Origin of the sequence: Enterovibrio qingdaonensis (assembly GCF_028683135.1) — a bacterium.
Classification (GTDB): Bacteria; Pseudomonadota; Gammaproteobacteria; order Enterobacterales; family Vibrionaceae; genus Enterovibrio; species Enterovibrio qingdaonensis.
In genome coordinates this window covers 115,343-173,013 of record NZ_JAJUBB010000010.1, presented here as the reverse complement: position 1 = coordinate 173,013, position 57,671 = coordinate 115,343, and the positions used below count along the sequence as shown (strand labels likewise).

Annotated in this window: 47 protein-coding genes (2 of these 47 running past the window's edge); 41 read left to right on the top strand and 6 right to left on the bottom strand. The window is 40.7% G+C overall.

The window, feature by feature from the left end:
* From LRP49_RS15080 to LRP49_RS14970, 23 genes are all read left to right on the top strand, one after another.
* Nucleotides 1-106, top strand: partial view of a response regulator gene (locus LRP49_RS15080; protein ID WP_274143130.1) — the end only. The gene continues 950 nt to the left of window position 1, outside the view; the window shows 106 of its 1,056 coding nt (coding positions 951-1,056); the start codon falls outside the window, past its left edge; the stop codon is at nt 104-106.
* Between the two features lie 215 nt (nt 107-321).
* A complete protein-coding gene (rfaH, locus tag LRP49_RS15075) occupies nt 322-819 on the top strand; it encodes a transcription/translation regulatory transformer protein RfaH (protein ID WP_274143129.1) in 498 nt (165 codons plus the stop codon).
* Nucleotides 820-930: 111 nt separating this feature from the next.
* Nucleotides 931-1,992, top strand: coding sequence for a dTDP-glucose 4,6-dehydratase (gene rfbB, locus LRP49_RS15070; protein WP_274143128.1), 1,062 nt, complete (start codon nt 931-933; stop codon nt 1,990-1,992).
* A 70-nt stretch (nt 1,993-2,062) separates the two neighbouring features.
* The gene (rfbA, locus tag LRP49_RS15065; RefSeq protein WP_274143127.1) at nt 2,063-2,941 is read left to right on the top strand and encodes a glucose-1-phosphate thymidylyltransferase RfbA; all 879 of its coding nucleotides are present in this window, start codon (nt 2,063-2,065) and stop codon (nt 2,939-2,941) included.
* Nucleotides 2,941-3,822: a dTDP-4-dehydrorhamnose reductase gene (gene rfbD, locus LRP49_RS15060; RefSeq protein WP_274143126.1), complete on the top strand. Its 882-nt coding sequence runs from the start codon at nt 2,941-2,943 to the stop codon at nt 3,820-3,822. The genes rfbA and rfbD overlap by 1 nt, the downstream gene beginning before the upstream one ends.
* A gap of 2 nt (nt 3,823-3,824) precedes the next feature.
* Nucleotides 3,825-4,376, top strand: coding sequence for a dTDP-4-dehydrorhamnose 3,5-epimerase (rfbC, locus tag LRP49_RS15055; protein WP_274143125.1), 552 nt, complete (start codon nt 3,825-3,827; stop codon nt 4,374-4,376).
* 12 nt (nt 4,377-4,388) lie between these two features.
* Complete coding sequence (locus LRP49_RS15050) at nt 4,389-5,243, top strand: ABC transporter permease (protein ID WP_274143124.1); 855 nt, start codon at nt 4,389-4,391, stop codon at nt 5,241-5,243.
* 11 nt (nt 5,244-5,254) lie between these two features.
* Complete coding sequence (locus LRP49_RS15045; RefSeq protein WP_274143123.1) at nt 5,255-5,971, top strand: ABC transporter ATP-binding protein; 717 nt, start codon at nt 5,255-5,257, stop codon at nt 5,969-5,971.
* Between the two features lie 47 nt (nt 5,972-6,018).
* Entirely contained in the window at nt 6,019-7,374 is a 1,356-nt protein-coding gene (locus tag LRP49_RS15040; protein ID WP_274143122.1) for a phenylacetate--CoA ligase family protein, read from the top strand.
* On the top strand, nt 7,371-8,924 hold the full coding sequence (locus LRP49_RS15035; RefSeq protein ID WP_274143121.1) for a polysaccharide deacetylase family protein: 1,554 nt from the start codon (nt 7,371-7,373) through the stop codon (nt 8,922-8,924). Before LRP49_RS15040 ends, LRP49_RS15035 begins: the two co-directional genes overlap by 4 nt.
* A complete protein-coding gene (locus LRP49_RS15030) occupies nt 8,917-10,107 on the top strand; it encodes a glycosyltransferase (protein WP_274143120.1) in 1,191 nt (396 codons plus the stop codon). The genes LRP49_RS15035 and LRP49_RS15030 overlap by 8 nt, the downstream gene beginning before the upstream one ends.
* Nucleotides 10,107-11,084, top strand: coding sequence for a glycosyltransferase (locus tag LRP49_RS15025; RefSeq protein WP_274143119.1), 978 nt, complete (start codon nt 10,107-10,109; stop codon nt 11,082-11,084). The genes LRP49_RS15030 and LRP49_RS15025 overlap by 1 nt, the downstream gene beginning before the upstream one ends.
* Before the next feature lie 177 nt (nt 11,085-11,261).
* A complete protein-coding gene (locus LRP49_RS15020; RefSeq protein ID WP_274143118.1) occupies nt 11,262-13,358 on the top strand; it encodes a glycosyltransferase in 2,097 nt (698 codons plus the stop codon).
* Nucleotides 13,351-14,412, top strand: coding sequence for a glycosyltransferase family 4 protein (locus tag LRP49_RS15015; protein WP_274143117.1), 1,062 nt, complete (start codon nt 13,351-13,353; stop codon nt 14,410-14,412). The genes LRP49_RS15020 and LRP49_RS15015 overlap by 8 nt, the downstream gene beginning before the upstream one ends.
* Nucleotides 14,413-14,430: 18 nt before the next feature.
* Nucleotides 14,431-15,396 (top strand): glycosyltransferase, encoded by a 966-nt coding sequence (locus LRP49_RS15010; RefSeq protein ID WP_274143116.1) that lies wholly within the window; start codon nt 14,431-14,433, stop codon nt 15,394-15,396.
* Nucleotides 15,393-16,016: a histidine phosphatase family protein gene (locus LRP49_RS15005; protein WP_274143115.1), complete on the top strand. Its 624-nt coding sequence runs from the start codon at nt 15,393-15,395 to the stop codon at nt 16,014-16,016. Before LRP49_RS15010 ends, LRP49_RS15005 begins: the two co-directional genes overlap by 4 nt.
* Before the next feature lie 2 nt (nt 16,017-16,018).
* Nucleotides 16,019-17,074: a glycosyltransferase family protein gene (locus LRP49_RS15000; protein WP_274143114.1), complete on the top strand. Its 1,056-nt coding sequence runs from the start codon at nt 16,019-16,021 to the stop codon at nt 17,072-17,074.
* Nucleotides 17,064-18,209: a glycosyltransferase gene (locus tag LRP49_RS14995; protein WP_274143113.1), complete on the top strand. Its 1,146-nt coding sequence runs from the start codon at nt 17,064-17,066 to the stop codon at nt 18,207-18,209. Before LRP49_RS15000 ends, LRP49_RS14995 begins: the two co-directional genes overlap by 11 nt.
* A 114-nt stretch (nt 18,210-18,323) precedes the next feature.
* Nucleotides 18,324-19,742, top strand: coding sequence for a mannose-1-phosphate guanylyltransferase/mannose-6-phosphate isomerase (locus tag LRP49_RS14990; protein WP_274143112.1), 1,419 nt, complete (start codon nt 18,324-18,326; stop codon nt 19,740-19,742).
* Nucleotides 19,742-21,109: a phosphomannomutase CpsG gene (cpsG, locus tag LRP49_RS14985; protein WP_274143111.1), complete on the top strand. Its 1,368-nt coding sequence runs from the start codon at nt 19,742-19,744 to the stop codon at nt 21,107-21,109. Before LRP49_RS14990 ends, cpsG begins: the two co-directional genes overlap by 1 nt.
* Before the next feature lie 50 nt (nt 21,110-21,159).
* Nucleotides 21,160-22,542, top strand: a complete 1,383-nt coding sequence (locus LRP49_RS14980; RefSeq protein ID WP_274143110.1) for a radical SAM protein — start codon at nt 21,160-21,162, stop codon at nt 22,540-22,542.
* A complete protein-coding gene (locus LRP49_RS14975; protein WP_274143109.1) occupies nt 22,526-27,694 on the top strand; it encodes a glycosyltransferase in 5,169 nt (1,722 codons plus the stop codon). Before LRP49_RS14980 ends, LRP49_RS14975 begins: the two co-directional genes overlap by 17 nt.
* The gene (locus LRP49_RS14970) at nt 27,688-28,386 is read left to right on the top strand and encodes a Rossmann-fold NAD(P)-binding domain-containing protein (protein WP_274143108.1); all 699 of its coding nucleotides are present in this window, start codon (nt 27,688-27,690) and stop codon (nt 28,384-28,386) included. The genes LRP49_RS14975 and LRP49_RS14970 overlap by 7 nt, the downstream gene beginning before the upstream one ends.
* A 185-nt stretch (nt 28,387-28,571) precedes the next feature.
* Here LRP49_RS14970 and wecB read toward each other — a convergent pair whose 3' ends face one another.
* Both wecB and LRP49_RS14960 read right to left on the bottom strand, forming a co-directional pair.
* Nucleotides 28,572-29,699 (bottom strand): non-hydrolyzing UDP-N-acetylglucosamine 2-epimerase, encoded by a 1,128-nt coding sequence (wecB, locus tag LRP49_RS14965; protein ID WP_274143107.1) that lies wholly within the window; start codon nt 29,697-29,699, stop codon nt 28,572-28,574.
* A gap of 18 nt (nt 29,700-29,717) precedes the next feature.
* Nucleotides 29,718-31,691: a polysaccharide biosynthesis protein gene (locus LRP49_RS14960; RefSeq protein WP_274143106.1), complete on the bottom strand. Its 1,974-nt coding sequence runs from the start codon at nt 31,689-31,691 to the stop codon at nt 29,718-29,720.
* A 369-nt stretch (nt 31,692-32,060) separates the two neighbouring features.
* Here LRP49_RS14960 and LRP49_RS14955 point away from each other — a divergent pair, with 369 nt between their 5' ends.
* The 4 genes from LRP49_RS14955 to LRP49_RS14940 all read left to right on the top strand — a co-directional run bounded on the left by LRP49_RS14955 (nt 32,061) and on the right by LRP49_RS14940 (nt 36,318).
* On the top strand, nt 32,061-32,996 hold the full coding sequence (locus tag LRP49_RS14955; RefSeq protein WP_274143105.1) for a UDP-glucose 4-epimerase family protein: 936 nt from the start codon (nt 32,061-32,063) through the stop codon (nt 32,994-32,996).
* A 4-nt stretch (nt 32,997-33,000) separates the two neighbouring features.
* Nucleotides 33,001-33,561: a sugar transferase gene (locus LRP49_RS14950; RefSeq protein ID WP_274143104.1), complete on the top strand. Its 561-nt coding sequence runs from the start codon at nt 33,001-33,003 to the stop codon at nt 33,559-33,561.
* A gap of 25 nt (nt 33,562-33,586) precedes the next feature.
* Nucleotides 33,587-34,753, top strand: a complete 1,167-nt coding sequence (locus tag LRP49_RS14945; RefSeq protein WP_274143103.1) for a nucleotide sugar dehydrogenase — start codon at nt 33,587-33,589, stop codon at nt 34,751-34,753.
* A 209-nt stretch (nt 34,754-34,962) separates the two neighbouring features.
* Nucleotides 34,963-36,318, top strand: a complete 1,356-nt coding sequence (locus LRP49_RS14940; RefSeq protein WP_274143102.1) for an MBL fold metallo-hydrolase RNA specificity domain-containing protein — start codon at nt 34,963-34,965, stop codon at nt 36,316-36,318.
* A gap of 206 nt (nt 36,319-36,524) precedes the next feature.
* Here the strand turns inward: LRP49_RS14940 and LRP49_RS14935 are convergent, their stop codons facing one another.
* From LRP49_RS14935 to LRP49_RS14920, 4 genes are all read right to left on the bottom strand, one after another.
* The gene (locus LRP49_RS14935) at nt 36,525-38,678 is read right to left on the bottom strand and encodes a YjbH domain-containing protein (protein WP_274143101.1); all 2,154 of its coding nucleotides are present in this window, start codon (nt 38,676-38,678) and stop codon (nt 36,525-36,527) included.
* 2 nt (nt 38,679-38,680) lie between these two features.
* Nucleotides 38,681-39,526: a capsule biosynthesis GfcC family protein gene (locus tag LRP49_RS14930; protein ID WP_274143100.1), complete on the bottom strand. Its 846-nt coding sequence runs from the start codon at nt 39,524-39,526 to the stop codon at nt 38,681-38,683.
* A 1-nt stretch (nt 39,527) separates the two neighbouring features.
* Nucleotides 39,528-40,277, bottom strand: a complete 750-nt coding sequence (locus tag LRP49_RS14925) for a YjbF family lipoprotein (RefSeq protein WP_274143099.1) — start codon at nt 40,275-40,277, stop codon at nt 39,528-39,530.
* Nucleotides 40,278-40,365: 88 nt separating this feature from the next.
* Entirely contained in the window at nt 40,366-40,614 is a 249-nt protein-coding gene (locus tag LRP49_RS14920) for a hypothetical protein (protein WP_274143098.1), read from the bottom strand.
* Nucleotides 40,615-40,832: 218 nt separating this feature from the next.
* Between LRP49_RS14920 and LRP49_RS14915 the strand changes: the two genes are divergently transcribed.
* The 14 genes from LRP49_RS14915 to LRP49_RS14850 form a co-directional block, all read left to right on the top strand.
* Nucleotides 40,833-41,189, top strand: a complete 357-nt coding sequence (locus LRP49_RS14915; protein WP_274143097.1) for a hypothetical protein — start codon at nt 40,833-40,835, stop codon at nt 41,187-41,189.
* 534 nt (nt 41,190-41,723) lie between these two features.
* Entirely contained in the window at nt 41,724-42,899 is a 1,176-nt protein-coding gene (locus tag LRP49_RS14910) for a polysaccharide export protein (RefSeq protein ID WP_274143096.1), read from the top strand.
* A 144-nt stretch (nt 42,900-43,043) separates the two neighbouring features.
* The gene (locus LRP49_RS14905; RefSeq protein WP_274143095.1) at nt 43,044-43,484 is read left to right on the top strand and encodes an arsenate reductase/protein-tyrosine-phosphatase family protein; all 441 of its coding nucleotides are present in this window, start codon (nt 43,044-43,046) and stop codon (nt 43,482-43,484) included.
* 80 nt (nt 43,485-43,564) lie between these two features.
* The gene (locus LRP49_RS14900) at nt 43,565-45,721 is read left to right on the top strand and encodes a polysaccharide biosynthesis tyrosine autokinase (RefSeq protein WP_274143094.1); all 2,157 of its coding nucleotides are present in this window, start codon (nt 43,565-43,567) and stop codon (nt 45,719-45,721) included.
* A 450-nt stretch (nt 45,722-46,171) separates the two neighbouring features.
* Nucleotides 46,172-47,185, top strand: coding sequence for a UDP-N-acetylglucosamine 4,6-dehydratase (inverting) (pseB, locus tag LRP49_RS14895; protein WP_274143093.1), 1,014 nt, complete (start codon nt 46,172-46,174; stop codon nt 47,183-47,185).
* A gap of 8 nt (nt 47,186-47,193) precedes the next feature.
* Complete coding sequence (gene pseC / locus LRP49_RS14890; protein ID WP_420791588.1) at nt 47,194-48,357, top strand: UDP-4-amino-4,6-dideoxy-N-acetyl-beta-L-altrosamine transaminase; 1,164 nt, start codon at nt 47,194-47,196, stop codon at nt 48,355-48,357.
* Nucleotides 48,357-49,055, top strand: coding sequence for a pseudaminic acid cytidylyltransferase (gene pseF, locus LRP49_RS14885; protein ID WP_274143091.1), 699 nt, complete (start codon nt 48,357-48,359; stop codon nt 49,053-49,055). Before pseC ends, pseF begins: the two co-directional genes overlap by 1 nt.
* A gap of 8 nt (nt 49,056-49,063) precedes the next feature.
* Nucleotides 49,064-50,566, top strand: coding sequence for a UDP-2,4-diacetamido-2,4,6-trideoxy-beta-L-altropyranose hydrolase (pseG, locus tag LRP49_RS14880; protein WP_274143090.1), 1,503 nt, complete (start codon nt 49,064-49,066; stop codon nt 50,564-50,566).
* Between the two features lie 7 nt (nt 50,567-50,573).
* A complete protein-coding gene (pseI, locus tag LRP49_RS14875; protein WP_274143148.1) occupies nt 50,574-51,629 on the top strand; it encodes a pseudaminic acid synthase in 1,056 nt (351 codons plus the stop codon).
* A 103-nt stretch (nt 51,630-51,732) separates the two neighbouring features.
* The gene (locus LRP49_RS14870) at nt 51,733-53,016 is read left to right on the top strand and encodes a lipopolysaccharide biosynthesis protein (RefSeq protein WP_274143089.1); all 1,284 of its coding nucleotides are present in this window, start codon (nt 51,733-51,735) and stop codon (nt 53,014-53,016) included.
* Nucleotides 53,003-54,718: an HAD-IIIC family phosphatase gene (locus LRP49_RS14865; protein WP_274143088.1), complete on the top strand. Its 1,716-nt coding sequence runs from the start codon at nt 53,003-53,005 to the stop codon at nt 54,716-54,718. The genes LRP49_RS14870 and LRP49_RS14865 overlap by 14 nt, the downstream gene beginning before the upstream one ends.
* A gap of 3 nt (nt 54,719-54,721) precedes the next feature.
* Nucleotides 54,722-56,107 carry a hypothetical protein gene (locus LRP49_RS14860; RefSeq protein WP_274143087.1) on the top strand — a complete coding sequence of 462 codons (1,386 nt, stop codon included), beginning with the start codon at nt 54,722-54,724 and terminating at the stop codon, nt 56,105-56,107.
* A 7-nt stretch (nt 56,108-56,114) separates the two neighbouring features.
* The gene (locus tag LRP49_RS14855; RefSeq protein WP_274143086.1) at nt 56,115-57,320 is read left to right on the top strand and encodes a glycosyltransferase; all 1,206 of its coding nucleotides are present in this window, start codon (nt 56,115-56,117) and stop codon (nt 57,318-57,320) included.
* A gap of 9 nt (nt 57,321-57,329) precedes the next feature.
* Nucleotides 57,330-57,671, top strand: partial view of an O-antigen ligase family protein gene (locus LRP49_RS14850; RefSeq protein WP_274143085.1) — the 5' end (the start) only. It continues 927 nt past the right edge of the window; 342 of the gene's 1,269 nt are visible here — the first part of the coding sequence; it begins with the start codon at nt 57,330-57,332; its stop codon lies off the right edge, out of view.

The window sequence follows — 57,671 nt, the reverse complement described above, 5'->3', positions numbered from 1 at the left end:
AACCCGATTCCAAACCATTGATCTTTCAAGCGGGAGCGTCCGTGTTTCACTTAGTGAGATAGGATTAACCAGCTTCAGCTTAGATATCCAGCGTCTGTCTGCCTAATCTGAATACATAACTGCATAGGCCGCCAATATTTGGCGGCCTTTTTATTTTTTGCAACAAAGCAACCTTAAATAAATAAAACTTGATGAAGTGCAGACAAATTGTTCAGTTACCTGCACAGCCCTTGCTGCAAGGTATCCAGCCTAATATACTCTTGAGTTGCTTCGCAAACCCGATGCAAGAATTTCCCTAGCTTTGAAATCGACGAGAATGAAATGAATCCATGGTATCTGCTCTATTGTAAACGCAGCGAGCAACAACGCGCAGAGCAGCACCTGAAACGTCAAGGTGTCGATTGCTATTACCCGCAAGTTTTGGTTGAGAAAATCCGCCGCGGTAAGCGTTCGTCCCAGAGTGAACCGTTGTTCCCGAACTACATTTTTGCTTCATTCGACCCTGAGATTATTAGCTTCACCACGATCCGATCGACCAGAGGCATAGTTGATTTTGTAAGACGGGGAAGCATTCCCCAAAATGTACCGTTTGAACTGATTGTAGAACTTATGGCTCACGAAGACAGTGACGCTCAAAGAGATGCTCTAAAGGACGTTATTAATGCGGGTGATGCTGTGCATGTCGTGAGTGGTCAATTTCAAGGGTGTGAAGCGATTTACAAAGAACCCGATGGTGAAAAGCGTTCTATTTTGTTGATCAACGTTATTGCGAAGCAAATTGAAGTATCAACTGAAAACAGAGAAATAGAAAAGGCGTAAATTGCCTAGAAATTTAAGCTGGATGCGCTTTTTGAGGGCGACACTCAAGGGCGGTAGCGTGTCTGGAATAGCTGTATAATGTCGTTTTTAAGAATTTAATTGGATATCTAGATGAAAATACTCGTCACAGGTGGTGCTGGATTCATTGGCTCAGCCGTTGTTCGCCACATTATTGAAAATACGCAAGATAACGTCGTTAATCTCGATAAACTCACTTACGCGGGTAACCTTGAGTCTTTGTCGTTGGTCTCTGATAGCGAACGGTATGCCTTTGAGCAAGTCGATATCTGTGACCGCGCAGAGCTAGATCGTGTGTTTGCAACGCATAAGCCAGATGTTGTCATGCATTTGGCAGCAGAATCTCATGTAGACCGCTCTATTGACGGTCCAGCGGCCTTTATCGAAACCAACATCATTGGTACTTACGCGCTTTTAGAAGCGGCGCGTCAGTATTGGAATACGCTGGACGGCGATAAAAAAGCCGGCTTCCGCTTCCATCATATCTCTACCGATGAAGTGTACGGTGACCTTGAAGGCACAACCGATTTGTTCACCGAAGAAACGTCGTACGAGCCTTCAAGTCCTTACTCAGCATCAAAGGCCTCAAGTGACCACTTGGTTCGCGCTTGGCTCCGTACCTACGGCTTGCCAACCATTGTGACCAACTGCTCAAACAACTACGGTCCGTACCACTTCCCAGAAAAACTTATTCCGTTGATGATTTTGAATGCACTGGATGGTAAAGCCTTGCCTGTTTATGGCGATGGCATGCAAATCCGTGATTGGTTGTTTGTGGAAGACCACGCACGCGCGCTCTACAAAGTGGCGACCGAAGGTGAGATAGGTGAGACCTACAACATTGGTGGTCATAACGAAAAAGCCAATATCGAGGTGGTGAAAACCATCTGTGCGTTGCTAGAAGAGCTGGTGCCGAATAAACCCGAAGGTGTGGCGCAGTATCAAGACCTCATCACCTACGTAAAAGACCGCCCAGGTCACGATGTACGCTACGCTATCGATGCCTCAAAAATCGAGCGCGAGTTGGGTTGGAAGCCGGAAGAAACCTTTGAGTCTGGCATACGAAAAACCGTGATGTGGTATTTGGACAACAAGGCGTGGTGGTCACGCGTGTTGGACGGCTCATACAGTCTAGAGCGTTTGGGCAACAACTAACCTATCTTAAATCTTCCCATCGATTTCATGCCTGTCTGCGGCATGAAATCTCAATCGAGTAAGCATTTTCATGAAAGGCATCATTCTTGCGGGCGGCTCAGGCACGCGTCTTTACCCTATTACTCGCGGTGTGTCGAAGCAATTGCTTCCTATCTACGACAAACCGATGATTTATTACCCGTTGTCGACGCTGATGTTGGCGGGTATTCGCGACATTCTTATTATCACCACCCCTGAAGACAACGAGAGCTTTAAGCGTTTACTGGGTGACGGTAGTGATTTTGGCATCCACCTCGACTATGCCGTGCAGCCAAGTCCAGACGGTCTGGCGCAAGCATTCATTATTGGTGAAGAGTTTATTGGTGATGACAGCGTATGTTTGGTGTTGGGAGACAACATCTTCTACGGTCAGTCGTTCAGCAAGACACTAAGAAACACCGCGTCGCGTGAATCCGGTGCGACCGTGTTTGGTTATCAAGTTAAAGACCCAGAGCGTTTTGGTGTGGTGGAATTTGATGACCAGATGCGCGCCGTCTCGATTGAAGAAAAGCCAGCGCAACCCAAGTCGAACTATGCCGTCACGGGCTTGTACTTCTATGACAACCGCGTGGTGAGCCTAGCCAAAGATGTGAAACCGTCTGACCGCGGTGAACTCGAAATCACCACCTTGAATGAAATGTATTTGAACGATGGCTCACTTAACGTTGAATTGTTGGGGCGTGGTTTTGCCTGGCTTGATACAGGAACCCACGAAAGCCTGCATGAAGCATCATCTTTCGTCCAAACAATAGAGCATGTTCAAGGGCTGAAAGTGGCGTGTTTGGAAGAAATCGCATGGCGCAATGGCTGGTTAACCGCAGAGCAGGTTGAACAGATTGCCAAGCCGATGATGAAAAACGAATACGGCCAATACCTAATGCGCCTTATTCACGAAGAGAAATCGAAATAATGAAGTTACTCATTACAGGCAGTCTCGGTCAAGTTGGCCGTTGTTTGGTTGAGCAACTGAACAGCATGACGGATGTCGAGTTCTTGGCGTTAGACCGTGAAGAGCTGGATATCACCGATGAGACTGCGGTATCTGCGGTGGTTACCTCGTTTTCTCCAGATGTCATCATCAATGCGGCGGCGCATACCGCGGTAGATAAAGCGGAAGAAGAAATCGCGCTTTCCTATGCGATAAACCGAGATGGGCCCGCGAACCTTGCCAAAGCGGCCGATAAGGTTGGTGCGGCCATGCTGCACATTTCGACTGACTATGTGTTTGCGGGCAACAAAGACGGTGAATATGTAGAGAGTGACGAAACAGGTCCGCAAGGCGTGTATGGCGAGAGTAAGCTCGCCGGTGAAATCGCCGTGGCTCAGGCATGTGAGCGTCATATCATCTTAAGAACCGCATGGGTATTTAGCGAGCATGGCGGTAACTTTGTGAAATCCATGCTGCGTTTGGCCCAAAGCCGCGACACCTTAGGCATTGTTGCTGACCAATTTGGTGGACCAACCTATGCCGGAGACATCGCCAGTGCATTGCTTCACATCGCCGTGGCCATCACCAAAGAGAACCACACAGGTTTTGGCATTTACCACTACTCAGGTATGCCACATGTGAGCTGGTATGACTTTGCCAACACCATTTTTGCAGAGGCGAAGCAACAGGGTGTGCTGACCACCGCAATGACGGTCAACCCGATTTCCACGGCAGACTATCCGACACCGGCAAAACGCCCTGCAAACTCAAAGCTGAACAACGACAAAATTCACGCACAGTTTGGCATTCATCCAAGTGATTGGCAGTTGGCATTAAAGAATTTGAAAGACTACGCGAGTTAAGCATGAACGTAATTGATACAGATATTCCTGACGTAAAAATCATTGAACCAGCCGTGTTTGGTGATGAACGTGGTTTCTTTATGGAAACATGGAACCAACAGAAGTTCGAAGAATTGGTAACCGGTAAGCCAACGCCTTTTGTGCAGGACAACCATTCAAAGTCTAATAAAGGGATTTTGCGTGGTCTGCATTACCAGACGGAAAACACGCAAGGAAAGTTGGTTCGCGTGGTATCGGGTGAAGTGTTTGATGTGGCCGTAGACATTCGAAAAGACTCGCCGACATTTGGCAAATGGGTAGGTGTGTATCTCTCAGCAGAGAACAAGCGTCAACTTTGGATACCTGAAGGCTTTGCGCATGGATTTTATGTGACTAGTGATGAGGCGGAATTTGTATACAAATGTACAGATTACTATAACCCGAGTGCCGAAGTTTCCATTAAGTGGGAAGACCAAGGAATAGATATTAAATGGCCTTTAATTAAAGGAGAGCAGCCAAGCTTGTCAGAAAAGGACAAAAATGGTTGTGCATTCTCAAGTGCTATTTCCCTGTAATAAGGCTGAACGATGAACGAACATATTTCTACAGAATCAGAGAAAGCGAAAAACTCTTTTATTAGTAGATATACTAGCAAGTGGCATTCTCACACTGGTGAAAATGATATCCAAGTTGGTATATTCTCATATCATGTTTGGTCGACACTAGGTTGGCATGATATAAAGCAACGATATAGAAGATCAGTGCTTGGACCTTTTTGGTTTACACTCAGTACTTTAATACTGGTTGGTGTTTTGGGTATTTTATACTCAGAACTTCTCAATCAAAACATTGAAGACTACCTTCCATATCTAGGTATTGGATTAGTACTCTGGCAATATATAAGTACCTGTATTAATGAAGGTAGTAATACGTTTATTTCTTACGGTTACATAATGAAACAAGCAAGAATGCCTATAACCACACATGTGATGAGGGTTGTCTGGAGGAATTTTATAATATTACTGCATAGCCTCCCAGTGGTTATTATTCTAATGCTTGCCTTTGGTCATAATGTTACGTTGAAGTTTCTATGGGTAATACCCGGTTTAACTATAATATTTCTAAATACCATATGGATTAGCATAGTGCTGAGTATTCTATGTACAAGATTTAGAGATATCCTTCCTATTGTCACGAATATAATCCAAGTCGCCTTCTTTTTTACGCCAATAATGTGGTCAAAAGAATTATTGAAAGATAGAGCTTGGGCTGCGGATATAAATCCATTTCATCACATGATAGAAGTTGTGAGAGCACCTATATTGGGCGCTGATATAGAACCGCTATCATGGATTTTTTCATGTGCATTGACTGTAATTGGCTTTATATTTGCACACTTTCTAATGGTTAAATGTCGCGACCGTGTTCCGTATTGGCTGTAAGGGGAATAACTATGGAAGTAAGACTTTTAGCGGAAAATTTGACTGTAGAATTTCCGATATATGAAAACTCACACCGGTCGCTGAAGAAGAAAGTCATAAATATGACGACAGGTGGCAGGATTGGAAGTGATGCGGGTAAACATCCGGTAGTTAGAGCTCTTGATACTCTAAGTTTTGACATACAAAAAGGTGAGCGAGTAGGTCTAATTGGCCACAATGGTTCGGGAAAAACTACTCTATTAAGAGTGCTTACTGGTGTGTACTCGCCGGTTTCTGGCTCCCTAAAGGCGAATGGAAGGATTGCTTCACTACTTGATGTGTCTATGGGGCTAGATCCCGATGCAACAGGATTCGAAAATATATTTATAAAGGGATTAATGGATGGTTTGCCACCTGAAGTAATTAAAAAGAAAGTCGACGAAATTGCAGACTTTACAGAGCTCGGAGAATATCTGAATCTACCTGTAAAAACATATTCGAGTGGTATGATGTTAAGGTTGGCTTTTTCAATATCTACGAGTGTAGAAGCTGATATTATCATTATGGATGAATGGTTAAGCGTTGGTGACGCCGCATTTAACCAAAAGGCATCTGAACGATTAAGCTCCCTTATCGATAAGTCTTCTATTTTGGTGGTTGCATCTCATGATCCAAATTTGATTGAAAATGTATGTAATAGAAAAATCCATATGGAGCATGGTAAAATAATTTCCGATGAAAAATTGTAAATTTAATTATCCTCAATCAAAGGTCTTATATGCTTAAAAGAGATAGTGTGATACTAAAAGCTGCTGAGTATGGATTTTCAAGACCCCCATTGAATTATGCAAAGGGTATGACAAGTGCTTATATTGCATACCCAATAGCTGAAAAGTTAGAGCGTCGGAATGTTTCCGGTAAATTCAGAGAAATTAATGATTACTACAAACTTCCATTCAAGGAAAGGGAAGAAATAGTAAAGCAAAAGTTATATGAGACTCTGAGTTTTGCTAATGAAAATGTACCCTACTACAGAGAACTTTTTTCTGGAATCAATTTTGATCCAGAGAAAATAAAAAAAGATATTAATTATCTTCATGACATTCCTCCGCTAACGAAAGATATTATAAGAGAGCAAGGAGTAAGACTTCTTTCTTCAAGCCTAGAGAGCACTCGACATCATGTATGTAAAACTGGTGGCTCTACTGGGCTATCTTGCTTTATTTATTACGACCAAGAGGCAGCAGATTACTCATCAGCTGTTACGTTGATATCAAGAGACAGTGTAGGCAATAAAAAGTATAAATCAGAACTACATTTTGCCTGCAGATTCAAAGGTGAAGAGCAACCTAATTGGCCGAATCGTGAGGATTTTAAGTGTTTCGCGATGAATCGAAGTAATATTTTTTTCTCTGCTCTAGACGATGCGGGACTTGAGGAAATTATTGATACTTTGAGAACGAGACGACCTCATTTAATTCATGCTCACCCATCTACAATTTTTGCTCTCGCATGTTATGTGGAAAAAAAATACGGAAATTTAAAGCTTTTTGAAGTCTTTGAATCAAGTGGCGAATTACTAGAAAGCTACATGCGTGAAAAAATTGAATTAGTTTTGAGATGTCGAGTGATTAACCGTTATGGTTTAGCTGAGCTTGGTGTTATGGCATATCAATATCAGAACCGAGAAGATATGTTTGTGTATGACTCGGAAGGATATCCAGAGAACTTCACTCAAGAAGATGGAAGAAAAGAACTTGTATTCACAGGTTTTCGAAACAAATTGATGCCGTTAATTCGCTACAGGACGGGCGATGTTGCAACAGTAGAAAAGAGAAATGATGGATTTTACATCACAGATGTTACTGGTCGTATTCATGATGTAGTGACTTTGAACGGAACGGAGTTTCCAACACATCACATCCAAGATGTATTAGATCATAGAGTGGGTGGGATTCAAGAGTTTCAGATAGACACAAGATATGGACAACCGGTGCTTAAACTTGTTCTTGAAGTTCATGCTAACGAAACAGATATAAGTTCGAAAATTGAACATTATTGGCCGGGTGCATTCTCGGTACAGTTTGTTGGTCACGATGACTTCGTTCGTGTAGGCCATCGTTCTAAATTTAGACATGTGGTTGATAAATGATTGGTATCCTAAACACTGGTTCGAGTGCTTATAAATATGTGCTTAGTGCATTTAAAAGGTCATTTACGGATTCTCAAATAGTTGAGTTATCCGATCTTTGTACGTTTAAATCAGAAAATGTAGATGCTCTGGTCCTTGTATCACCATCCGAGGAAGAACTGAATGCTACTTTAAACTCAGATGGTGTTTATAAAGTAATAATTTTTGGTTGCATCCCTCCAAGCCATGCAGAAGCTTTAAAATTTAGAGTTAGCAGTTGGCCAGAAGGTGAATGGGGAAAGGCTCCAAGTGCGGAAACGTATAGTTTCTCTGAAAGTGCTGAACTGATTGAGTATACAGAATTTGCTAATGTCTGCTTCGGTAGTATCAAAAATCGACCAATGGAGCGGTTCGATTTTATGGACGAATGGAACAATCTTGGATATGGAGCTGTTAAAACAGAAGGGGATATTTGGTCTCTTTCAACACCAATCATTTTTGATGAAAACGCCTTGTCAAATGTAACAAATGATGGAGATTTGATTTGCTCATTCTCTTCGTTGATTGATATTGATGAGAAATCTTTTCTTTGGTTTAACAGAGAAGTAGGCCCTGTAGACTCTTATGAATGGCAGATTGTGGAGGCTTATCTATCTTCCAATCTAATGGGTGGAAATACGGTCTACCCAGTATTGGTTGAAGTGCCGAATGGGTTTGATTGCGCGATTACGATGAGACTAGATTGTGATGAGGATATTGAGTCTAGCCGTTATCTTTGGAATGCATATAAGATTGAAAATATTCCTTTCTCACTTGCTATTCACACGATGAATTTAACTGATGAACGCCACTTCCCTATCATGCGAGAATTGGAAGAAGCGGGAGATGCGATACTTTCACATACCGCAACTCATGCTCCTAATTGGGGCGGGTCATATGAATCGGCATTATATGAGGCGAATACTTCGGCAAACTTAATAGAAAAGGTAATCAACAAGCGAGTGAAGTATGCCGTATCTCCATTTCACCATACACCGTTGTACGCTCTAAAGGCTTTAAGTGATGCTGGTTATAAGGGGTGCATTGGAGGAATAATTAAGAATGATCCAGAGTTCTTGACCTTCAACGGGGGAAATCTAGCTGAATTGCCGAAAAGTTTCATTGGGCATAGTCAGCAAGTTATGCTTCATGGCGATTGTATACTAAATGATAGTGGTGACTCGTTAAGAGTTTATAAAGAGTCGTTCGATATTGCCAAACAAAGTAACACAATATTTGGTTATTTAGATCATCCATTCTCTGAAAGATATCAATATGGATGGTTAACAGAAGAGCAAAGGAAAAACGTCCACTTAGAACTGATTAACTATATTCGTACTAATTCTAACAGTCCATGCTTTATGAATGAAATAGAAGCTATGGACTTTATTCAAGATAAGGCAAATTACCTAGTTAAGCTTGAAAATGGACTCCCGGTTCTTAAGTTAGCTGAAGGGTATAAACGTTTAAGTTCTTATGTACCCAAAGTACTTCTAAATGGGCAAGTTCAAGAGGTTTTAATCAGTGAGTAACGATACTACGATTGTACTGTTCTCTACCGCAGATTGGAACGAACCCTATTGGACGAACAAGCAACACACGGCTCAACTGCTTTCGAAGTTAGGTTACTCCATCGTCTATGTTGAGAGTATAGGGTTGAGAGCCCCGAAAGTAGGTAGTGCAAAAGATCTAAAGCGAATTATAAATCGCGTCGCTACAGGTATGAAAACTCTAATATTTGGAGCAGAAAAGAAAACAAATAACCTAGTGGTATTGTCTCCTTTGGTTGTCCCAAATCCTAAAAACCATAAGGTCCTAAAAAAGCTTAATGATTTTTTATTGAATTTTCTTGTAAAAAGAGAAATAAAAAAGTTCTCATTGGGTAAATTAATCACATGGACATATCACCCATTTATCCTTGGTCTAATTGGGAAAATAAAAAGTGAAAAGTTAATTTATCATTGTGTTGACGATCTTTCACAAGTTCCAGGAATTTGTGAGTCTAATTTTAAAAAGCATGAGGAAAAACTATTATCCCTATGCGACCATGTATTTGTGACAACAAAAAGTTTGGAACATAGATGTTCTAAGCTGAATGATTCTGTTCATTATCATTCCAATGTGGTTGATTTTGATCACTTTTCAAAACCAAGTTCATCGGTAAACAATTTATTAGACAGGGTAAAGAACAACGTTGCGAATAAAGTTGTCTATCACGGGGTTCTTTCAGACTTTAAAGTCGACTTTAAACTTCTATTTGAAGTGGCTAAAAGCTGTGATGATATTGATTTTTATATCATCGGACAAGAAAGAGAAGGTCAAAGAAATACTGATTTTTTAGCTTTGCAGTCATTAAAAAATGTACACCATCTGGGGTATATTCCATATTCAGATTTACCAGATTTCCTGAGATATATGGATGTTGGTATGTTGCCGACTCTCTTGAATGAGTATACCTACTCTATGTTTCCTATGAAGTATTATGAATATGTTGCTGCAGGTTTACCAGTTGTATCTACAGCACTCAATTTTACAGAATATACTAAAAATGAGGCGTTGAGTGTGGCTTCTAGTCCAGAAGAGTTTCTAAATAAAATTCTTTTTCACATAGGTAAAGGAAAGCTAGACCCTTCGACATCTAGAGTAATTGTAGGTGAAAATACATGGATGGGACGAACGAAAAAGATGTTGAGCATTATAGAGAGTAAAGCGTAATGAAGGTTCTATTTATAACCTATCCAATGGCTTTCCATACACCTGGTGGTGGTGAAATTCAATTGCTGGCCTATAAGAAAGCTCTTGAAAATAAGGGAGTTAGGGTTGATCTTTTCAATCCGTGGAAACCTAACTTTCTAGACTATGATCTCGTTCACTACTTTTCTTGTGTGGGTGGTTCAGTACATATATGTAATTTCATTCGGAATTTAGAGATTCCACTAGTTATTACATCTAGTCTTTGGGTGACAGAAGAAACTAAACATTTATATCCTGTGGACGAAATTAGACACCAACTATCATTGGCGGACGCAATAGTCGCTAACTCGGATATGGAAGGTGACGAACTGGCTAGAGTTTTCGGTCTTCAACGAGAAGTGTTCCACACGGTTTATAATGGTGTAGAAGACGATTTCTTTAAAAATGTCGATGAATGCTATTTCAGGGATGAGTTTAAAATATATGAAGAGTTTGTGCTCAATGTAGGGAATATTGAGCCAAGAAAAAATCAATTGAACCTTGTTCAAGCGATGAAAAATTATCCAGATAAAAAGTTAGTACTGATTGGGCATATAAGAGATGCCGAATATTTTGAAAAAATCAAGAACGTAGCTACCGAAGGACAACTAGTCTATCTTGGGCCTTTAAAACATGACTCTATCTTACTTAGATCGGCTTATAGTGGCGCCTCTGTATTTTGTTTGCCTAGTACTTTAGAAACGCCAGGCTTAGCCGCACTAGAAGCAATGGCTAGTGGCTGCAAATGCATAGTCACTTCAGAAGGTTCTACCAAAGAGTATTTTGGAGACCATGCTCTATATTGCCAACATGATGACATAGAAAGTATATCGGCGTGTATTGGCAGAATCTCCGAAAAAAATAATGTTAATTATCAGTCTGTTAGTGCGGTTAAGTCTTGGGCTGTAGCAACGAATGCGCTTATTGAAATATATGAAAAAGTCAAAAAAAGCAATTAGGTTGTTTATGTGCCTATATAAATCCATTCGTGAGAACAGCACGACGTTTGGTGATTGAAATTAAATATCTTGGCACTCGTCTATGCTTTAAAACCAAGATCACATAACGTTTTTCGCTCTGGTTTAAAAATGGCATGAGATTGTGCAGGAATATTGAACCGGGAGATAATTAAGCGTATGTCAGTTAGAAATAGAACGCATTGGCTGAGCGAGTTGACAAATGCTCAAGAGCTATTTTCTCTTCCTAAAGGAGTTGAGTTTATAGTTAAGATTCGAGCTGATATAGAGTACTCGACTAAATCTATTGCCCATCGTATAGCACTGTATATTTTTTGGGAAAACGAAGTTTCTCGTGAGTATCCCGATATTGATTGGAAAATATCTGATGAAGAAAAAGCCTTTTTAAGTGAAATTACTCCGGAACAGTGGACTGAAACCTATTTCGAAGGCGTCCACGAGTACTTAAAGTCGAATGCTTTATACATTAAAAATATCGAATGTGCAGTCCTAAATAGTTACGAGCGATTTGAACTAAGTGATAATGGCGACGAGAAGAGCCCTATATACTTATTTGTTTATCGTGCTAGAAAAGATTTACAGTCTAAGTTTAAACACACGGATAAGTTTGGAGAGATGCCTCTTTTATATTGGTGGCATACAGAGGGATACCAAAGATATCCCAGCTTGAGGGTTCCTATTTCCTTCTGCTCAGAACAAGCGGTTTGTGAGATTCTACAGGATACTGGATTCTATCTTCCAACTTTAGTTAAATTCTATTACGAAAGTCGCCCTGATCTACAAGCAGCATTTGATCTAAATACTGTTTGCGGCCTTTTAGACTTCAATAGTTGGTGGCTGAACGAAGGAGAGAATTGGTCTGGAGTAACCTGGCAAAGCGAAAAATTGCGCGGGCAACTACTTCAATCTGTTTTTGTAGAAAGCTTGAATAAATATGTACCAGAATTAATGATGGGTGTTTTGGGAGAGCGTTCAGACCTACAAAATGCCTTTATAATTCAGGGGGAGTTACATATTGATTCCTATATTTCTTGGTGGAATGAATTTGGCACTAAGCATTACAAAATAGCAGATGGACTCATTTTCCAAGAGAAAGAAGGCAAGATTCAGATTACTAACCAACCTTTTGACCAGGCGTTTGGAGTTAATATTGTAGGTTTTTCACATAATGATTTCGGTTTATTAGCTGACAATTTCGAAGATACCGCTGATGATTATCTATCAATTCAAGACGTGCAGACCCGTTTGAGTGATTCCTCTATTCTTTGGTCAGAAACACTAATATCTGAATATGGTGATTATAAGCCTACTATTGAATACCCTGTATCGATGTATTGCTTACCTCCTATAGAGTTGTTAAAAATATCTCTTAAAGGTGCTAGACATTTAATTGACGGTGGCGATTACAAAATAGGTGCTTGGAGTTGGAACCTTCCTCAGTGGCCTACTGCGTTAGCGAAAGCGAGAGATTTTGTAGATGAGATATGGGTTCAGAGTGATTATGTGAGGCAGTGTTTTTTAAAAGAAGGTAATGTTCCAGTTTATCTGATGCCGCATAACGTAGCTATCCCTCCTGTAACTGCGCGGCTGAGAAGCACCCTAGGAATTGGCGATGATGAATATGTTTTCTATTTGGTGTTTGATGGGAACTCTTGCCCCAAACGCAGAAATACTATTGCAGGCGTAAAGGCGTTCAAGCTTGCTTTTGTTGACGCTTATCGTGACAGCGATGTTGTTCTTGTCATCAAGGCTAAGAACATCAATCTTTCAGAGCCTATCTGGAGAGAAATCGAGGCTTTGGTTGGTCATCATCCAAAGATAAGAATAATCACAGAGACTATGAGCAGACAAGACGACATTAACTTTATGGCTTCTTGTGATTGTTTTATATCACTCCATCGTAGTGTGGCCTTTGGAAATACTATTGCAGAGGCGATGTTACTTCAGCAACCTGTTATCGTAAGCAACTATTCTGGCAATGTGGATTTTTGTTCGGAAGATACAGCTTATTTAGTCGATGGTGACCTGGTGCCATTGGACGTTGGAGATAATATATTTGGTGAAGGTCAGTATTGGTTTGAGGCTGATGTTGAACAAGCAGCTCAAAAGATTCGTTATATTTATAATAATCGGCAAGAATCGCAACGGGTAGGTATAAAGGCGCAACAGTATATTATCGAAAATTACTCTAATGCAGCAGTTACACATGCATATGTGCAGCGACTAGAGAATATACGGAGTATCCTAAATGGATAACAAAAAGTTAACAATCTATGCGCCAGATATTCATGAAGGAGATGCTGTAGGCAACCATTGTATTGGTTTAGCGAAGCTTGCTCGTAGATTGGGTTATAGTGTCAAGCTATACGCTAAAAACTATAGTTATGACAGTCAAAATATTACAATAAAATCAGTCGAGAGCTTAATAAAAGAGGTGGGTCCGGAAGAGCTAATTTTCGTAAGCTACTCCATTTTTGATCCTTCCTTAGAGCATATCCTTAGATTACCCAATAGAAAGATATGTTACTTTCATGATGTTACTCCACCAAACTTATTGCGTGGCTATGATCCGGCCACAGCTATACTCTGTGAAAAAGCACTTAAGCAAATATCAATCCTATCTGAATTTGATGTATTCATCTCCAACTCAGAACAATCAGCTAGACTATTAGAATCGGCCGGAATAAAAGACCAGGTGAATATAATACCTCCTGTGTTTGGAGATTCTTTCCTATTTAATAGGAAGGTTGAAAAAATAAATGAAAATAATGTAGAAACGGTCAGTTTACTTTCTGTCGGTAGGGTAGTGCCACATAAGCGTATTGAAGATAGCATTTCCGTACTTTCAAAACTGTCAGTTTTAGACAAAGGAAGGTACCGACTAAGAGTAGTTGGCAGTATTCCAAATAAAGACTATTTCAAGTTTCTAATCAGTCATGCCAGAAAGCTTGACGTATTACAATATGTCACTTTTTGCGGTATGGTTTCTCAAGTTGATTTAGACAATCTTTTTATAAGTTCTCAAGTGCTGATATCTATGAGTGATCACGAGGGGTTTTGTATCCCAATCCTCGAAGCTATGTATCTTGGGAAGCAAATAATACTTAAAAAAGGCACCGCAGCAGACGAATTCGCATCAAACGTAGCTATGAATGTTACCGATGTGAAAGGTGCGGTTGATGCGGTACTTTTATACTTAGAGAACAATAATAGACTTGAAGGGTTTACCGAATTAACTAAACAAGCTAGCTTAGTTTTAGAGCGAACTAATGATAATCATTGGGCCAAAATTTTTTATAACGCAGAATAATATAATAGGTAGTCTCATATGTCTTATCCTAGAGTCTTAATTACTACCTACCACCAAGCATTTTTGGTAAAAGGTGGCGGTGAGCATGAAATGTTCTCGATAGCAGGTGCATTGAAAGAGCAGGGTTTGATTGCTGATATATATGGTCCGTATAGTCGTTCTATCGAAAATTATGATGCAATTCTTCACTTCTCTGTTCATGGGGGAGGTTTAGAGCTTCTCGAATATGCGAATAAGTATAATAAACCTATTTTTCTTTGGCCAAATGTTTGGCTGACAGAAAAAGACCTCGGTTCCTTAGACATGATAGCCCGCTTCGTAGAGATATCACATAGGTTACTGTTCAAGTCTCAGTCAGAGATGGATAACTTTTGCACATATTTTCCGGAAGTTAGTGATAAGTGTTATCGAATTAGTGTTGGTGCAGATCCGTCGTATCTACAGTACTCTACGCCTGACTTATTTTCATCCTTACAGGGACAAAATAACTACGCTATTTGGTTCGGAATAATTGAACCTAACAAAAACCAGCTAAATGTTGTTCGCGCTATGAAAGGCACAGGAACGAAGCTGGTTTTAGTTGGTAATTGCAGGGATCAAGAGTATCTTGATCGTTGTGTAGATGAAGGCGGAGATGATTTAATCGTACTACCAAGCCTTCCTTATCGTTCTCAATTAGTTCGCTCTGCCTTATCTGGTGCAAAGTTCTATATTGAAGTAGGGCATGAACCTCCAGGTCTGTCAGCGATAGAAGCAGGGCTTAGTGGGTGTAACTTGGTCCTAAGTGATTCATCTTGGTCCAGAGAGCATTTCGGCTATCAAGCTATCCTAGTAGACCCAAACGATATCACCTCCATAAAGAATGGAATTGAAAGAGCACTAACATGCGAGCGTGAAACTAGCGATTTGGTATCTAGTCTTAGAAAGTATTGCTTGCCCGATTCTATTTCTCCATTATTGGAAATGTTGGAGGATACAGTATGAGACTATATTTAATTCGACATGGTTACTCCGTAGCAAATAATGCCAAATTGGTTACAGGAGACAAGACTGATCCACTGCATCAAATAGGGTTATCTCAAGCGGCAGAAGTATCTGAATGGATTAAAAATGTCATTCCATCAGAGAAGGTAGATCTCTTTGTGACGAGTGATTGGAGAAGGGCAAATCAAACGGCACAGATCCTTTTCCCAGAAGCTACTTGGGTTGTGGATCCAGCTTTAGGTGAAACAAATGCAGGCTCAGTAAAAAATCTGCCATTGAGTGAATTTATTGATCTGAATCCTAGGTTTTATCATTCGAATGATAACAAATACCCTGATGGGGAGAGCCATGCACAGCTTAATGTTCGTGTTATAGATTGGCTAAAAGACCTCGTCGAAGGCTACCAGGGGAAAACAGTCGTGGCTGTTGTTCATTCAGGTCCCATTAGTTGTATTTTACAAGAAGTTTGTAACGTTGATATGTCACATTTCCCAGCGTTCTTACCAATGAACTGTTCGGTATCCAGAGTCGATTATTCGTTAGACTCTTACGGCGCGTTGAATTCTAGATTAAAATACTTCTCAGCTTGTCCCAACAAAGTACTTAGTGATAATTGTTAAATATGAAAGTATTTGCGTTACAAAGACAATCTCATGTAGCACAAGGTGTAGCGTCATTGTCAGTATCGGCGCGTGTTACTGAAGTATTAGAATACTTACAAGAAAATGAACAAAACTTCACGTTTATTTCATTAGCCGAAGATGATCCTCTATGCCTTTCTGCCTTAAACTGGGCTGACGTTCTTATTCTAAGTAAGCATAGCTCAACAGAAGCGATTACCATTGCAAAAACGGCCAAACGTCTTGGAGTTAAAGTTGTCTACGATATAGATGATTGGATCTTCTCTTTTCCAAACTATAGTGGTGGTGGAGCACAGAATGATAAATTAGGTAACATTTCAGAGCTTATTGAATTGTCTGATAGCATAACAGTAGCTAATGCGATACTTTTCGATAGATTGAAAGATAAATATAAAAAGATCTACTTGGTTCCTAATGGAATGTGGGTTGAGAAGTATACCAAATCTGTTGTTAAACCTAATAGCCGAGAAGATCGACGACCGAAAATTGTTTTTACTAATGCTGACCTCATAAAAATGGAGTCAGCGAAGGACTCATTGTTTTCAGCTCTGCAGGTGTTTTTCTCTAAAAATAAACACTTTGTGTTAGACTTCTATGGGGATCCTTTTCCAGAAATACCGTCACTCCCATTTCTCCACTATACAAATCGCATGCCATATGATTCGTATATGCGAGCACTGATTCGTGGAAGGTATAGCTTTTCAATTTCACCTCTTGGTGCTGAAGAAGACCAGGATTCACTGGCTTTTAATGAGTGCAAGAACCCATTTAAATATCTTAATTATGGTGCTGCCCGAGTGCCAGGTATATATTCATCTTCAACAATTTACAAAAATTGTATAGAGGATAACGTGAATGGCTTGCTCATAGATAACGATTATAAATCATGGCTAGATGCCCTCAATACTCTCGCCAATAATCATAAGTTGCGAGATCTAATTCGTGAAAATGCTTATGAAGATGTGATGAATAATTATCATATTCGTTTCAGTGCGAAGGCATTGCTGAACATTCTAAAGAATCAAAATGAATACTGAGAATAGAATTAAGGTTCTGCATGTATACAGAACATATTTCCCAGATCCACCTGGTGGTCTTCAGGAAGCGATTAAGCAAATATGCTTAAGTGTAGAGAATTTTGGTGTGGAATCAAAGATTTTCACATTGTCTCCTGAGCCTAACCCTAGGTCTATCAAGTTGGAGGAAGGCGAGGTAATACGTGAGAAATCAATCATCAATATTGCTTCATGTGACATAGGTGGATTTCGAAGCTTTCAAAAATTTCGAGAGCTAGTTGAATGGTGTGATATTGTACAGTTGCATTTTCCTTGGCCATTTGCAGATATTCTAAATTTCCTTATCCCGAAGGGAAAGCCTACTTTAATGACATACCATTCTGATATTGTGCGTCAGAAATTTCTAGGAAAACTATACAATCCATTAATGAACCGCACGTTAAGAAGTGTTGATTGTATAGTGGCTACATCTCAAAACTATGTCGACTCTAGCCCAGTGCTAAGTAGAGAAGAGTTTAGGTCGAAAACAAAAGTTGCTCCATTATGCCTAAAGGATAGAGTTATAACTGAAGGTGGTTCTGGAAAACATGAAGTCTTGGCTAAATATGGATTAGAGGAAAATAATTACGTTTTAGCTTTAGGTGTTCTTCGATATTACAAAGGCTTTCATACGTTAATTGAGGCAGCAAAGTACTTAAATACAACCATTGTTATCGCTGGTTCCGGGCCAGAATCGGAAACACTTAGGTTACAAGTTGAAAAACTAAAATTAAGTAATGTTGTGTTTACAGGTCAGGTTGAAGAAGACGAAAAGCATGTGCTAATTCAAAATTCTATATTGCTTACACTACCCTCACATTTACGTTCAGAGGCGTTTGGCGTTGTACTCATCGAAGCTCTAATGCATTCTAAACCATTAGTGACATGCGATATAGGTACTGGCACATCATTTGTAAATAAACATCAAGAGACAGGGTTAGTCGTGGAGCCGGAGAATCCAAAAGCCTTGGCTCAGGCCATTAACAGTATAGTTAGCGATATGGACATGTTGTGTGAATATCAAAGCAGTGCAAGAAAAAGGTACGAGAACTTTTTTTCAAGCCAAGCAGTGTCACAACAATACATGAATATCTATCATTCTATCCTAAAGACTTAACGGCTTTGCAAGTGAGACGACGACAGGGCTTCTGGCAATCTTAGAATAGAAAACGTTGTCAGAAGGCTGTTCTTACTATTTGCTAAAAGTTAAAAATTAGTTATTTGAGATGCTATGCATAATAAAAACATACTACCTATCATTTTAGCCGGTGGATCTGGTTCTAGGCTTTGGCCACTTTCTAGGACAAAGTACCCAAAGCAGTTTCTTTCGCTTATTGATAACCAAACAATGTTGCAGAATACTATTTCTCGCTTGGATGGTATAAAACATCTAGATCCGCTCATTATTTGCAATGAAGAGCATCGTTTTCTTGTTGCCGAACAATTACGGCAAATAGAATGCGTGCCTAGTGGAATTATCTTGGAGCCAATGGGACGAAACACAGCTCCAGCTCTGGCTATCTCGGCACTAAAAGCCATTGAAGGTGGGGATGATCCTTTGCTATTAGTTTTAGCGGCCGATCATGTTATTAAAGATCTTTCCAAATTTTATCAGTCAATCGATAAAGCGGTTTCCGCTGCATCTAAGGGTAATCTTGTTACTTTTGGAATTGTACCTGATGCGCCAGAGACGGGCTATGGGTATATTAAGAGAGGTGAAATAGTAAAGGGTTCGGGATTTGTAGTAGAAGAGTTTGTTGAAAAGCCTTCGTTAGATGTAGCGCAATCATATCTTGATGATGGAAACTACTATTGGAACAGCGGCATGTTCCTGATCAAGGCTTCAAAATACTTGTCAGAATTAGCAGAGTTCCGACCGGATATCTTGGAAAGCTGTAAACTCTCATTATCTTCGTCAACAAAAGATCTCGATTTTATACGCCTACAAAAAGATGTATTTTCCAAATGTCCTGATGATTCAATTGACTATGCAGTTATGGAGAAAACCAAATCGGCTGTTGTTGTGCCAATGTCAGCAGGTTGGAGTGATGTTGGGTCATGGTCTGCCCTTTGGGACGTCAATGAAAAAACGCAGAATGGTAATGCTATACGCGGTGATGTTATCGCTGAGAGCACGTTAAACAGCTATATATATGCAGAAAATCGACTGGTGGCGACAGTTGGCGTCAACGACCTTGTCGTTGTCGAGACAAAAGACGCTGTGCTAATTGCGGATAAAAATAAGGTTCAAGACGTAAAAGAAATCGTAAATCGTTTAAAGAAAGAAAACCGAAAAGAGCAGAGCCAGCATCAAGAGGTGTATCGTCCTTGGGGAGTGCATGACGAAATCGCGAGCGGTGAGCGATACCATGTAAAAAAGGTAACCGTTAAACCTGGTGAGAAAACTGCAGTCCAGATGCATTATCATCGTGCAGAGCACTGGGTCGTAGTCTCGGGTACGGCTAAAGTTCGTAATGGAGATAAGAGTTACGTGATAAGCGAGAACGAGTCAACTTACATCCCCGTTGGTGCAGAGCACTCTTTCGAAAATCCAGGTAGAGTGCCACTCGTACTTATTGAGGTACGCACCGGTTCTTACTTAGGCGAAGATGATATTATTCGAATCGATCCAGTTGGTGAGGGGTATTAATGAACCAACTAACGTGTTTCAAGGCTTACGATATTCGTGGGCAGCTAGGTACTGAGCTAAATGAAGACATTGCTTATCGTGTTGGTAGAGCCTTTGGAGAGTTTTTAAAACCAAAGAAAGTTGTAGTCGGTGGAGACGTACGTTTGACCTCTGAGAGTCTAAAAGCAGCTCTTTCAAAAGGTCTAATGGACGCGGGAACAGATGTCATCGATATAGGTATGACGGGCACTGAAGAAGTCTACTTTGCTACGAAGTATCTGGGTGTTGATGGTGGTGTTGAAGTTACTGCTAGCCACAATCCTCTTGATTACAATGGAATGAAGCTTGTTCGAGAGGATGCTAAGCCGATCAGTGGTGACACTGGTTTAAGAAGCATACAGAAACTAGCTGAAGCCAACGATTTTTCGCCTCCAGAGAGGATAGGTAGCTTAACCAAAGTTTCGAACCTCGAAGCATATGTTGAGCATATACTGACATATGTCAACTTATCCAACATGAAACCAATGAAGCTCGTTGTTAATTCAGGAAATGGTGCTGCAGGGCATATCATAGATGAAATCGAAAAACATTTTTTAGCAAAAAATGTCCCGATTGAGTTTGTTAAAGTTCACCACGCTCCGGATGGACACTTCCCTAATGGGATTCCGAACCCACTGTTACCTGAATGTCGCGAAGACACGTCTAATGCAGTTATCGCGAGCAACGCCGCGATGGGAATTGCATGGGATGGGGACTTTGACCGCTGTTTTCTATTCGATGAAAAAGGCCAGTTTATAGAGGGTTACTATATTGTCGGCTTACTGGCAGAAGCGTTCCTCAAGAAGACACCTGGAGGCAAGATTATCCATGATCCGCGACTAACGTGGAATACTGTGGATGTTGTTCGTTCCGCAGGTGGTGAACCAATAATGTCGAAAACGGGCCATGCTTTTATCAAAGAGCGTATGCGGGAAGAAGATGCGGTTTATGGTGGCGAAATGAGCGCGCACCATTACTTCCGTGATTTTGCGTATTGTGATAGTGGAATGATTCCATGGTTGCTTATAGCCGAGTTGCTATCAGTTAAACATCTTAAATTATCAGAAGCCGTGTCAGAAAGAATCTGTGCATACCCTTCTTCTGGTGAGATTAATTCAAGGATAGACGAACCTGAGGTTGCTATCGAGCGAGTGTTTAAGCATTTTGAATCACAAGCTACTTTAATCGACAAAACTGATGGTTTAAGCATGGAGTTTGAAGATTGGAGATTTAACTTACGTTGCTCAAATACTGAACCATTAGTTAGACTAAATGTTGAGTCTAGGGGTGATCGTGATTTGATGGATAGTAAAACGAAAGTACTTTTGTCGCTACTTAAAGCTAGTTGATATCAATAAAAAGTTTGCAGTGTCAAGTAATAAATAAAAGGAAATAAGGTATGGAAATCACAAAAGAATTTTTTGAAAATGTAAACTTGGCATATGCGGGTTTTTTTGACCATCATGAACTCGATGATGACGTTTTGACAATTGGTGGTTGGAGTGTGTTATTCACTGAAGGAAATAGTATTCCTAAGAAAATATACATACTATTTAATAACGAAGTTATTGCGACTAGCGAAGAATTTAATGTCAACCGAGATGATGTGAAAGTTGCACATCCTGAAGCTCCATTGAACTGCGGTTTTACTATTGAAATAGACAACAGTTTCAAAGATAAGTTGGATTATTTGGAAATATTTGTGGAGTCAGATGATTTCCTCTATCAATTAAATAAATTCAACGGTTTTCTTTCTCAGGTTGAAATAAGTGGAAAGTGCAACTTAAGATGTCCACAGTGCCCTGCAGTAATGAATGGTTTTCATAATAAGATACTATCCAAAAATGATCTTGATTTAATAGAGCCACTTTTTCAACAGGCAAGGAATATATGTTTTGATGGTTTCGGAGAAGTTCTCTTAACAAAAGAAGAGGATCTGGAGTATGCATTTTCAAAAATACCATATAGTAAAGATCTAAAATTCCATACTAATGGAATGTTGCTTAATAAGAGAATTGATTTGATACTAGATAACTCATTACCTCTCAGACAAATTATAGTAAGTATTGACTCTTTATCAGATGATTTATATCCAGTTCTAAGGAAAGGCGGAAAGTTATCGGTAGTTTTGGATAATGTTAAGTTATTGAAGGAAGCAAGACAAGAAAGGGGGCAAAGGTTCCCTATTATTATACCCAATATGATAATCCTGAACTCCAACTATAAAGAAATAAGAGACTTTATAGATCTAGCAAGCACTCTGGACAATAAGCTTGAACTGATTCATTTGTATGACTTGGAAAAGATGGATGACGACAATAGTGATTTCATGTATGAAAATGAAAAGGTTAAACACAATCTTAAAGATTACAAAAAAACCTTAAATGAATCACTGGAGTACGCAAAAGAAAAAGGAGTAGAAGTTTATTTTAGCGGTTCAGTCACTTCTGAAGATGAGGCCGAGAGTGAAGAATATATCGGTGAGAAACGTGAAGTAAAAGAGTGCCACTACAAATCAAATGGAAGATGCCTTCAGGCAGATGGCAAATTTATGTTTTGTGTTTGGCAAACTAGCCCTGTTTTTGACTGGAAAAAAACAAATAATGTCGATCCGAGCAAAAACCCAAGAGCTAGGAAAGTAATGGAAATGTTAGAAAATAATGAGATTCCCTTCGAGTGCAGTACGGCAGGCTGCCCATATGTTTATGGAAGGGAGTCAAGTGAAGTTAAAGACGAGCAAGTAATTTTTGTAAAAGGTGGTTGGAGTGCGACTAAAGCATAATGAAATCAAAGAATACTTATTTAGTATTTCTGAAGAGGTTTCAACAAATAATATTAAAGCACCTTGTATTTTGCACCTATTATGGTCGATTTATGATGTTAATTTCAAAAATGCGTTCCCAATTGAAAATGATGAAAGTAAGCATTACTTTCTGCATTGGGCTTTAGTCAATATAAGTAATACTGGTGTGTTTTATGGAAATGAAATAAAACACACCTTATACACATTAAATCACAAGATTGACGCGCAGGTTTTGCGACAAAAAATAACACCGCTCCAATTGATGATTTTCAATCAAAGAGAAGACTTGAAAAGTGTATTTCCAAAAGTTACGGGAGAGGATGCTCCGAGGTTTTGGGCATGGTGGATCGAGCATGGTTTTAAAGAATATGGGTTTGATAGTCCATTTGATAGTTTTGATGAAAATTTGGCTATTGCGGATATCGTTGATTTTTTTGATTCGATTAAAATATACAACTATTTAAACCAATGTTACCTTGAAAAGATTTATGAGTCTTTGCATGTTAATTTCCGTAGAGATAATGAGAGTCTCACACCGTTCATGATTCTTCTTTGGAAGGCAAGAGGTGACCTAAATAGACAATTTGAAGATATCTATTTTTCAAGTAAGAAAGATTATGTTAACTGGTGGAGTGAACATGGGTCTAGTTGCTATGAAAAAGTTTTTAATATTTCCTATGATAACGCTACGATAACAGCTAAAAATGCAGAAGTACCACTAAAAGTAGACAAGAATGTAGCCATTATTGGACATGCAACGGGAGTGTTAGGGCTAGGTGAAGATGCTAGACTAATATCGAAAAGTTTAGAATCAGTAGGTATTCCCAATAAATTATACTCATCAAATAGCAACGCTAATTTTTCTAAAGAAGATAACGTTAATAATGTGGGTATATTAGGTGAATATGAAAAAGGATACTATGTTAATTTATTCCCTATTCCTGCAAATGACATCATAGATATTCTAATGAGATTTGGGTTAGAGCCATTCTATGGCGCAAAATATAATATTTGTGTTGTTCAATGGGAGCTTGAATATTTCCCGAAGGAATATGAAATAATTAAATATTTGATGGATCGAGTATGCTCTATTTCCACGTTTGCTGCAGATGCAATTGGTAGAACGCTAAAAGAAAATGTAAGTGTTATTCCATTACCTTTCAACACTGAAATTAAGCCAATACCATCAGTCAATAAGTGTTCCCCATACACATTTTATTTTGCGTTTGATGGGAACTCTTTTATATCACGAAAAAATCCGTTATCTGTAATCACTTCTTTTCAAAATGCTTTCACAAGTAATGAAAATGTAGAGTTAGTCATAAAAGTTATGAATAGCACTTGTGGAGACTTGTGGAATGAGTGCTTAAGAAAAGCTAGCATCGATAAGCGCATAACAATAATTGATAAGATGCTATCCAAACAAGACTATATGACTCTAGTTGAGAATATAGATTGTGTTGTTTCTTTACATAGAAGTGAGGGTTTTGGTCGGATAATTGCGGAGTCCATGCTTTTAGAAAAACCAGTAATAGTGTCAGATTATTCTGGAAATACTGATTACAATTCAGATGAAAATTCGTTTCTAGTACAAGGTGAAATGGTTCCACTATTCGAAGGTGATTATCACTTATATCAAGGGAATAATTGGTTTGAGCCCAGTGTTACCGATGCAAGCGAAAAGATGCAATTTGTTTACAATAACCAGGAAATAGCGAAAGAAAAAGCTAAGTTAGCACGTGAAGTAATACTGACAAATTACAACTTCATGACTTGTGGTAGTAAAATACGAAAAGTTATTGAAGAGATGATTATAGATGAAAGTGGATTATTTGATTCGGAATTCTACTCTTCTAAATATGATGTTTCTGAAAACCAATTGGTACATTATGTTGAGTCTGGTGCATCAAAATTTCTAGATCCCTCAGAAGGTTTTAGCACGAGCTATTACGTAAGTGAATACCCAGATGTAATCCAGACCGGAATGAATCCTCTAGCTCACTATATACTCCATGGAAAAGCAGAGGGGAGACGGTGTAATAGGACAGTTTTTGTTCCTGACTCCTCTCATGTGCCAAGAAAAAACGACGGCATGATATTTATTTCTCATGACGCGACTAAAACTGGTGCCCCTCTTGTAGTATTAGACTTGTGCAAGGAGTACGCTAAGAAAGGTGAAGAGTTTGTAGTTGTTTTGATGGCTGGCGGAGAGTTGCAGGCGGATTTCGAAAAATTAGCTCCAGTAATAAATTTGGATATACCCCTATTCAATAAAGATGTGTATGTTCCAATTGAAGTTATGACACTTTTTAGTGATTTAGCATCCAAAGGTTATAATCAGTGTATTGCTAATAGTGTTCTAAGTGGCTTTTTGCATGAGTTTCTATCAGTTAATTGTATAAATACGACTTATTTAGTACACGAAATGCCAGAGCTCATTGATGATTTTAACTTTACTGAAGCAGCGAATAATATTGCGAATTCAAACTGTGGACTTATCTTTTCCACGAACTTAGCGGGTGAGCTTTTCTGCCGAAACTATGCAAAGAAACAAAGAGGCTACGAAGTGTTCCCTCAAGGCGTTTCTAATAGCATGATCTTCAAAGGTGATATAGTAGAAGCTAAAAGTGATATTTTGACAGCGATAGGATGTACAAATCCTAATGCTAAAATTGTCCTCGCTGCAGGTTTGGCACAGGATAGAAAGGGAACTGATTTATTTATTGAAGTCGCCGAAGCTTGTTGTAAAGAAAGAGACGATATTGAGTTTATTTGGTTGGGAAACAAAGATAAAAAATATACTGATTGGTACGATGATATTTACCCTAGCCTAGAACACAAAGAACATCTTCATTTCATAGACTTTATTAGTGACCCGTCAAAGTTTTTTGGTGTAAGTGATGTCTTCCTACTTACGTCAAGAGAAGATCCCTTACCCGGAGTTGGGCTTATTTCGCTTAAAAATAAATTGCCATTGGTTATGTTTGAAGGAACTGGCGGGATTCAAGAATATATAACTATAGATAATGGGAAACTCATAGATAAGTTTGACACCACTCAGATGGCTAACACTGTAATTCAAATCATTGATAATGGTCTAGATATTGTTTCCAATACTGACATTAATACCAATGAAGAGTATTTTGACAAAGTAATGACTACAATAGGATATGAATCTAGCACAAAAGTATCTGTGGTTGTACCAAATTACAATTATGAGCAGTACTTACCTGAAAGACTAAATTCCATAATCAATCAGAAACATAAAGTAAATGAGATCATATTCTTGGATGATTGTTCTACTGATGATAGTGTTGAAGTCGCCAAGCAGATCTTGTCAAGCTCCGGCATCAGTTATCAAATAGTAGAAAACCAAGTTAACACTGGTGTATACCGTCAGTGGCTTCGAGGTCTTAAATTAGCGAAAAATGACCTAGTATGGATTGCAGAAGCAGATGACTTTGCGGATGATGACTTTTTAGAAAGCCTAGTTTTCATGTTCGATACACATGAAAAACTAGGATTGGCTTATTCTCAATCAACGATAGTTGATGAGAGTGGTAAGATCGTTTCAGAAAACGTACGATTCCATACAGACGCGATCGACGAAGATAAGTGGAACGTTAGCTACGTCAATGAAGGTTCACGAGAGATAGAAAGCGCACTTGTTTACAGAAACACTATACCTAATGTGAGTTCGTGTCTGATAAACAAGAACTATCTGGAGGGAATTGATGTTGAGTTACTGAAGTATAAATACTGCGGCGATTGGTACTTATATAGCTATATATTGAACAAATCAAATATTGGCTTTTGCCATAGAAGTCTAAACCACTTCCGTAAGCATAGTAGTAATGTCACCACTACAAATACATACCGAGCAGAATATCTTAATGAAGTACTTAACATTAAGAATTACATATACTCTATTGCAACCGTTTCTAAGCGTATGCACGATAAAATGAAAAATATTTTTGAAACTGATTTTGTGAACGCCAATCCAAACAAGAATGATATTAAGCATAACATTGATAGAGAGTTATCTGATTTGGAAAAACAAATGACAAAAACGCTATCGCTAGTAACTTTCAATAAGGAATTCGGCGGTAGCGAAGTTATGTGGTACGATTTAGCTTGCTCGCTCGAAAGCAGCAGCTTGAGTCTTTCCGTGCTATGTCCATATGGATTGCTTGATAGCAGGAAAAAGCATACTTTAAGGAGTAAGGGAGTAGAAGTCCTCGAAACTAACTCTTTGTCTGTTGAGGATCTAGCAAGCCTTTGCCCAACTTACGTCTTGTTTTCAATAGGTGACCACAATGACGGGGGCGAATATTTCGAGTATTGTAAAGATAATAAAATAGACTATGTAATAATAAACCAATTAGTTAAAGAAGACATGTGGATAACTGACAGTTCTCAGTTAAAACTTATATTTGATGGCTATAAGAATGCAAAAAAAACCTTCTTTACCTGCAATAATAACATAGACATTTTTAACGCAAAAATGGGTGAAAAGCTTACCAATTCGGAAGTGCATTTTAATCCTATATCTATAAAAAGAGATGACTATGTAGACTATCCTGAAGTGGTAAAAGATTACCACTTGGCTTTTCCTGGTCGGCTTCTGACAATCCACAAAGGACAAGATCTGCTTCTTAAAGTTTTGTCTGATAAAAAATGGAAAGACAGGAACTTAGTCGTTAATTTCTACGGAATAGGTCCTGATGAATTAAGTTTAAAGGCATTAGCTGATGAGTATAACCTTAGTAATGTCAACTTCTGTGGATACTTAAGTGATGTTAGGAAAATATGGGAATATAATCACGCATTTATCCTCACTTCACATATGGAAGGTATTCCAATTGTATTGCTCGGAGCCATGTTTGCGGGTCGTACCGCAATTGTCACTGACGTCGGTGGTAACAAGGAAATGCTAAAAGATAATCTAACAGGCTTTATTGCTGAATCTCCTACTGTAGAAAGTATAGATGCAGCGTTAGAAAGAGCATGGGACATGCGTGGCAGTTGGAAAGTAATGGGACAAAACGCGCGGAAAGATGTAGTGTCCTTATATCCGGCTAATCCCATTGAGTACTTTAAAGAAACATTGGAAAAGGCACTAAAATGGTAGTGGGAGGCGGTCAGTTAGCAAAGGTATTTGCTAACTTTTCACACGACGATAGCGTTTGTATTTTCGCAAGTGGAGTTTCAAACTCCGCTTGCCTACTGGAGTCGGAGTTTGAAAGAGAAAAAGCACTATTGCTAGAAAATCTTCATAACAGCAGGAATAAAAAGTTCGTTTACTTTAGTAGTTGTGCGTTATCACCTGACGATTATATGCTCAATGCTTACTATGAGCATAAAAGTAAGATGGAGTTGTTGATAAAGGAGAATAGTGACAATTACTATATTTTCAGAATTCCTCAACTGTTCGGTGATTTGATTTTACATAAAACAATAGTGAATTTTATTTATAAGGCTATAGTACATAACCATAAATTCAATGTTTATAACGGTGCCTTTAGATACGTAATTGAAATCGAAGATTTAAAAGAGCTTGTTTGTAAGTTTATAGCGATTTCCGAACCTAATATAGTAATAGACTTCGCGAACCCTTACAGATACAGCGTTTTGGATCTTGTAAGATCTTTTGAGAAAGTTCTCAAAACTACAGCAAGTTACAACTTGGTCGATAAAAACGACTCATACATTTTGAATTTGTCGGCGATGGACGAATTTGTGAAGGATAACAGTTTGGATTTTTCCTTTGGTGAAGATTATTTTGAAAGGAAAATTGAACAAAAAATATCAGGTATGGTCTAGTGTTTTTCTAGAATTCCTCATAGGAAATCAACCCAAGCAGAATTGAACACCGTATTGGGTTAATCTGCTAGGGTTTGGATTTTCAATGTGACTGAACTCCCCTTTCATTTAACATTTAAGTTGGACGTAAATGAAGGGGGAGTTTTTCGTTAGAGGCTGGAATGTTTGATCGCCCTGGATAAACGTCAAACGTGTTGAGCAAGTATTTCTGATATACGCTTTGCAGCAGCCCCATCCCCATAAGGATTGTGAGCATCGCTCATACCAGCATATGCATTTTCATCGCTTAACAGTAAAGATACGTTCTCAACGATTGACGCTTTGCTTGTTCCGACTAGCTTCACCGTTCCCGCTTTCACCGCTTCAGGTCTTTCTGTCGTATCTCGCATCACAAGTACGGGTTTACCAAGAGAAGGTGCTTCTTCTTGAATGCCGCCGGAATCTGTCAGGATAACGGTTGATTTGTCCATGAGGTAAACAAATGGTCGATAGTCCTGAGGTTCAATTAAGAAGACGTTATTTATGCCCGATAAATGTGAGTTTACAACGTCACGGACATTAGGATTTAGGTGTACCGGGTAGACAAAATGGACGTTAGGAAATTCATGCGCCAACTCTGCAATCGCTGCGCAAATATTGATGAAGCCTTGGCCAAAATTTTCCCGTCTATGGCCAGTGATTAAAACCGTTTTTTCTCCTAGTATCTCAGAAAATTGTCGAGTAAGTGTTTGATATTCGGAGATATCGCTTTCAATGCTTTGCTTTGTCATTAGCAAAGCATCAATAACAGTATTGCCTGTTACAAAGCACTGTTTTTCGCTTATATTTTCGCGAAGAAGATTCTCCTTTGCCTCTTCTGTTGGCGCAAAATGAAGGTCCGTAATAGCACCTGTAATTCGTCTATTGCCCTCTTCTGGCCAAGGAGAGTAAAGGTTTCCGGTGCGTAATCCTGCTTCCACATGACCTATTTTAATCTGGTGATAATAGGCAGACAAAGATGCGGCACTGGTCGTGGATGTATCACCATGAACAAGCACATAGTCGGGATGGAAAGATTTAAATGTCTGCTCTAGCCCCAAAACGACAGCAGATGTAATTTGAGACAGCCCCTGATTGGCACTCATTATATCCAAATCAAAATCTGGGGTTATGCTGAAGAGCTTAAGCACCTGATCTAGCATTTCTCTATGCTGACCTGTCACGCAAACTTTACTTTCAAAGCGTTCGTCAGCTTCCAACTGTTTGACCACAGGGGCCATTTTTATCGCTTCGGGTCGCGTACCGAAGATAGAAAGTACTTTGATTTTTTTCATTAACAGGTCACTTTAATCCTAGTTCGTGTTATTTCGAGAAGTTTCACTTTCGGTGTTATGAAAAGCAGACCTGGACAAGTTGCCATCATGAAGGAGATCTTTAACGCTTTTCTCTGGTGTGTAGCCCAATGGAGAGAGTGTTAATAATTGAATAATCTTATGGAACTCAAAATCATGACAGTAAACATCAAGCTCTTTCAATAATGGTTCAATTTCATCCCAATGGAGCTTCAGCTCAAGAGCAGTCAGAATTTTGGGGTGCTCGGTGCCGGAAACGTTGTCTCCTATAAGAAGCTCTTCATATAGTTTTTCGCCTGCCCTCAAACCCGTAAATTGAATCTCGATATCTTCGTCGTCGAAATAGTCTGAGCCCAAAGAGTCCTCTGGTGAGATACGTTCTTTATAACCCATAAGGTTGATCATGCGTTTGGCTAGGTCGAGTATCTTTACGGGATCTCCCATATCTAGCACAAAAACTTGACCGCTGTTACCCAAAGCACCGGCTTGGATCACCAATTCGGCGGCCTCGGGGATAAGCATGAAGTAGCGCGTGATATTTGGGTGCGTAACGGTTACGGGTCCTCCGGCTTGAATTTGTTCTCTAAAAAGTGGCACCACAGAGCCAGAGCTACCTAGCACGTTTCCAAAGCGCACCATCGTAAAGTTAGTGTTTGATTCTCTGTCTGAAAGAGCTTGAAGCACGAGTTCCGAGAGGCGCTTACTTGCTCCCATCACATTGGTTGGTCGAACGGCTTTGTCTGTAGAAATTAATACAAAGTCTTTTACGCCACACTTCACTGCTGCTTCAGCACAATACCAGGTACCAAAAACGTTGTTTCTGATCCCTTCTACGATATTCTGCTCGACGATAGGAACGTGTTTGTACGCGGCAGCGTGGTAGATGGTTTCAACGTTGAAAGCAGACATCATTTTCTCTAGGCGATTCTGACGTTGAACGGAGCCTAATGCGGCAATGATTTGCGTGTCTGGGCTAACAGTCGCTTTGAGTTGACAAAGCTCCCGCTCGATTTGATAAAGGTTGTACTCGTTGAGCTCAAAAAGAACCAATGTATGCGGTTTTTGCTTAAGTATTTGTCTACACAATTCGGAACCAATAGAGCCTCCCGCACCAGTAACCATGACAGACTTGTCAGAAATACATCGAGAAAGCAAAGACCCAATAGGAGCAACTTGCTCGCGTCCTAGGAGCTCTGCAATATCCAAATCTCGAACTTGTTCGATACTGGCTTTTCCTGTTGCCAAGTCCTCCATTGAGGGAACAGATTGCACTTTAATGGGCAGCTCCGCTAGCTTATCAACAAGAGTAAGACGTTTGTTTCCGTCGATGTTGTTGATCGCCAGTAGTAATTTTACGGGCTTATAGAGTCCTTTTAACTTGTCGAAATCGTCATAACTATACACTTTCAGCCCCAGCATAATGTTTGATTTCTTGGCAAGATCATCATCAATAAATGCGACAGGGTGGTAGTCACTTCCTTGTTGTAAAGCAAACGCTAAATCACGGCCTGTTGAGCCTGCACCATAGATCAATACATTCGGCTTTTTACGCTTCATTAGGTGGTAGTAAATGGTGCGAATCAGTATGCGCGGTCCGCCAAGGGATAAAATAGCAACGCCCGCATAAATGAAAGGGACACTTCTGGGCAAGAAAGACTGAAGGATGAAGCTGGAGAGGGCGAGCACCACGGCAGAGGCAAAAACCGCAAAGAAGATATTGCCTAGAGCGGGTACGAGGATATAACGCAAAACAGCGCGATATAGACCAAAACGGATGAAGATCAGTAAAGTTACTACAGTCGTAACTGCAAAGGACGCTATCTCTTGAGCCCCAATTGGCGGGTAGAGAGTGTCCATTCTTAAAGCGAAAGCAGCATAGAGCGAAAAGGAAATGGCTAGGGCATCATAAAACATAGTAAACATGCGTTTGTTATGTCTTTCCGCACCTAGGAGTGTGCCAATAGGATTTATCATATATTTTGGTCACTAATGAATAAAAAGTGTTGAAGAATGACTGAGAGTTAAACGAAGTGCTGCCCAAAAAAGAAGCAGCATTAAGCATGCGTAACAATATAACCACCCAACTAATCTTCATAGTGTAACCAACCCCGTCAAATACGACAAAGAGCAATTAAAGTGAAAGTGAGTTCCCTGGCTTTATTTTTAGGCACATAAAGAAGTGGGTGAGGGTGAGTAGAATGTTTTGACCAAGCGAAGACGCTTAAAGACAGAAATGTTATGCTAGCTGATTAGGTTAAAAACTACTGGCTAACCTGTGAGCAAGAATCACTTCTAAAAAATCATAGGTACTCGGTTGGCAGCATTTTAGTAAGGAACATCAGGTTGCAAATCCTTGTTACCGGAGCAACAGGCTTCGTTGGAAAACGGGTTGCTGAATGGGCAGACCTGAACGGTCATACCAGTAAAAAGCAAGCAAGGCATTGGACAACAGAAGATAAACGCCTTGTTTCAATGGAATTAAGCACCACCTCAAATTGGGAAGAGGCTCTTTGCGGTGTTGATTGCGTTGTTCATTGTGCGGCACTTGTACATCAGCCTGGCGTGACAGCACTTTCTGATTATGAAGCGATCAATGTGGCAGGAACTCTGCGACTTGCTGAGCAAGCGTCGGCTGCTGGTGTTAAACGCTTTATTTTTCTCAGCTCTATCAAAGTGAATGGTGAGAGTACGAAGGCGGGAACAGCATTTACCGAGCAAGTATTGCAGCCGCCTGAAGACCCGTATGGGTTATCCAAATACCTCGCAGAGCAAGGGCTGATGGAAATTTCAGAGAGAACGGGTTTAGAGGTGGTTATCATAAGACCTCCATTGGTTTACGGACCTGATGTAAAAGCTAATTTCCTCTCAATGATTAACTGGGTGAAGCGAGGTATCCCTCTGCCACTGGGAAGCATCAATAATGCGCGAAGCTTGGTATATGTTGGGAACTTGGTAGACTTCATTGGCATGTGTATGACCCACCCTAAGGCATCTGGTGAAGTGTTTGTTATATCGGATGATGAAGACCTTTCAGTGTCAAAGCTTCTACAAAGTGTCGCACGCTGTATGAACATCAACTCCCGTGTGTTCCCATTTCCTGTGTCGCTAATTACCCTAGTAGCAAAGGCGTTGGGCAAAGAAGCTATCTCAGAAAGACTCGCGGGGAATTTGCAAGTGGACATAACGAAAGCAAAACAGCTGCTAGGCTGGCATCCGCCACACAGCGTTGAGCAAGGGCTTCGTGAAACTGTTAAAAACTATCAGAGCAAAACTAGGTAATCTAATGCTGCGTTTTTTAGATCTTTTACTGTCTTTTTTGGGAATCTTTTTCCTTTGGCCTGTCATGGCAGTCGTCTACTGTATTGGTTACATGGACACGCGATCGCCATTATTTTTTCAAACACGCGTGGGGAAAAATAAACAGCCGTTTACCTTGATGAAGTTTCGTACTATGTCGGTAGACACCAAATCCGTTGCAACGCACTTAGCCAGTGAGTCGTCAGTGACTAAACTGGGAGGTTTCCTGCGCAAAACAAAACTGGATGAATTGCCACAGTTATTCAACGTGCTTAAAGGTGAAATGAGTTTAGTTGGCCCTCGCCCTTGTTTGTTCAACCAAAAAGAACTCATTGCTGCACGAGACAATAAGAATGTCTTTGATGTGTTGCCAGGTATTACAGGATTGGCACAGATTAATGAAATTGATATGTCGACCCCAGAAAAGCTTGCTGAGTGGGATCAGAAGATGATCCTTGGAATGTCTTTGAAAAACTATTTTTTGTACATAGTGCAAACAGTGAGTGGCAAAGGCTCGGGTGATCGCGTTCGTAAAGACACAGTATAAAAAGTAATTCTATTAAGGGTTTGTCATGAAAATCGTAGTGGTCGGCACAGGGTATGTTGGCCTTTCAAATTCGCTGCTACTGGCTCAAAATCACGAAGTCGTTGCGTTAGACATTCTTGAGGACAAGATAAAGCTACTCAACGAGAGAAAATCCCCTATTTCGGATAAAGAAATAGAACAGTTCTTGCTGAACGATGAACTCAACTTCACCGCGACGTTAGATAAAAAAAGTGCGTATGAAAATGCCGATTTTGTCATTGTTGCAACCCCAACAGACTACGACGCAGAAACAAATGTTTTTAACACCAGTTCTGTCGAAGCAGTTATTAAAGACGTCATAACTCTAAATCCAAATACCGTTGTGATTATTAAATCCACCGTTCCAGTTGGGTATACCGCAAGAATCAAACAAGAGCTGGGATTTGAGAACATTCTGTTTTCACCAGAGTTTCTGCGCGAAGGAAGAGCTCTCTATGACAATTTATATCCATCAAGAATTATTGTTGGTGAAAAAAGCGAGAGGGCCGAGCGTTTCGCCGCATTGCTGGTGGAGGGGGCACGCAAAGAGGATATCTCAGTGTTGTTCACCGAATCCACAGAAGCAGAAGCGGTCAAGCTGTTTTCAAATACCTATCTTGCTATGCGTGTTGCCTATTTCAATGAATTGGATTCGTATGCAGAAGCGCATGGCTTAAATTCGCGCCAGATTATCGAAGGTGTATGCTTGGATCCTCGAATTGGTGATCACTACAATAATCCATCGTTTGGTTATGGTGGATACTGTTTGCCAAAAGATACCAAACAACTATTGGCTAATTACCAGAATGTACCAAACAACATGATTCGTGCGATTGTAGATGCAAACGCAACGCGAAAAGCGTTTGTTGCTGAGGCAGTGATGAAGCGCGGGCCGAAAGTTGTTGGGATATACCGACTGATCATGAAATCGGGGTCGGACAACTTCAGGTCTTCCTCTATCCAGGGCGTGATGAGGAGATTGCTTGCAGATGGCATTAAAGTTGTGGTGTATGAGCCAGAATTAGCAGAAGAAACATTTATAGGTTCAGAAGTGGTAAAAGATCTCGATGTGTTTAAATCTATGTCAGACGTTATCATTTCAAATCGATGCGACCCGCAATTAAATGATGTCGAAGAGAAAGTGTATACGCGCGATCTGTTTGGTAAAGATTGAGTCTATTCGAACCCGTTAAAAGCCAGAGATTACACTCTGGCTTTTGGGTTTGCATGGCCTTGAACAACGACATGCATCGCATTAGAAAATGTATATCTCTTAGGTTAAAAGCCAAGCGTTGAAGCGCGCTATAAGACCTGCCGAAGAAGTGGCTACTCAGTCAACTTTTTGACAAAAATGAAGCCTCTAACGATTGAAAGGGGGCGGTTTTGCACATCATCCACCACGGTGCCAAAACAGGCGTCACGGGCTCTTGCCACCAACTCACCACCGAAAATGGAAAGCTGCTAGTAGACTGCGGCTTGTTCCAAGGCGATGAAGTCCGTCCTCTTGATATTGAATTTGATGTACATGACATCGATGCCCTCATATTGACGCACGCGCACATTGACCATATAGGCCGGCTTCCTTGGCTGCTTGCCGCGGGTTTCAGTTCCCCCATCTATTGCACGTATGCCACTGCCAAGCTTGTACCCATGATGCTAGACGATGCATTACGCCTTCAGCTTGGTCTAAACCGAAAAGATCGCCAGCGTATTCTCAAACTCATCGAATCCCTGACCATTCCCGTCAATTACGGCACCTGGCACAGCGTGAATCACCAATCTGCGTTAGTGGCAGATATCCGCTTTCAACCCGCCGGTCATATCCTCGGCTCCGCTTATGTCGAAATCAAACTGCCCTCCGATGAAACGATTGTTTTCTCGGGCGATCTTGGCCCCTACAACACACCACTATTACCCGATCCAACGCCGCCTGAAAGGGCCGATATATTAGTGATTGAAAGCACCTATGGCGACGGAACTCATGAGGCGATAGAACAACGTGCCGACAGGCTAAAAACGTTGATTAACCGTTCACTGCGTGATGGCGGCGTCATACTTATTCCCGCGTTCAGCGTTGGCCGCACCCAAGAATTATTGTTTGATATAGAAGCAATTATTGCTACACAGCTTAATGACTTTGAAAAACGGGCATGGTCAACCATCCCTGTGATTCTGGACTCGCCAATGGCAGCCAAAGTGACCGATCACTATCGAACCTTTAAAGCACTTTGGGGGAGCGAAGCCAAAACCCGATTGGAAGAGGGTCGGCATCCGTTGGCGTTTGATCAATGCATAACCATAGACTCGCACCGTGACCACCAAGCGCTGGTTAACCGCCTAAAGCAGACTGGCGAGCCTGCGATCGTCGTCGCAGCAAGTGGAATGTGCAATGGCGGCCGTATTCTGAATTACCTTGAGGCGTTATTGCCCGACTCGCGCACCGATGTGATATTGGCGGGGTATCAAGCAAAGGGCACCTTGGGCCGCCGCCTTCAGCGTGGCGCGGAAAGGGTTGAGATTGGCAACGAATCTGTCGAAGTGAATGCGCACATCCATACCATGTCTGGTTATTCCGCCCATGCTGATCAAACGGATCTGCTGCGCTTTATCGCAGGAACCCCCAACGCACCCAAAGAAGTGCGCATCGTGCATGGCGATAAACAGGCGCAACAGGCCCTCGCCAAACAAATAGAAAAGCGAAAGCTCGCCGAACGAGCCGTTTTGGGCGCGGAGACCTAAGCCAACGCGATGACCTAAACAGAAAAACAGAAAAACAGAACAAAAAAACAAAAGAACAAAAGAACAAAAGAAAAGAAGAACAGCCGTGCGGGTTAGAATGAAAAAAGGGGCTTGGTATCCAATACCAAGCCCCTTTATTTTTATCGCATGATTAGAACCTGCAACGCGCGATTTGCAGCAATCGGCTTGCTGTTATCGGTTCCCTGCTAGCGATTGGTAAATTCGCTATTCGGATATCTCGCATTGGTCATGCTGTACAAGCTGTACTTACGTGCCAACATCTGACCACCGTCGCGAGACAGTGGCGTCCAGCCGATCACCGCGCGACTAGCACTTGGTTTCACCGTGAAAATGTCGAACGGGATCGAGATATAGAAGCCCTTATTGAAACTCCCTTCACCGAACTCTTCCGCAGAAAGGTTTGTTTTCGCCAGATACGCACCCGCAATCACGCCGCTGTCGAACTGCTTGGAAACATCCAGCGTCACACCTTTATCTTCCGCCAAATACTGCCCCACACTTGCCTTGATCAGCAAATCATCGAACCAACTCCACTCAGGGCGATAATAGGTCGTAAAGTGGCCCGTTGGCGCGCCCGTTTGCACGCGGTAATAACGACCTGTTGTTGGGTCGTAGTGTTGCTCTTCGGTGAAAATACCAAACTGAGTATCAGGGTCGCGCTGAACCACATAATTTAAGTCCAACCCAAATGCCCAGTTGCTGTTAAGCGGTCGGTAAAGCACCTCACCACCCACACCGGCAAACATGCTCTCGAGGTAGCCACCGTAAGCTTGCGTATAAACGTTGTCGCCGAATTGGTTAAACAAGGTCGCCTGAAGGTTGTTCACGCGAACCGTGTTGTCAGAAATGTAACGACGAACCAGCGTGCGAACGCGTTTCAAATCCGTGCCATCAGGCGGCACGTCGTAAAGGAACTTGTCGTAGTTATCGACAAGGTTTACGTAAACGCCGCCACCGACTTCGAAGTTATCGGTAAGCCAATAACTGGCACCACCGGACACCCCAAGGTTAAACATGTAGAAGTCTTCAGAGCCACCAATCGACTGTTGCAAGGTCGGTGACACGCTGACAGACCAAGGTTTTGATGTGTCCGCTTGCAGCATACCGCGCGGTGAGCTTGGGTCGACAACGGTTACTGCATCAGACACATGTGCGCCCACGTATTCTTGATTCGCCACTTTGCGATAAGTGACCGTATCAATCGTGGTCTGCGTCGTTGGCTGGTTGGCTTGTTCTTCAATCAACACAAATTCTTTCGCCGTCGAGCCAGTGTTCGCCAAAATCATGGCCGCTTTTTCATGGGCGAAATCGCGGTCACGGTATTTAGACTGGCTGCCCACCACGGTCACGGTGTTGTTATCCGCATACACTTTGGTTTGGCTGTAACCCGCAATGGTTTTTAAATCGACAGCAACCTTGTCCCAATCAATGTCGTCAACGTTTTTGGTTACCGTGTTTTGATATGCAGGAGTAGGGGTGTCGACCCAGTTTTGCTTGAGGGTATTGAAGTTGGTTTTCAGCGTGAAGCCTAGCGTCCAGGTATTTCCGCGTTCATAGCTGGCGCGAATGTCACCCCAATCACCTAAGCGGTAAACCGCACCGAGGTTAAACGGCGAGTCCTGTACAATATTCGGCGCGAATTCAGAGCGGTAATCGTTGCCTTCGTATTCCAACTTCAACGAAAGTGGCGCATACGGCGTTTGGTACTCCACACCGCCAAACACAGACATACAACCCGTAAACCAGCGGCTGTAGTCAAAGCTGCCGCCTTTTCCTTTAAAACTGGTGTCACGGCCACAATCCGTGCCTTGCGTTTTATCACCGGCAAGGTTTGCACGGTTACCCAAGTATCCCCAGCCTACGCCAAGGGTGAAATCCAACGGCCCCATATGTTTACTAGCAGCAATGTACTCGCCATCAAACAAGCCGGTACCGCCCATATCCCGAATACCCACGGAGGTTTCCGGTAACCAGTAGCTTTCTTCCCACAAACGCAGTTTTACATCGATGCCTTTATCGGTGTAGTAGGTGTCACCACTAAAACTCTCATCGTTGCTATAGCGTCGTTCTGGCACTTGGGTATAGCGAATGGTTGCTTCCATCCAAGGCATCAGTTGCAAAGAAGTGTGGTAGTGGTGGTAATCGCCATTCATGGTCACACCGAGGGAAAATTCCCCTTCTGGCGCGACACGGCCCGTTGGCACTTGCATCAAACCTACACCACCAAAATCACTTTGTGTCGGTGTGAAAGGCGTAATGTGTTGGTCATTGGCACTCACAGGGAGTGCGGTCATCATCGCCAGAGACAGTGAAGACAAGGTAAACAAACGATGATGCATGACTACATAACCCGGTGCTGAAGAAGTTGAACAATATCCGTATTTAGCGAAGACAGTGCTGAAGGCAATCGCTGAAACGGCATATAAACAATGGCACCCGGTGCTATGTTCTTCGGCTGCGCATTCCAATAGGCGATAGGGTGTTCTTCTATCTCCCCGTTAGGTTGCACAACAAACGCCGTGCTATTGCCAAAGGAATGAAGTGGCGTGGCGACAGACAGGTAATCGTCTGCCGAATGCGTTACTGAAAATGGTACAGTTTGAGGATGCAATACCGCGCCAATTACTTGTACTGAGTCCGATCGCTTAGGCAGTAACAACGTAAGGTTTCCGTCAACCAAGGGGTTGATTCGCGAACCTGCAAGGTAAAAATCTTCATCAAGCGTGACGGGAATACGTGTCTTAAAAAGGGATGCATGGATAAAGTCTTGCAGTTGTTTTACCGCCTCTAGCTTTTCATCATCGTTTTGCCAAATTTGCGTGACGTGGGAAAGCATTTTGTTTACAGATGAAAGCAATTGTTCGGCATTGCCTGTGTCATTATCAAAAAGGCCGGCCCCTAACCAATAAATCGCATCAGTGCCATGGGCAAGCGTGTTGTCTGTTTGCGACCTAACTAATTGAGTCCCTTGAGACGCTATTTGTGATGCGCGTGGAACGCCGTCGAAGCGAATTTTAAACTCAGAAGGACTGTCGATTGCGGTAATCACGGTCAGGTTGTTATTTTCTGCGTGAGCACTGGTTACAACACTAATAAATAAGAAAGTGACAATGCGCGTTAAATAACTGAATGGCATTGACGGACAAAAACTTTTAATTTGTTGAGTAAACGAGTAGTGAGCAGTCATGTTAGTTATCTACCCCGGAAAATCTTTTTAATTCGGTAAGCTCATAGCGAGGAAAGCCAGGGGCGGGAATTTGTTCACTAGCAATAACGCGGCCAGTGACGGGCTCAAGCCAAAACGTATTGGTAAACGTCATGTCTAATTCCGGCGCATTCACCTGTTCAATATAGGACAGTGCGGGAACCGGTTTGTCATTCACCACAATAAGAGCCTCGCCAATAAATTCGAACGTTGACGTGAGCGTATACCCAATATGGTTACCGGGTTGCCAGTCAAGGGTGCGTGTCCATGTTTTTGGCGTTGTAGGCTTTAATAGCCCTAAAGCAATCGGGTCTGCATGCATTGAATAACTGTCGGTGATATTACCATCACCAAAATTAACTGTTTTAACGATTCGGCCAAATTCCGTAATGAGCATTTCTTGGTTTGCCGACAGCCATTTCAACCGATACCCCTTGGAGGAGGCCATCGCTGTTTCTGCAACAGTTGCCGTAACTGCAGTATTGTTTGTTATAACCAAGGGATCCGCATACCCCAACACCATTAATGCCGTGCCGCCATTTTCATTTTTCACATACATACTGGCGTAAGGCAGGTTTTCAACGTAAGACGGGTCTATTTCCAACGCCTCTGGGCCAAATAGGGCCAAGGAAAAAGTGTCTTGTACGGTTTGGAATTTTTGGCTACAACCCGCGAGCACCAAGGCTGCCAGTATTGTTGCCGAAGATTTAAAAACAGAGGGGATTACTGACATGGTTAATACTGCTACAAAGAAAAAACAAGAATTAAAGATAAAGAAAACCGAACAGCTTTGGCTGTTCGGTTTTAATTACCACACGTTGTTAGCCTTGAGCTGATACAGACGTTGTGGTGGTGTTGTCGTTGTCAGATGAATCAACGGCAACAACGGTCGCAGCAACAACGGCAGCACCAACGGCTACGGTAGTTGCGGTTACACCGCCTGCTGCTGCTGCTGCACCCGCACCCGCACCGCCAGTTGAGCCACCAGTTGTTGCAGCAGCTTCTTCAGCGGCCATTGCTGGCGCAGCCATCATCATTGCAGCCAATGCTGCAATTGCTGTTTTTTTCATGTTTTACTCCAATATTGTGTAAAGCATGCAAATCTTATTAAAAAGGCATGCGTTTCAAATGCTAAACATATACATTGCCTAAGTAAACAAACAAAGTGATTAATTGACGGCGATTGCGAGATCGCTTTGTTTTATTTTGTGACAGACGACTTTCTTTTAATGTTGATTTTTACATTTTTGCACGGGTTTCATTTTTCAAAAGGCGGTAGAGAAAAAATATGAAGTGCTATTTGCAGGGGATAATTTTACTGGGTGTGACGGTGTTGACCGGGTGCGTGCAAACTGCCGCACCGCATGTCGAAGCGAATGGAAGTATTCAGTGGGCAAGTGGCGTAAATGAAGCGGTGCACGTTGCCGCGGCAAATGAACACTTGGTCTTTGTAGAGCCCTCGTTTTTGAGTAAAGGCGTCGTTATATACAGCCGAATTATTGGTGCAGGCACGCCGGATTGCGAATACTACGTGAATGAACCCATGCCGCTTATTCGCTTAACCATTTGTGGTGATGGGAATGTGGAATTACTCGACCGAGGGCAAACCATCAATGTCGGAAAATTAGCCGTATTTGAATCTTAAGGCGTGCCGAAATTTAACGCGTAGCGAAGTGCTATTTTTCGAGGGCATACGGCGCGCAACAATACACTCTCAAATGCCAACTATATTCCCTTGCAAATACCACGATTTTAATTTTGTTTTTTGTTAACTACGTCTCTAAATTCAGACCTGATGTCCAGAAAAAATGCGTATTTGACTACTCACTCCCGCATATCTAATGCTAAACTTCGCGCTCTTAAAATTGAGCTAATAAGACAATATTTGAGACTTTCGTTCCAATAAGTAGCCCAGAGCATTTCATGTTGAAATGCTCTCAGTGTGCAATCTTGCTGGTGGTGAGTTTATGCGAGCGGGCTTTTGGAACGACACCAAAGGGCGGTAGCGTGACTTAATTTTAGTCGTGAACTTAGAAGCAAGATCGCAATTACAATAAAAAGTCCGTCATCCCTTTGGGACGAATTTTCTTTATCTGGCAAAATCACTGCGTTTTTGCTAGCACGTTGAGTTGACAAGGTCGTCACTCTCTATTTCAGACATACCGCGTAGTATTTCAATATGTATCTAAAGAAAAAAATCGCATTGAGCGTGCTCCTTGTTGCCACGCTTTCAGGTTGTGCCATGCCAGGAAGCCATCTTTCTTTAGATGGTAAGCAAGCGTCAACGGAAAGCAATGAACACGCCATTGAGCAATTGGTCAATGTACATGCGTTAACCCCCGCCAATATCTCCACCTTCACACCGGATGCATACACGGCTCAAGCTAACCCCGCGTTGGACAGTATTATTGCGCGCTATGAATACCGTGTTGGTCCCGGTGATATCCTAAACGTGACCATTTGGGACCACCCAGAATTAACCATTCCAGCGGGTTCGTACCGAAGCTCAAGCGAGTCGGGCAACTGGGTTCATGCGGACGGCACCATTTTCTACCCGTATATTGGTACCGTGCATGTGCAGGGCAAAACCGCGATGGAAATTCGTGATGACATTTCTAAACGCCTCGCCCGTTTTATTGAACAGCCTCAGGTAGATGTAAACATTGCCGCGTTCCGCTCGCAAAAATCCTACATCACTGGCGAAGTGTCTAAGCCTGGTCAACAGGCAATTACTAACATTCCCCTTACGCTGCTCGATGCCATTAACAAAGCCGGTGGCCTGTCTGAAAATGCCGATTGGCGAAATGTGAGCCTGACACGAAACGGCGAAGCGCAAGCGATTTCCCTGTATGCCTTGATGCAACGTGGTGACCTAACACAAAACCGTTTACTGCAAGCCGGTGACATTGTGCACGTGCCAAGTAACGACGCACAAAAAGTGTTTGTGATGGGCGAAGTGAACGACCCGCAATTGCTAAAAATGGATCGCACCGGCATGAGCCTGACTGAAGCACTGAGCAGCGTCGGCGGAATTAACGAACTGGAAGCAGATGCCACGGGCGTATTTGTGATCCGCGGCGTGCCAGCGCGTGACCGTTTAGCCGCAACAGAAACCACTTCTGATGCGAATGCCGAACAAGCCCCGCAAAAAATTGCAGACATTTATCAGCTTGATATCAAAGATGCCTCGGCACTGGTACTTGGTACCGAATTTGCGCTGCAGCCTTATGATGTGGTTTACGTGACTGCTGCGCCAATTACCCGTTGGAACCGCGTGATCCGCCAATTGTTGCCAACTATTACCGGGTTTAATGAGCTAACCGAAGGTGTTCTTCGCGTGCGTAATTGGCCTTAAGCCGCAAGCTATAAGCTATACGCGATAAGCCAAGAGCTTTAAGCCATAAGCTATCAGCAACAAGCAATTTCCACAGATGGATTACAAACCCTTGCCACGAAGAAACTCTTGGTGGCAAGGAAGCAAAACAAACGTGAGTTAACTATGTTTCAAAAAATTCTGGTTGTCTGTGTAGGCAACATTTGCCGTTCGCCGACCGGTGAATACCTGCTAAAAAACCTCCTGCCAAACAAACAAGTCGACTCGGCGGGCATTGCCTCAGAAATCAGTAAATTGGTGGGTAAGCCAGCGGACAGCATGGCGACAACGGTGGCGGCGGAACATGGCATAGACCTTACCCCGCACGGCTCTCGTCAACTGACAGAAGCGATGGCGGCAGAGTACGACCTGATTCTGGTGATGGAGAAAGGTCATATTGATGCCGTGTGCAGCATTGCGCCAGCAGCAAGAGGAAAAACCATGCTGTTTGGGCAGTGGGTAGGTCAAAAAGAGATCCCTGACCCGTACCGCCAAAGTCGCGAAGCGTTTGATTTTGCGTGGTCGATACTGGAAGAGTCTGCCGCCGCTTGGGCCAAAAAGCTGTGAGGCGCGAGCAGTAAATTGAACGGACCCCTTCACACAATAACATTCCCCCTTAAACCAACATCGAGAAATTTGAATTCCTTATGACTGTCTCTCACACGTCTTCATCATCGACGTCTGCTTCAGACGAAATCGATTTGGGTAAGCTGTTTGGCATACTCATTGATGCGCGCTGGATGATCCTCTCGATCACTGCGTTATTTGCTGTTCTAGGTGTTGCGTTTGCAATGCTCTCAACGCCCATTTACAAAGCCGATGCCCTGCTACAAGTTGAGAAAAAAAGCAGTGGTATGCCAGCATTAGGCGACATGGGAGAAATGTTTTCGGGTGAATCGTCATCAAACACCGAAATAGAGATCATCAAATCACGCATGGTGTTGGGCGAAACGGTTGATAAATTCAACCTGACCACTGTGGTATCACCGCAATACATCCCCGTTGTAGGCAAAGGGATTGCAAGGCTCACAGGCGAAGAAATGTCTGCCGCGGTATCACGCTTCACCATGCCAAATTACCTCGTGGGTGAGTCTTTAACGTTAACTGTACTGAATGAGAATGCCACAGAGTACGAGCTCACAGACCAAAACGGCAAAGTCCTATTAAAAGGGACAGTAGGGGAGCTGAATTCAGAAAATGGCATTGAAATCAATGTACAGGCCTTACACGCAAACGTGGGCGACGAACTCACCATTGCGAAACGCAGCCGACTAGATGCGATTCAGTGGTTACAACTGAACTTAGGTGTTAGTGAGCGCGGTAAGCAAAGCGGTGTGTTGCAACTTTCTATGGAAGGCGAAAACAAAGCCTTGATTGAAGCGCTTCTGAATGACATTGCGACCAACTACTTTTTGCAAAATGTGGAACGCAATGCCGCCGAAGCGGAAAAAAGCCTCGTCTTTTTAGACAAAAGCCTGCCAGATATTCAAATTAAGCTTACGGAAGCGGAAGACCGCTTGAATGCGTTCCGCCAAGCGAATGAATCCGTCGATTTGAGTTTAGAAGCCAAAGCAACACTGGATGTGATGGTGAAGCTGGAAGAGCAGCTTAACCAATTGACGTTTAAAGAAAGTGAGATAAGTCAGCGATACACCACAGAGCACCCTGTTTACACCGCACTGCTCGACAAACGCCAAATTCTATTGGGTGAACGCGAGCGTCTGTCAAAACAAACACAGAAGTTACCGAAAACCCAACGTGAGATTTTGCGCTTAACGCGTGATGTAGAAGTTAACCAGCAAATTTACGTGCAACTGCTGAACAAGGTGCAAGAGCTGCGCATTGTTAAAGCCAGCACCGTGGGCAATGTGCGCATTCTGGACAAAGCGGCATCGTACACTCACCCAGTGAAACCGAAGAAGCCTTTGATTGCGGTACTAGCAACGTTACTCGGTGGCATGTTGGGTGTGGCAATTGCCCTGCTTAAAGCGGCTTTCCACCGTGGTGTTGAAAACCCCGATGAAATTGAAGCGATTGGTTTGCCAGTATACGCAAGTTTGCCCCTGTCTGATTTACAAATTCAGATAGAAAAGAAAACCAAAAAGGCGAGAAACCTCAGCGCGAAAGAGGCACTGCTTGCTGAAGCGAATCCAGCAGACCTTTCTATTGAGGCACTGCGCAGCCTGAGAACCAGCCTGCATTTCGCGATGATGGAAGCGAAAAACAACATTTTGATGATTTCTGGCCCAAGCCCAGGCATTGGTAAATCCTTTGTATCATCGAACCTTGCGGCGGTAATTGCCAAAACCGGCCAAAAAGTTTTGCTGGTGGATGCAGATATGCGCAAAGGCTATATGCAAAAACACTTTGGCTTGAAGTGGGAGAATGGATTGTCAGACATGCTTTCTGGTCAAGCAGGCAGAGAGGATGTGTTAAAAAGCTCGGGTGTGGAAAACCTAGACGTGATTACGCGCGGGAAAATTCCACCGAACCCAGCAGAGCTTTTAATGCATAAACGATTTAACGAGTTTGCGGAGTGGGCATCACAAAATTACGATTTGGTGATTATTGATACCCCCCCAGTGCTTGCGGTCACCGACCCTGCCATTATTGGTACTCATGCTGGCACCACCTTAATGGTGGGCCGCTTTGGTAAAAACCCAGTCAAAGAAATTGAAGTCGCGAATGAGCGCTTTGCGAAAGCAGGTATTGAAGTGAAAGGCTTTATTCTCAATGCCGTAGAGCGCAAGGCGAGCAACGCCTATGGTGGAAATTACGGCTACTACAATTACAGCTACAAGTAATTAAAAGGGTGTCGAAAAGACGCTCGACATTAGCCAACAGGTAAATGTCTGGGTCCGTCGATGGCATCTAGGCTTTAAATTCAATGACAAACAAAGGTTAAAGAGGGAGGCAAGGTCTTTTGTTTATTATAGTTGTTGAATTTTTTCTATAAGCACTAAAAATTTATGAGCATAAAAATGTGTTTCTTTACATAATTTTTTAGCCAAACTACTTGTTTTAAATAGGTGTCAATCTACCTAGATAGGCCTTGCTTATTTTACTATTAATGATGCTCAGCGGATTCTCTATTCTTTGGTAAGTGGAAGAAGATATAAATTGAGTAAATGCAAGCATGCTTCGAGTGTGTTAACGGTATCGATACTACACTGTTTGGACCTCTTTTTTGGGGTGTTAAAAGCCACTTTTTTAAAAGTGGTTATTCATTAATTTGAAAACTTTCGGAATAAAAAATGCTAAATAATAAAACTGTGCTTATAACTGGTGGTACGGGTTCTTTTGGTAAGCAATTCATTAAAACCATCTTAAATAGATATCCAAATGTAAAGAAAATCATTATTTACTCAAGGGATGAACTTAAACAATTTGAGATCAAACAAAAATATCCCTACAACGAATTCCCTCAGTTGCGTTTCTTCATAGGTGACGTTCGTGATCAATCACGCATGGTGCAGGCATGTGAAGGTGTTGATGTTATTATTCATGCAGCAGCTATAAAGCAAGTGGATACAGCTGAATACAACCCGACGGAATGTATACGAACTAACGTTGATGGTGCAGAGAATGTAATTCATGCAGCACTGCAGTGCGGCGTTAAAAACGTTGTAGCTTTATCGACTGATAAAGCATGTGCGCCAATTAACCTCTACGGTGCAACTAAGCTTGCTTCAGATAAATTGTTTGCTGCAGCAAACAATATCAAAGGTTCGAAAGATATCCGTTTCAGTGTTGTGCGTTACGGCAACGTAATGGGCTCTCGTGGTTCAGTAATACCATTCTTCTTGAAAAAACGCGCAGAAGGTGTTTTACCGATCACTCATGACGAAATGACTCGTTTTAATATCTCGCTGCAAGACGGCGTGAACATGGTGATGTATGCGCTTGAACACCACCTTGGTGGTGAAATTTTTGTGCCAAAGATCCCATCTTACAAAATCTTAGATATTGCTACCGCAATTGCACCTGAATGTAAGACAGAGGTCGTAGGTATTCGCCCTGGTGAAAAATTGCATGAGGAAATGATCACAGACACAGACTCTCTAAACACGATCGACCTTGGTAAGTACTACGCCATTTTGCCTTCTGTATCGTTCACTTACACAGAGCAAGAGTATCTATATCACCACAAAGCTGAAAAAGTACCGTTTGGTTTCAAATATAACTCAGGTACAAACACAGAGTGGGAAAGCATTGAAAGCCTTCGTGAGCTAATTAAAGAGCACGTTGATCCAAACTTTACAGTGTGAGAATAGTAGTGATTCCTTACGGTAAGCAAGATATTAATCAACAAGACATTGATAGTGTTGTTGACGTTTTGAACTCAGACTTTCTAACTCAGGGGCCTCAAGTTCCTGCTTTTGAGCAGGCACTTATTGAACATACAGGTGCCAGTTATGCCCTAGCTGTGAATAGTGCAACATCGGCATTGCACATTGCTTGTCTTGCTTTGGACTTAGGCGAGGGTGATTGGCTTTGGACGTCACCTATAACCTTTGTTGCATCCGCAAACTGTGGTTTGTACTGCGGTGCGAAGGTCGATTTTGTCGATATCGACCCTGATACCTATAATATGTGTCCTCGTCGCCTTGAGGAAAAATTAATCAAAGCGCAAGCGGAAGGGAAGCTTCCAAAAGTTGTTGTACCAGTTCATTTATGTGGTCAACCATGCGATATGGAAGCGATTGCTAAGTTGGCAAAGGAATATAACTTCAAGGTAATTGAAGATGCTTCTCATGCTATTGGTGGCAAATATCAAGGATTACCGATAGGGAATTGTGACTATTCTGATATTACGGTCTTTAGTTTCCATCCTGTTAAAATTATCACAACAGCGGAAGGCGGTGCTGTACTGACCAACCAACAAGCTTTATCTGATAAGATGGCCTTGCTTCGCAGTCATGGTATTACTCGAGACTCAGAGAAAATGGAAGGTGAAAGTCACGGTGGTTGGTACTATCAACAGGTCGATTTAGGCTTTAACTATCGTATGACAGAACTTCAAGCTGCGCTGGGTGTTTCTCAGATGAACCGTTTGGACGATTTTATTACGGTACGTCACCACCTTGCTGATCGCTATAATGAACTATTGAAGACGCTACCTGTGGTATTGCCGTTTCAATTAGAGAATACATACTCTGGTCTTCATCTTTATGTTATCAGGTTGCAGTTAGATAAGCTTTCGTTGACACACAAAGAAGTGTTTGATGCTTTAAGAGATAAAGGGATCGGGGTGAATTTGCACTACATTCCTGTTCACACTCAACCATATTACAAAAAAATGGGCTTTAACGCAGGGGACTTCCCTGAGTCTGAGCGCTATTACCGTGAAGCGATTTCTCTTCCAATGTTTCATGCGATGACGGAAGAAGAGCAAGATACGGTTGTTAAGGTACTGACTGAAATTTTGCAGGGGCACTAATGATAGTTGCGATTATTCCAGCTCGAGGTGGTAGTAAGCGCATACCGAGAAAAAACATCAAAGCGTTTCATGGTAAGCCGATGATCGCATACTCTATCGAAGCAGCCATCGCCTCTGGCTGCTTTGATAAAGTGATAGTTTCAACTGATGATACGGAAATCGCAGCCGTGGCTGTAGCTAATGGTGCAGAAGTTCCATTTTTACGCCCAGCAGAAATTTCTGATGACTATGCAACAACAATGGATGTTATGGCTCATGCTATCCGTTGGTGCCAAAGTGAAGGTTGGGATGTAGAGACGGTTTGCTGTTTATATGCAACTGCACCGTTTGTATTGCCAGAGGACTTGCAGCAGGGGTATGCCCTTTTGCAAGTTTCTGACGTGCAATTTGCCTTTAGTGCAACCTCATTTCCATTCCCAATTCAACGAGCGATAAAACTCGACGACTTTGGCTCAGTTTCGATGTTTTCGCCGGAAAATGAACAAGTAAGATCGCAAGATCTTGAAGAAGCTTATCATGATGCAGGACAGTTTTATTGGGGGAAATCGAGTGCATTTTTAACAAAACTCTCTATTTTTTCCTCACATTCAAAAGTTGTTCTTTTACCTCGTAATCGAGTTCAAGATATTGATACTCCTGAAGATTGGGAGTTGGCTGAGTCCTTATTTTCGTCCATAAGCTCGTTAAATAACAAATAGGGTATGCGATGAAGGTTATTTTTCGGGTTGACGCCTCTTTGTTGATAGGCAGTGGACACGTTATGCGCTGCTTAGTACTTGCTGAGGCTTTGCGTAAAAAAGGACACCAAGTTGAATTCGCCTGTTCTCCACTGAAAGGAGATATGCGAACGTTTATTCGAGAGCGTGGCTTCAATGTAATCACACTTGCTGCGCCTCAGCGTGTCATTGAACCACAGCATGACGCTGATTATGAGGCTTGGCTTCAAAAGAGCGTTACAGAAGATGCACAAGACTTCTTGGCAGCAGTCAATACAGCAGATCTTGTTGTAACGGACCATTACGCAATTGATGCTGAATGGCAAGAAAAAATCCTTGCAGTGGTGGATTGTTGCTTGCTTGCTGTCGATGATTTAGGACGATGCCATAGAGCTGATTTAGTGTTAGATCAAACTTTAGGACGGAGTGAAGTTGAATACGCTTCATCCAATACCAAAGTTCTCGTAGGTACTGAGTATGCGCTGTTGCGAATGGATTTCTCTAATAAACGAGAAGCAGCCATTTCAAGGCAATTATCGGATGGTCCGCTTAGAGTTCTTGTCTCTATGGGAGGAATTGATGCCCCAAACGCGACACTGAAAGTTTTAAAGAACCTCTGTTGTCACGTTAACGCGGACATTACTGTTTTATTGTCTCCTAGAGCGCCTCATTTTCAGCAGGTTAATGAGTGGTGTTTTACGCAACCCAATGTTCGGCATCAAGAATTTGTGTCTGATATGGCGAGTTTAATGCTAGAACATGATATTGCGATCGGAGCACCAGGAACCACCAGTTGGGAAAGGGCTTGTCTTGGCCTGCCGAATATTATTGTTCCCCTTGCCGAAAACCAACAACTTATTTGTAAGCAACTGGTTAAGCATGATGCGGCTGTCTGTGTTGATATCAAAGATATTACATCGACGTTGCACGGCACTTATATGAGAGTGATCGAACGGTGGTCTCAGTTTAAAGAGGCTAATCTTGCTCTTTGTGATGGACGAGGAGTTCGGCGAGTTGTCATTGAAATGGAGCAATTAGCCAGCAAAAAGCGCGATGGGGTATTTTTGCAATATGCATCTCAAGAAGATATCGCACTAATATATGAATGGCAAAGTCATCCAGATACTAGAAAATATGCGCTTACACCTAATGTACCAAAATGGAATGAGCATCAGAATTGGATGTCGAAAAAGCTGCAATCCACTTCCGATTATTTTTATATGGTCATTAATAGAGAGGATCGAAGTAAAGTCGGTGCTGTACGTTTAGATAGACTGGGAGCTGGACATTACCTTCTTTCTATATTTGTAGATCCTAATAGTTATGGAAGAGGAATTGCATTTCAAGCTCTCAATGCGATCGATGATATTCACCCTGATGTCACGTTACATGCAACAGTATTGAAAGCAAATGTGGCATCTCAACGACTATTCCAAAAAGCTCGTTATCAACAAGTTGATGAAGAAAGCTATATCCGACAACCAATTGATTGAGGCAAAAATGAAGCCATATATAACCATTGACGGCCGCAAAATCGGACTGGAACATCCTCCTTATATTATTGCAGAGCTTTCCGCTAACCATAATGGTGATATCAACCGTGCTTACCAAATTATGGAAGAAGCAAAAAAAGCGGGTGCAGATGCGATCAAGTTACAAACTTATACCCATGAGACAATCACAATGGATTGTGACTCTGAGGAGTTCCAAATCCATGGTGGCTTGTGGGATGGTCAAACTTTGTATGAACTTTACAAAGGGGCTCACATGCCATGGGATTGGCATAAGCCGTTATTCGAAAAAGCTCGAGAGTTAGGTATAACTATTTTTAGTTCACCCTTCGATTTTAGCGCAGTAGACCTTTTAGAAGAGCTCAATGCGCCAGCCTATAAGATAGCTTCATTTGAAGTTATTGACTTACCTCTTATCAAGCGCGTTGCTCAAACTGGTAAGCCGATGATTATTTCAACAGGCATGGCTAATGAAGAAGAGATTGCTGAAGCCATCAGAACAGCAAAAGATAATGGTTGTCAGGAATTAGTCGTACTTCATTGTGTTAGTGGTTACCCAGCACCTGCTGACCAATATAATTTGAAAACAATTGCAGATATAGCTGAGCGTTTCGATGTTCTATCGGGACTCTCTGATCACACTATAGATAATGCCACGGCAGTAACGTCAGTGGCACTAGGGGCTTGCTTGATTGAGAAGCATGTAACCATGGATCGCAATGGTGGTGGTGCTGACGATAGTTTTTCTCTAGAGCCTTCAGAGTTAAAAGCACTTTGCCAAGATACAAAAACAGCTTGGCAGGCTTTGGGGAATGTAAATTATGAAAGAACAGAAGCTGAAAAAGGCAATGTGAAATTTCGCCGTTCACTTTACGTCGTCAAAGATGTAAATGAAGGAGAAATATTCACCTCAGAGAATGTTCGTAGTATCCGTCCAGGGTTTGGGATGTTACCAAAAGAGTACTCAAAAGTAATAGGAAAAAAAGCAAATAAAAAAATATTTAGAGGTACAGCTTTAAAGCGAGAAATGGTAATTGATTGTTAGTGATGATTTCATCTAATTCCTATTAGGAAGTTAAGATATGCTCTATTTATAACAAGGGACTATAAATAGAGTCTTTACTGTTTAAAATATTGAAATCCAATGTATGAAAAGTAATTTATTCAAAGGGAGTTTAATTTATGTTTCTGGGAGTATACTAACTTCTCTTGTTCCATTTATTTTATTACCTATATTGACAAGATATTTAAGCCAAGAGGACTATGGTCAATTAGCAATATTCCAAACACTTATATCTTTTGTGAGTGCTTTCGCTGGGCTAAGTGTTATCGGATCAGTTTCAAGAAAGTACTTTGAAATTAAAGATGAAGAAGAGAAACTAGCTAACTATAATGGTGGTGCAATTGTTATACTGCTTATAAGCTCTCTCATCATTACGCTTATATTTTTTTTGTTCCAAAATGAAATTCGACCATTAATTGGAATAGATGTCGATTATATATATATGAGCATATTGATTTCATCATGCTCCTTCCTGATCCAATTAAGATTGACCCAATGGCAGATAAGAGAAAATCCATTCAGCTACTTTTTATTTGTGGCATTACAAGGATTGGCCAACCTTATTATCACAATTATAGCTGTTGTGATAATGGAGGAAGGCCTTGATGGGAGAGTCTATACACAAGCTATAATTTCAATAATATTATCAATATGGTCACTTCATAGCCTTAAAGTAAATGGGTTATTAGCCTTTAGTAAAATATCAATCGAGACATTAAGTGAGAAAATAAGCTTTGGGGTTCCATTTATTCCAACTGTAGTTGGTGGTCTATTACTAACGATGATAGATCGATATGTTATTAGCCAGAAGTTTGGTCTTTCTGAAGCCGGAATTTATATGGTTGCTGCCCAGTTAAGCAGCGTTTTCGCAATTGTTTTCCATGCAATAAATAAGGCTTATAGCCCATGGTTATTTAAAACGCTTACGCTCGATAACTATAGCGACAAAGTGAAAATTGTTAGGTTGACATACTGCTATTTTGCACTTTTATTGGTTGTGGCTGTGTTGATGTTTCATTTGTCACCGTTGATTGTGAATTTAATTGTTGGTCAAAATTATAGTGAATCAGCATTTTTACTACCGTGGTTAGTGATAGGGCAAATATTTGTTGGTATGTATTTGATGGTGACAAATTACATTTTCTATGTGAAAAGCACATCAATTCTATCGATTGTTACTCTCACATCAGGAGGTGTTAATGTTTTCCTCCTTATTGTGCTACTTGAGCGATTTTCACTGAGCGGTGCCGCATATGCATTTTGCATATCGATGTTTTTTAGATTTATTTTAGTGTGGCTTGCAGCCCATAGTTCTTATCCAATGCCCTGGTTGAAATTCTATAAAAGAAGAGAATATGAAACAAATTAAATTGATAGTATGGGATCTTGATGAAACCTTTTGGGATGGAACTCTATCCGAAGAAGGCATAACTATAGATAGCCAAAAAGTAGAACTTGTAAAAGAATTAACAAACCGAGGAATTATAAATTCCATTTCATCAAAAAATGATTTTGATAAGGTTAAATTTGAATTAGAAAAAATAGGCATATGGAATTATTTCGTCTTTCCAAAAATCGGTTGGTATTCGAAGGGAAATGCTATTGATGAAACAGTGAAACAAATGGGGTTAAGAGCTGAAAATGTTTTATTCATTGATGATAATCATCTTAATCTTACAGAGGTAGAAAAAGTAGTTAAAGGAATAAATTGCATTCACCCTAAAATGCTGAAAGATCTAAGCTTAATGTTTGATGTGGAGGGTAAAAATGACGTTTCACATAGCAGATTGAAGCAGTATCAACTCATAGAAGAAAAATGTACGCAACGAAAGCACTATGAAACTGATATAGAATTCCTTAGGTCATGTAATATTAAGATATTAGTCGAAAAGGTAAGTATTACTGATATTGAGAGGATTCATGAACTAATAAATAGAACTAATCAACTGAATTTTACTAAGAAAAGAATATCATATAGCGACTTGCAAGAGTTGGTTAAAAAATGCGATAGCTACAAGGTTTCAGCACTTGATGATTATGGCGATTATGGTGTGGTTGGCTTTTACTCTCTAAGTGAAAACAGAAGAAAGTTAGATCATTTCCTTTTCTCTTGTAGAACAATAAATCTTGGTATTGAACAGTTTCTCTATAATAAGCTAGGAGAACCTGAATTAGAATTAGTTGGTGAAGTTGCAGTTAACTTAGAGAGTGATTTCAAACCGGATTGGATAAAAGTTATAGACAATCCGATTGTAGATACAGAGAAAAAAGAAAAAAATGGAAATAGGCTAAATAAAATCTTGTTCAAAGGCGGGTGTGACTTATCTCAGATGAATTTTTATCTTAACTCTGATAATAATATCCATGAAGAGACAAATTTTGTTACTGAGTCCAATCTATCTATTCATTCTGAACACACAAGTATTCTGTTAGGCAAAACTGATTTTTCTCCAGAATTTCCATATTTACCTAAAGAATCTTTCGAAACAAAATTTTTCGATCCTGATTTCGACTATATTGTTTATAGTGTATTAATGGATTATACCCAAGATATATATGTAAACACTAACGGAGATATAATTCCTTTTGGTGGTTATGGAAAAAAAATAGAATTAGTTGATAAGGAACACTTTGTACAAGAAAAAATGTCGAAATTCTACAAAGAATATGAAAATATTGGTCATATAAAAGTTGAAGACTTTATGTCTAATCTAAATGAAATACTATGTAGAATTCCATCTGGAGTGAAAATTATTTTGATCAATGGAGCTGAAGTAGAACCTTCAAAATCCTATGAGAAAGGTTGTGTAGAGAGGCATGTGTTATTTAATAAGGCCGTAGATGAGTTTTGCGAAAAAAACAAAGATAGGGTGAAATTACTAGATGTTCGCAAATATGTTAAAAATCAAGATGATTTGACTGATAATATACGCCATTATAAAAGAAATATATATAAACAGTTGGCGGATGAACTTGCAGTAATAATTAACGTTAGTACGAAGAACGGAAATACCAACCTGATATATTATAAAGAGAAGATTAAAAATAAGATTTTTTCATTTTTCGGATAAAAGATGCGATTGCTTAAAGAAAGTTTAAAAATCCTAAGTGAGGTGGATGAATTCAATTTATCCTATCTGTATGGCAACCACACTAGTACTCTTAATTATCTTGTCAAAAATGAGAAATCTAAATTTTTATTTAGAATTCTTAACTATATATACTTCATTGCCAGAAGGTTAAAGCTGAAGAAAAATAATAATATTAGATGTGATACTTTAATATATGCTGGGACAACTAATCAATTAAACTCAGTTATTGGGGTTTATAGAGAACTAATAAAACTTGAACGTAAACCATTTTTGTTGGTTGAGCCAAATCTAATAAAATTGTGTAAAGATTATAATGTTAATTTTGGTGTTGTTGGCTTTCCTACTAAAGTTACCATGAATTCACTAGGGCTTAATCTGGTTAGGTCTAGATATATTCTTGGGAAGAAAAGTAATATAACTGGTTTTTGGAATTGCTTTGATTTTTTTCTAAAAAGTCACTTTTATCTTAATTACTTTGAAGAATTACTCAGTAACGGCTGTATAGATAACATATTAACATCTAATGATCATAATGTTTCTAATCGAGCTTTTTTGATGGTCGCGAAGAAGCATTCAATTAAAACCATGTACGTACAGCATGCAAGTGTTTCTACATACTTTCCAGAATTGGAATTTGATTATGCTTTCCTTGATGGTTATCACTCATTAATGATCTATGAGTCTATTTCAAATCGGAAAAGCACACACAAAACAACTGTTTTTTTAACTGGCCAGAAAAAATTACTACCACGTATTCAAAATAAGCCAAATATATTATCAGTGGGTTTGGCTCTTAATAATCTAGATAATATTCATTTAGTGAAAAAAATTATTGACGATTGTATATCAAAAAATATTTTTGTTCGTGTAAGGCTTCATCCGAGTCAATTTTATAATTATAGAAGATTCATTGAGAGGATATACGGGGGAAGTGCTTTAGTCTGCATAACTAATCCTAGTACGGAAAGTATTCATGATTTTTTTTCGTCCGTATCGTTTGTGATTGCTAGTAATACAGGTATTCATTTAGAAGCTGCTCTTTTAGGTATTTTCAGTTGTTATTTTAACCTTTCAAATAGCTGCGATTACAATGATTATTATGGCTTTGTTAAAAATGGTTTATGCCCAAGTGTTGGGAGTGTGTCTGAAGCCTTGATTTTATTTAAATCCAAAAATATGAATGGTGACGAAAAAAAATTAGCCATTAGAAACTACAGTTCAACATTTTCAACAAGCTGGCAGGGTTACGAGAGTGAATTGTTGGCAATCCTAGTTGTGATGGTTTCTTGTGATGACTACGATGCATCAAAAATTATGAATTATATTGACTTATATAGTTACCCTACATACGATTTAAAGGAAAGATAACCTAATAATGAATAAAAAAAGAATTACCATCTTTACTACAGATTTATATCAAGGTGGTGTGGCAGAGAGTACAAGAAAGTTATCTAACTTTCTAATGGAAAATCATGATGTTGATTTAATAGTTTACGACTCTACGCCTGTTAATCATAAGGTTAACTGCTCAAGAATAATTCACTTTAATTTGCCTCTATCCGCTAACTTTTGTAATTCAAAGTTCCATTATATATATAAGAAGATTTTTAGGTACCCAGCATTATTAATCGCGATTATAAAGTTAGTTGCATATGTTAAAAAGAATAAACCTGAAATCGTTTATTCAATGACGTATATACCAAATATCGTGAATGTATTATCATCCTTCTTCACTTCAAACAAAACCAAGATAATTTTGTCAGAGCGTCAAGATCCTAGTAAGGATCTTAAGGATGGTAGTCTAATAAGCATGATCGTTAAATGGCTTTATCCTTATTGTGATAGAGTTCATGCAAATTCATTTGAGATGATTACTGCTATTAAAAATTTTTATGATTTACCTTTAGAAAAGATATATCATTTAGACAATTTCTTTTGTCTCGACGAGATTAAAATTTTGAGTGAGGAAAAGCTTGAAACTGAATTAGAAGATATGTTCAAAAGAAATAAAGTGCTAATTACATCTGGGCGACTGTCAAGGCAGAAAGGTCAATGGCACTTAATAGATTTCATGAATAGAATTAACAGTAACAAAGAATTGTATCACTTGGTTATTTTAGGTGACGGAGAAATGCGTGACTTCCTTGAAGTGCGAGTAAGCGATAACGGATTATCAAATACTGTTCACTTTTTTGGTAATGTATCTAACCCACATAAGTATATATCTAAATCGCATGCATTTATTTTTCCGTCCATTTGGGAGTCTTTTGGTAATTCCCTTGTTGAAGCAATGGCACTTGGAATTCCTGTTATTTCTACAGAATGTGAAAGTGGACCTGGATATATAATCGGAAATGGTAAGTTTGGCTTATCTTTAGGGCGTGTTAATGAAAACCATAAAATAATATCAAGCATGGATGTGGATACTATTTGCGAAAAAGTAAAATTGTTGGATGACATTGATATTTATATGGACTATAAATCTAGAAGCCTAAATAGATCTCTTGACTTTGATGTTATTCATCTCGATGAGAAAATATGTGGTCTATTTTCATTTTGTAATAACTCAACCAAAGAGTGAATATAGGACATGAGAACTCTGGCATATATATTAATATGCTCAACACCATTTTGGAGTTTGCCTCTGATACCTGGAACGTATTCTGCTGTCACTCCTTATTTTGGAGCGTTGTTAGGTGCTATATTCATCATATCTAAAGTTAGAAGTTTTTCTTATACAAGTGCTTTAGTTTCAATATATTTCTTGTTCCTTCTCATTATATATTCATTTTACTCATACTATATTCAACAGTTTAATTTTGCATACACTTTAGCGTATTTTGTTGGTTTTCTATGCTTTCCGGGTTTTTATTATGCATTTAACCTTATAGGTAGGGAGCATTTATTTAACTGTTTATTAAAGCTATCCAGG

Excerpts from the sequence above, each read along its gene's own strand:
- rfaH (WP_274143129.1), top strand. The coding sequence starts at position 322 with ATGAATCCATGGTATCTGCTCTATTGTAAACGCAGCGAGCAACAACGC.
- rfbB (WP_274143128.1), top strand. The coding sequence starts at position 931 with ATGAAAATACTCGTCACAGGTGGTGCTGGATTCATTGGCTCAGCCGTT.
- rfbA (WP_274143127.1), top strand. The coding sequence starts at position 2,063 with ATGAAAGGCATCATTCTTGCGGGCGGCTCAGGCACGCGTCTTTACCCT.
- rfbD (WP_274143126.1), top strand. The coding sequence starts at position 2,941 with ATGAAGTTACTCATTACAGGCAGTCTCGGTCAAGTTGGCCGTTGTTTG.
- rfbC (WP_274143125.1), top strand. The coding sequence starts at position 3,825 with ATGAACGTAATTGATACAGATATTCCTGACGTAAAAATCATTGAACCA.
- LRP49_RS15050 (WP_274143124.1), top strand. The coding sequence starts at position 4,389 with ATGAACGAACATATTTCTACAGAATCAGAGAAAGCGAAAAACTCTTTT.
- LRP49_RS15045 (WP_274143123.1), top strand. The coding sequence starts at position 5,255 with ATGGAAGTAAGACTTTTAGCGGAAAATTTGACTGTAGAATTTCCGATA.
- LRP49_RS15035 (WP_274143121.1), top strand. The coding sequence starts at position 7,371 with ATGATTGGTATCCTAAACACTGGTTCGAGTGCTTATAAATATGTGCTT.
- LRP49_RS15025 (WP_274143119.1), top strand. The coding sequence starts at position 10,107 with ATGAAGGTTCTATTTATAACCTATCCAATGGCTTTCCATACACCTGGT.
- LRP49_RS15020 (WP_274143118.1), top strand. The coding sequence starts at position 11,262 with ATGTCAGTTAGAAATAGAACGCATTGGCTGAGCGAGTTGACAAATGCT.
- LRP49_RS15015 (WP_274143117.1), top strand. The coding sequence starts at position 13,351 with ATGGATAACAAAAAGTTAACAATCTATGCGCCAGATATTCATGAAGGA.
- LRP49_RS15010 (WP_274143116.1), top strand. The coding sequence starts at position 14,431 with ATGTCTTATCCTAGAGTCTTAATTACTACCTACCACCAAGCATTTTTG.
- LRP49_RS15005 (WP_274143115.1), top strand. The coding sequence starts at position 15,393 with ATGAGACTATATTTAATTCGACATGGTTACTCCGTAGCAAATAATGCC.
- LRP49_RS15000 (WP_274143114.1), top strand. The coding sequence starts at position 16,019 with ATGAAAGTATTTGCGTTACAAAGACAATCTCATGTAGCACAAGGTGTA.
- LRP49_RS14995 (WP_274143113.1), top strand. The coding sequence starts at position 17,064 with ATGAATACTGAGAATAGAATTAAGGTTCTGCATGTATACAGAACATAT.
- LRP49_RS14990 (WP_274143112.1), top strand. The coding sequence starts at position 18,324 with ATGCATAATAAAAACATACTACCTATCATTTTAGCCGGTGGATCTGGT.
- cpsG (WP_274143111.1), top strand. The coding sequence starts at position 19,742 with ATGAACCAACTAACGTGTTTCAAGGCTTACGATATTCGTGGGCAGCTA.
- LRP49_RS14980 (WP_274143110.1), top strand. The coding sequence starts at position 21,160 with ATGGAAATCACAAAAGAATTTTTTGAAAATGTAAACTTGGCATATGCG.
- LRP49_RS14970 (WP_274143108.1), top strand. The coding sequence starts at position 27,688 with ATGGTAGTGGGAGGCGGTCAGTTAGCAAAGGTATTTGCTAACTTTTCA.
- wecB (WP_274143107.1), bottom strand. The coding sequence starts at position 29,699 with ATGAAAAAAATCAAAGTACTTTCTATCTTCGGTACGCGACCCGAAGCG.
- LRP49_RS14960 (WP_274143106.1), bottom strand. The coding sequence starts at position 31,691 with ATGATAAATCCTATTGGCACACTCCTAGGTGCGGAAAGACATAACAAA.
- LRP49_RS14950 (WP_274143104.1), top strand. The coding sequence starts at position 33,001 with ATGCTGCGTTTTTTAGATCTTTTACTGTCTTTTTTGGGAATCTTTTTC.
- LRP49_RS14945 (WP_274143103.1), top strand. The coding sequence starts at position 33,587 with ATGAAAATCGTAGTGGTCGGCACAGGGTATGTTGGCCTTTCAAATTCG.
- LRP49_RS14935 (WP_274143101.1), bottom strand. The coding sequence starts at position 38,678 with ATGCATCATCGTTTGTTTACCTTGTCTTCACTGTCTCTGGCGATGATG.
- LRP49_RS14930 (WP_274143100.1), bottom strand. The coding sequence starts at position 39,526 with ATGACTGCTCACTACTCGTTTACTCAACAAATTAAAAGTTTTTGTCCG.
- LRP49_RS14925 (WP_274143099.1), bottom strand. The coding sequence starts at position 40,277 with ATGTCAGTAATCCCCTCTGTTTTTAAATCTTCGGCAACAATACTGGCA.
- LRP49_RS14920 (WP_274143098.1), bottom strand. The coding sequence starts at position 40,614 with ATGAAAAAAACAGCAATTGCAGCATTGGCTGCAATGATGATGGCTGCG.
- LRP49_RS14915 (WP_274143097.1), top strand. The coding sequence starts at position 40,833 with ATGAAGTGCTATTTGCAGGGGATAATTTTACTGGGTGTGACGGTGTTG.
- LRP49_RS14910 (WP_274143096.1), top strand. The coding sequence starts at position 41,724 with ATGTATCTAAAGAAAAAAATCGCATTGAGCGTGCTCCTTGTTGCCACG.
- LRP49_RS14905 (WP_274143095.1), top strand. The coding sequence starts at position 43,044 with ATGTTTCAAAAAATTCTGGTTGTCTGTGTAGGCAACATTTGCCGTTCG.
- LRP49_RS14900 (WP_274143094.1), top strand. The coding sequence starts at position 43,565 with ATGACTGTCTCTCACACGTCTTCATCATCGACGTCTGCTTCAGACGAA.
- pseB (WP_274143093.1), top strand. The coding sequence starts at position 46,172 with ATGCTAAATAATAAAACTGTGCTTATAACTGGTGGTACGGGTTCTTTT.
- pseF (WP_274143091.1), top strand. The coding sequence starts at position 48,357 with ATGATAGTTGCGATTATTCCAGCTCGAGGTGGTAGTAAGCGCATACCG.
- pseG (WP_274143090.1), top strand. The coding sequence starts at position 49,064 with ATGAAGGTTATTTTTCGGGTTGACGCCTCTTTGTTGATAGGCAGTGGA.
- pseI (WP_274143148.1), top strand. The coding sequence starts at position 50,574 with ATGAAGCCATATATAACCATTGACGGCCGCAAAATCGGACTGGAACAT.
- LRP49_RS14870 (WP_274143089.1), top strand. The coding sequence starts at position 51,733 with ATGAAAAGTAATTTATTCAAAGGGAGTTTAATTTATGTTTCTGGGAGT.
- LRP49_RS14865 (WP_274143088.1), top strand. The coding sequence starts at position 53,003 with ATGAAACAAATTAAATTGATAGTATGGGATCTTGATGAAACCTTTTGG.
- LRP49_RS14860 (WP_274143087.1), top strand. The coding sequence starts at position 54,722 with ATGCGATTGCTTAAAGAAAGTTTAAAAATCCTAAGTGAGGTGGATGAA.
- LRP49_RS14855 (WP_274143086.1), top strand. The coding sequence starts at position 56,115 with ATGAATAAAAAAAGAATTACCATCTTTACTACAGATTTATATCAAGGT.